A 57,671-nucleotide genomic window follows, 5' to 3' on the forward strand; every position below is an offset into this window, starting at 1 on the left:
GACCTTATTGGAGATGGGTTCTGCTTCGCTGTGCTCGCAAAGACGGGGATGGATCTGTCATTAGGCATACAATGAACTAAACGGACTGTTCAACATTTATGGGATTGCTAAGGATTGAGGAGAGCGTATTGGACAAAACTATAATATTAAGCCGACAGGCAAAAATCTGGCGAAGGTCTATACAGATACAGAGATACACCTTTCGTAAAAGAGTTGATTCAAAAGGGTATAAACCAAGTCTTATGTAAACAGGCGTTGTTTTTGATCTGCGGTGATTCTGATCTTCAATTGCCAATCACCATCTTCGTTAATTGATTCAGACAATACAGAACCTAATTGATACAATTGAGCGCGCAATTTGGCCTGAGAACCTTTTATTATGATATCTTCAATCAGTACAGTTCCATGCAGTTGAGCTGCTATGGCTTCTTTTAGCAGCTCCAGTCCTTGTCCTGTTGCCGCAGATAACCATACTTTACATGAGCCTTCATTGAAGTCTATTTTGGGTTGCCACCCGTCCTGTAAATCAATTTTATTAAATACCTGAATTACGGGAATATCATTTACGCCAAGTTCATCCAAAACGCTTTGAACAGCAAAAACAGTATCCCGCCAATGCGGATCTGAAATATCAATAACATGTAATAATAAATTGGCTTGTTGTGTTTCCTCTAAGGTAGCGCGAAAAGCCTCGACAAGATGATGAGGCAAATCACGAATAAAACCCACCGTATCTGCCAGAATGACAGGTAAGGAACCAGGCAGTTCCAATTTACGCATTGTGGGATCTAAAGTAGCAAATAATTGATTTGCCACATAAATACTTTCGCCAGTCAATGCATTAAATAATGTGGATTTACCCGCATTGGTATAGCCCACCAATGAAACAGTAGCCATATCGGCTTTTTTTCTGGCCTGACGGTTTTGATCGCGGCTGCAGCGTACTTTTTCAAGACGTTTATTAATATATCGAATGCGTTCACGTAATAAACGGCGGTCAGTTTCTAATTGTGTTTCACCCGGGCCACGCAATCCTATGCCCCCTTTTTGGCGCTCCAGATGGGTCCAACCGCGAACAAGGCGAGTAGATAAATGTTGTAACTGGGCAAGCTCAACCTGCAGTTTACCTTCAAAAGTCCTGGCTCGCTGGGCAAAAATATCCAGAATCAGGCCGCTTCTATCGACTACACGACATTCGAATAAGCGCTCCAGATTTCGTTCCTGTGAAGGAGATAATTCATGATTTACCAGAACCAGCTCTGCATCAAGCGCTTTGACTAACTGGCTTATTTCTTCCGCTTTCCCTTTACCCAAATAGTATTTGGCATCGGGAGTAGCGCGCGTGCCCAGGACACAATCAAGAATTTCAGCATGTGCTGAAAGAGCCAGCTCTTCAAATTCAGCCAGGGCTTTTTCAGCATCAACGCCAGGAAGCGCTAATTGTACCAGTATCGCTCGCTCACCACCTTGCGGACGTTCAAACACAGTTCATTCCATCAATTAAAAGAAGCTTAGTCTGCCACAGATCCCTCTTCCTCACCAGATGCCTCATCCGTAGGTATTTTCACCATACGAGAAGGAACAACAGTAGATATGGCGTGTTTGTAGACCATCTGAGTAATGGAATTTTTTAACATGACGACGTACTGATCGAACGAATCCACCACACCATGTAATTTAATTCCATTAACCAAAAATACGGACACAGGAACCTTTTCCTTACGCAATTCATTCAGGAAGGGATCTTGTAATAAATGATTTTTAGACATTGCCTACTCCTTGTTGTTATTGTAGTTTTTAAAGGCAAAAACGGGTATCTAATTACTTATTCGACAGCTGTTAATAAAACTTTAGTTTAATTTCATGACAGCGCAATTTGAATCCGTTAATATAGAGTCTCGCAAGATTACCGCACACAAAAATCATCAGCTGTAGCTGAGTTTATAAGGAGATTTACATGGGATACTCACTAGAGGAAATTCAAGGTTTACAAAACCCCTATAAAGATCTTGGTAATGGAGATGCCTTAGCTGAACACCGTGAAGGATTAAATCAACTGTCAGCCGAACAAAAGAAAGATTTAGCTACTCGCATGGTTTTAGATTGTCCCCAAACTGAATTAAAAAGCTTTGGTCGCGTGATTGAAGCAGCAAGAGTCCCACATGCAGACCATCCAACGTTTTATTCCGTGTTATTTGAAGCCTATGAGGTAAAAAGGCGCATTTACGCTTTATTGGATTCAAGAAATAAAAATCCTCATCTTTTAATTTTAGATAAAGAATTTGATGAAGAACTGTTTAACAAGTACAAGGACTTAGCCTTACAAGTTCTCGACACCAATGAAACAGCTATAGCTGAGCGGCTTGCCGAGACCACTCCGGAAGAATCTCGTAATCAGGTTGCGCTCAATGTGAAAGGGATTTTTCCCGATACACTTTTTGCTCGCAAAATAGGACAGGCATTTGCGCTTAAACGAGATATCGATCGTTTACTTCTTGGCGACAATCCCAATGAATTTTTCAGCAGCCGGGAATACAGCGTAGATTCATGTCAGGAATTTTCTGGCTTATTCAAAGTCACTAAAAATAAAGAATCGTCTATAGCGGCAAAACTTGCCTTGAGTGCCCCCCAAGAAAAACAGAGTATTATTGCTCGAAACATCCAAAATCTGGTTCCTACAGATGATGAGTTTGCGACTAAAGTAAGAACCGCCTTTACTGTACGTCGCAACATCGATTTACTTTTAGGCGATAAGCCAGAACAGTTTTTCACCAGCCGTGATTTTAGTGTTGATAACTGCCTTGAGTTTTCAATTTTGTTTCCAGCGCTATTAGAAGGACATGAACAAAGCATTGGTGAAAAACTGTCTTTGCTGGAATCCAAAACGCTATCGGATATAAATCGCAAACTTGAAATGATCAATGGAGCCGCTCACGATCAAACCAACCCGTTCCGCCTGATTGCAGCAGCAATAGTGCCAAAACAAGGACCATCTCAACAACAAGAACCCACTGTTGATGCACCTAAAGCAGAACCCGCATCATCAACTTCAAGCAATCCCAACACAATATTTCAAAGTGTTTTAAAAAAGAGACCTACGGAGTTGACCCGTTCACCAACTTTAGCGCAATCCAGTATGGATTCTGATAGTGACAGTGATAGTGAAGATGAGGATTGCTTTAGCAAATGCTGTAATATGTTTAAATAAATGATCATCTATTTTGCCCTTACCTGGTAAGGGCATCTTTACACCATTTTTACCGAATTTTACATCCAATAAAGTAAAGGTCCATGCTAATATTTTTCAATTCGTTCAGCATCACTTTAAATTCACTAAATGAATACATGTTCAACAAAATTTACGAAAACGCCTACGTACCGCGGCTTGTCCGCCATATCCATTGATTTTCTGGATGGCGCGGACAAGCCGCACCACGTCAGGGTTATAGATCAATTTTAAACAGCTCCTAAATGACTGAATTTAAAATTACTTATAACAAAGGCATTGAACGTTTTTCATAAGTCCTTTTTTGTAAGACAACTCATTTAATGCCAATCAAGCAGTATTTAGTGAAATAAATACTGGTGCAAACAGAATTTTTTTTGATAATATAGGCGGATTTTTAATCTACAAACAAGACACATTTTTTTTAACGTAACAACACATAGGACGACTAATGGCAGAAAACAAATTAAGGGTGGCACTGGTTCAGGAACAATGGCATGAAGATGCTAAAGAACATCAAGACAGTCTAGCCTCTGGAATATTTTCGGCAGCGCAACAAGGCGCTGAACTGGTGTGTTTGCAAGAACTCACTTTAAGCCCTTATTTTTGTACTCGATCTGACGTAGACGGAACGCCTTATATGGAAGACATCCATACAGGTCCTACAGCCCAATTTGTCAGTCACATGGCTAAAACTCATAAAGTATGTATTACTGCCTCGCTGTTTGAAAAAGCAGGTTATAACACTGCCGTTGCATTTAATAGTCAAGGTGAGCTGATTGCCATTACCCGCAAACAACATATTCCCAGCGGGGAAAAATACCATGAAGACTTTTATTTTAAACCCGGTGATTCCAATTACCCGGTGCATAATATTGCAGGACACCAATTCGGTCTACCCACTTGTTATGATCAATGGTTCCCAGAGTTATCCCGAATCTATGGATTAAAAGGCGCAGAGATTCTGGTTTATCCAACTGCTATTGGCGGCGAGCCAACAGCTCCAGGGTTTGACAGTCAGCCCATGTGGCAAAAAGTAATGGTGGCACAGGGAATCATGAGTAATACCTTTATCATTGCGGTCAATCGAATTGGTTGTGAGGATGATTTGCAGTTTTATGGCAGCAGTTTTATCAGTACGCCAATGGGTGAAATTTTAGCTCAGGCACCACGTAATGAGCCTGCCGTGCTTGTTGCTGATCTTGATTTCAGTCAACGTGAATTATGGGGAAGATTATTTCCATTTGCCCAACAAAGAGAACCTGCGACTTATCACGAATTAGTCAAACCACGTAATCCTATTGGAATCAAATAATGAATAGCAACACGCAATCAGAAGAAAACTTATACAACATTGAAAATTGGGGTGATGGTTACTTTAATATTAATGAAAAGGGCAACATTGAAATCAGTAAAAACCCAGAGCAAAAAGGGGTGGAATTACTGGCTATAGTTAATGCGGCCGAACGAGCAGGACTCCATTTACCTTTATTAATTCGGTGTAGCGACATATTGCATGATCGCGTTCGCAGAATATACCAGGCATTCACTCAAGCAAGAGAGGACACTGAATATTCTGGAACCTATCAATTAGTTTATCCTATTAAAGTCAATCAGGAACACAGCGTGGTTCGTGAGCTGTTAAAATCCCCATCAAATAGCATTGGTCTGGAAGCAGGCTCAAAACCTGAACTGATGGCAGTAATCGGTATGCTCGGCGATCGACCCAGTACCATAGTCTGCAATGGTTATAAAGACAGCAGCTACATAAGAACGGCTCTCATAGCCCAACAGATGGGACATAAAGTTTTTATCGTTATTGAGAAAAAATCGGAATTGGACATCATACTCAGTGAGTCTGCCCGCCTTAAAGTAAAGCCTACCTTGGGTGTACGTATTCGTTTAGTGAGCAAAAGTGCCGGTAAATGGGAAAATACAGGAGGAGTTAAATCCAAATTTGGTTTAAATGCAAAGCAAGTGCTTGAATTGGTGACGCAATTAAAAACCAACGATTTACTTGATTGCCTCCAGTTAATGCACTGCCATTTAGGTTCTCAAATAGCTAACATTCATGATATTCGTCATTGCATGCAGGAAGTAGCACGATATTATGTTGAATTACGTCATCTCAATGCCCCAATTGATACTATTGATGTGGGTGGCGGCTTAAGCGTTGATTATGAAGGCACCCGATCCAACAAAGGCTGCTCCATGAATTACAGCCTCAATGAGTATGCGACGCACATCTTATTGGCCATGAAACATTTATGCCAGGAAGCGGAAATCCCGGAACCAAACATTATCTCAGAATCGGGACGAGCGTTAACAGCGCATCATGCCGTATTGATATCCAATATCACCGATATTGAAATAATTAAAAAAGCTCCTGTGCTTCCAGAAATATCCGAAGAAGATTCACATGTTATTCGAGATATCTATGATACTTATCAGGCAATTACCGACAGCTCACCATCAGAAATATACAACTATGCTGAACATTCCCTGCATGAAGCCCACTCTCTATTCAAGCATGGAGTAATCAGTTTACAGGAAAAAGCAAAAGTTGAGGCATTCTATACCAATATTTGTATGGAATTGAAAGACCGGTTAGACGAAGAAAATCCCAGTGAGCACTCCTTATTAATGATGATTAACGAATGTATGGCTGCCAAAATCTTTTGTAATATTTCTTTTTTTCAATCCATACCTGATGCCTGGGCTATAGGTCAAATCTTTCCAGTGGCTCCTATTTCTCAATTGAATGAAGCGCCAAGCATGCATAGTATTCTTCAGGATTTAACTTGTGATTCAGATGGTACTATCAAGCAGTACCCCGGTCAGTCTTGTGTTACAACGACTTTGTTGCTCCCGCCTTATAACAGCACTAACCCTTATTGCATTGGTTTTTTCTTGGTTGGAGCTTATCAGGAAATACTGGGAAATCTGCACAATTTATTCGGTGATACGAATTCTTTGGACGTCAAGCTGTCTGATGATGGTCAGTTTGAGCTGGAAGATTTAGTCAATGGTGATACAGTAACCAACGTATTGAATTTTGCACATTTCGATACCAAGAAGCTGATTCAATCTTATGAGAAACAATTAATTCAAACCGAGTTGCCGAAAGAGCAAACCTTATCCTATTTAAATGAATTAAGAAGTATTTTTTCTCAATTAACCTATCTTGATGGAAATACAACACAGTGACTATACAAACAACACCAAAACACGCTGGATTTTATATGCCAGCAGAATGGCATCCACACGAAAGATGCTGGATGGCATGGCCCTGTCATCAATCAACCTGGGAAAAAGTAGGCTTGGAACGAGCACGGATCGCCTATGCCAAAGTAGCGAAAGCTATCGCACAATTTGAACCTGTTACCATTCTGGTCAATCCCGGAGATGAGCCGTCAGCAAGAGAATTATGTGGCGATAAAATTTCCATTGTCTCACTTCCTATCAATGATTCATGGACTCGTGATACCGGAGCAACTTTTTTATTGAATGCTGATAAACAACTTGCCGGGGTAGACTGGATCCATAATGCATGGGGTGGCAATTATGAAGACTGCTCCCTGGATAATAGAATTGCATCAGTGATTATAAAAAACACTGATGCTCGCTATTTTCATGCTCCACTGGTTATGGAAGGAGGTTCCTTTCATGTTGATGGTGAAGGAACCGTATTAACCAGCCGCGAATGCCTGCTTAATTCAAATCGTAATCCCAGCTTATCCCAACAACAAATAGAACACTATTTAGTGGAGTATCTGGGTGCAGAACGTATTATATGGTTGAATAAAGGATTACTTGGTGATGAAACTGACGGACACGTTGATGAAATCGCTACCTTTATTGCGCCAGGAAAAGTTTTATGCCTTATCACGACCGATAAAACAGATCCCAACTATAATACACTGCAGGAAAATCTGGACATTCTAAAGTCTGCAACAGATGCAAAAGGCCGTACATTAGAAGTCTATTGTGTCGAACAACCTCCCGCCACTTATCTTGATGGAGAGAGACTTACCCTTTCCTATATCAATTTTTATCTGGCTAATAAGGGCATAGTTATGCCTGCGTTTGGCTATGAGGAATATGATAAAGCCGCCTATCAACTGTTCACCCAATTATTTCCAGAACATCATATTACTCAAATCGATGCTTTGGATGTTTTCGCAGGTGGCGGCGGAATACATTGCATTACCCAGCAACAACCAATATCTCTTGGCAAAATCAATTAGGCTCAGATTGAATCCTCTAAAAACTGAACTCTCCGCTGTATTCTGTATTTTTAATAATGCAGCGGGAGTATCTTGTATTAGGCGACGTCGTAATAACGAATTAAGCTTGTTCCCAATACCCTACTCTTGCAAAGAAGATAGCGATATCAAGGCGTGTCATCAATTGATGTAACCTGGATTTATTTATCATCGATGGGGAGGGTGCCTTTGACAAAACCACTCGGTCAATACAACTCGGGCTCATACAGGCTATCCTGACTGATGATAAGCTCAATGCCACATTTTTTCATAGATCCCAGCTATCACATCGATGACGTATATAAAGCCAGTTCCCACCAAGAAGAAAATACCCACCATTCTTTGAGAAATTTCTTACAATTTGTTGCTCTATCTACCCAATGACTCTATCTGCCAAAAGGTTATACTGAAATCTCAAAGGGATGACATGGATATGTCTGACAGGATGTCAACTCAAGGGACCAGTACAATGGATGTACTTCGCCGCAAGGATGCGGCACTTATACTCCTGAAGATAAACATCAAACACACTCTTTATATTTTACAATGAGTTACAGACATCATTCACAACACGATTCAGTATCGGTCCAACAGTACGGCTCGAGTAGGTGTTGGCTCGAAGAAAACCATTATATGATAATCGTTTAGCCAGACTACTGTCTTTAATTAACCGCTCCAATCCATTTGCTAAACTCACCGGATCAGAAGGCGGCACCATGACAGCGCACTCTGTGTCACCGACGATTTCAAGAGGACCGGATATTTGTGTGAGCACCATAGGTAATGAATGTATCATGCTCTCAACAACAACCAAACCAAAAGATTCTTTCAATGAAGGATGGCAAAAAATATCAAGGCTCTCATAAAATGCCTGTTTATCATCTATCCAGCCCAATAACCTCACCTCGTTATGTAAGCCATGCTGATTAATTTGTTTCATGTATTGTTTTTTCTGTTTACCATCACCAGCAATGTTCGCTTTAAATGAAATACCCTTGCGTTTTAAAAGTGCCAAAGCATCGATAAATACATCCAACCCCTTAAGGTCTGAAAATCTGGCACTGGCTCCTATCACTGGAATGGCAGCATGCTCCGGTTGTCTATAAGCAAGATCCTCTGGAATGGAAATCATATTAGGGACCGTATAAATTTTTTTTGCAGATTCCCCCTGACCAATCATGTCATGATACATATGTTCTGTGATGGCAATAACAGCATCAGATGCTTTCGCTAACTCATTGTACGATTCAATCGTATGACATACTGCAATTTTAGGCACTGTAGTTTTAGTTTTTTCAACCAGTAGTGCAGCTCGCTTTGTATGCGTGATAATGCAGTCAGGTTGTTCTTTGAGTATCAACTGACGTAATCGATGAACTGCTATGAAGTCGTTTCTCCCATAACTGAAGAGTGTTCTAAGATTATCACCTGCGCATGACGCTCTTATCTGTGACCAGGGGTGAATAACTGGAATAACCTCATTACCATAACTCTCAAGTACTTTGCTGTAGTTTAAAAAAACCTGTTCAACACCTCCATTTACTTTGGAGAACATGGCATTCAATATTTTCATTAAAAATCCAGAGTTGTTTTGTTCTTACCACTAGTACCTTAATTCAATTAAGATAAGTACTTTTTTTACGAGTTAAAAAAATTCAGTGTTATTATATACTAATTATTCTACTTATTTTAACGAATCTCCATAAAGAAACCATTACTTGATATCCTGTATAAATCGCAAGGAATCCTCCTCATTTCCTTTTTTATGATGCAATTGCAATTCTCTTATTTCATTATTATTATTGCATTAATTATCAAAATGATAATTAATGATGTGGTGGCAATTTCTCCTTGGTACCCTTCCTGAATGCATATCCCTAAACGGTATCGTGTTTTTTTAGCTGCTTCCAAGCTTTATTGTCTCAAATTTTTTTATTTTTATGTTTTAATTCAAGGAATGATTTATGAATAAGCTAAGCTGTATCCCTTTGTTTTTAGCTGGATTATATGTGTCTGGAAATGCCTTGGCTGTATCACCGGTACTTGATAAAGATGGACCTGTTTGTTCGTCGGTGCTGTGTGCCTTTAATTTGAAAGGTGGTTTGTATGCGGGTATCACTGGATATTATGTTAAACCAAGTGAAACTGGAATCGGCATGGTCACTGACAGTTGGTTGTATGGAAGTCCGGGAAATTTTACTGCCATAAGTAAACCTTTTGATCCAGTGCATAAATGGGCCGGTAGTGTTAAAGTCGGTTATAACCTGCCAATGTCTGCTAATAACATCGAAATAAACTATTTATTTTTAGATAATAAAACGCATGCGGTTAATGATTTTTCAGACGGTTCTGTAGGTTTTGGCAGTATTTTATTTCCCGATGCAGCCTTTCCACCTACCCCGGGTTTTGTTAGTGACGCCTATTTAACCTATAAAGTAAATCAGGTTGATTTAAAAGCTGGTCGAAAATACAGCGATGTATCCGGTGTTTTTACTGTTCGCCCTTCTTTGGGACTCCGCTACGCTGAATTGAAACATACACTTACATTTGCAGCACCAGGTAATATGATCAGTACCTATAATGGTGTTGGCCCAATGTTGAGCGTGGATGGAACTTATACTCTTGGTTATGGTTTTGGATTGGTTGGTTATTTTGATTATGGCTTATTAATTGGAAAGATCGATGCTCATTCTTTTGTTAATTTGCTTGGAACCAATTTTAATTATTCCTGGCCTGAACGGGATCGAATCGTGAACAGCCTTACTGGAAAACTAGGCCTTGATTACACCCATAATTTCGCAACAAGTTCTAATTTCACCATTGAAGCAGGCTATCAAATAAGCGAATACATCAACTCCATGGATACTATCAGAGGAACATTACCTCTTGCTCCAGGTGCTATCCAACGTATCAATGGTTATGAAACAAATAGTTTTGGATTTCGTGGCCCTTATATTAGCTTGACTGTTGCTGCCTAAATCGTTCTTGCTGAACTATTTTAGGGACAGGTTGTAAGGTGAATACTCACCTTACAACCACATATGAGGTTAAATATCTATATTTTCCGCATCCAAAGCATTAGACTCAATAAAATCTCTGCGTGGCTCAACATTATCACCCATCAAAGTGGTAAATATTTCATCTGCAGCAACACCATCTTCGATACTAACCTGCAACATACGCCGTACTTCCGGATCCATAGTGGTTTCCCAGAGTTGTTCTGGATTCATTTCACCAAGTCCTTTATAACGCTGGATGGTTTGTCCTCTTTTTGCTTCTTCCATTAACCAATCCAATGCTTGCTCAAAATGTTCAACAGGCAAGGATTTATCAGCTCGTTTAATGTATGCACCCTCATCGATCAAGCCGCCTAATCGACTGCCCAGGTTAACCATTTCTTTATAATCCTTTGAATAGAAAAACTCTGCATTCATTGGAATGAAATTATCCATCCCATGCTGAGTTATAGTAATTTGAGGGATAAATTGGTTCTTTTCTTCAAGCTTCTGAACACTTACGGAATACTGTTCTGTTTTGCTATCAACCTGTTGCAAACTTAGATGCAACTGACTGCACCAATGACTTATTTTATCCTGATGATTAAAGTCTTCATTTTGCAATACTGGTAAATAGGCGACTCGTTTCAAAATATCCGTAGGATATCTGCGCTTGTAACGCTTAATAATTTTTTCCACACGCCTAAACTGTTGCACCAGCTCTTCTAAAGCTTGTGCAGTAATGGCAGGTGCATCCTTTGATGGGTAAAATGCAGCTCCATCTAAAGCACTTTGAGTCAGATATTCAAATAAAGCCTCATCATCTTTTACATATTGCTCCTGTTTACCTCTCTTTACTTTGTATAAAGGTGGTTGAGCTATATAAATATATCCTCTTTCCAGCAGTTCTCTGGTCTGTCTGTAGAAAAAGGTTAGTAATAGAGTACGAATATGAGATCCATCCACGTCCGCATCCGTCATGATAATAATTCGATGATAACGAACTTTATCCGGATCATACTCATCAGGACCAATACCGCAGCCTAATGCGGTAATTAAAGTAGCAACTTCTTGTGAGGCCAGCATTTTGTCAAAACGTGCTTTTTCCACATTGAGTATTTTACCCTTGAGAGGTAGTATTGCCTGGAATTTTCGATCACGGCCTTGTTTCGCAGAACCACCCGCTGAATCTCCCTCTACCAGATACAGTTCTGATAAAGCAGGATCTTTTTCCTGGCAATCCGCCAACTTTCCGGGCAAACCAGCTATATCAAGTGCACCTTTTCGGCGAGTCATTTCGCGTGCACGGCGCGCTGCTTCTCTAGCACGTGCAGCATCGATGATTTTACCAACAATAGCTTTCGCTACCGAAGGATTCTCAAGGAGAAAATCGTTAAATTTTTCTGAAACACTGGATTCTACAGCAGATTTTACCTCTGAAGAGACCAGCTTATCTTTTGTTTGAGATGAAAACTTAGGATCAGGAACCTTCACAGACAATACTGCAGTTAATCCTTCACGCGCATCATCTCCTGTTGGGGATACCTTGGCTTTCTTGGCATATCCTTCATTTTCAATATAATTATTCAGTGTACGAGTTAGCGCAGCTCTAAAGCCGGCCATATGTGTACCGCCATCCCGCTGAGGAATATTATTAGTAAAACAAAAGAGTGTTTCTTGATAAGAATCATTCCATTGCATGGATAACTCAACAACAATACCGTCTTTCTCAGCAGTCATGGAAAATACAGCGGGAAATATAGGTGTTTTATTCTTATTCAGATGTTCAACGAAGGCTCTGATCCCCCCCTCATAATGGAAGGTATCTTGTCTCTGGGTACGTTCATCAAAAAGATGAATGCAAACACCTGAATTTAAATACGATAATTCTCTTAAGCGTTTTGCTAATATGTCGTAATGAAATTCTATATTATTAAAGGTTTCTGAACTGGGTTTAAACCATATCTGGGTACCTGTACTTGTAGCATCCCCTGTTTCTTTGATAGGAGCATCAGGAACACCGTGCCGATAATGCTGCTCATGAACTTTTCCATGTCTGCGAACAAGCAAATGCAATTCCTCAGATAAGGCATTAACAACTGAAACCCCCACCCCATGAAGACCGCCGGATACTTTATATGAGTTATCATCAAACTTACCGCCAGCATGCAATATTGTAAGAATAACTTCAGCTGCAGACCGCCCTTCTTCTTTATGTATGTCCACAGGAATACCGCGGCCATCATCTTTCACAGTAATTGACTCATCAGAATGAATTGTAACGAATATTTCCTTACAATGTCCTGCAAGTGCTTCGTCGATTGAGTTATCAACTACCTCAAACACCATATGATGAAGTCCGGTACCATCATCGGTATCACCTATATACATACCCGGTCTTTTTCTTACTGCATCTAAACCCTTTAGGACTTTAATATTATTTGAATCGTAACTGGCATCAACGCTCATCAGGAACCCTCATTACCGTATTGTGGTATTTTGAATACCCCAATTATATCATCTTTTGCCGTTGGTTTATATGTAGATAGATAAACTTTGAGTTCCTATTTTATCCCACTGTCTCATGCTTCATTTACTTCGCCTAGCTTCGAGTTCTTCATCAATATTATTTGTATCACTAGATTAATGCGATTTGAATAACCCGATTTCGTCGCTGTTTTTGTTCCACGTGAAACATTTGATTTGTGTTTCTGTATAAACTGCAAATTAAGGCTAATCAACCATGATGTGTAAAACATTCATCAAGCCACTTTAAAGTACCGTGTCTTGTAATCGAGTTCACTGGATCGAATGTTTATGAATACTTCACATATTTGAACTGATGAATAAAGGTATTAAGATTCTAATATCACGAAGGATAAATCACGAGGTAACAATTCCTGAATCAACAGTAAACGTGTTGAAATTCAGTTGAGTTAGAAATGGTGAAAATTCAGATTCATTAATGCAAGTAAAAACATATTGCCCTTTATTGCTATTTAAATACTGAAACAATTTGTTTTGATGATTTCTATCCAGTTCTGCAGGTAAATCATCAAAAAGATACAAACAATCGCCGTTAAGGAGTTGGCCCTGTGCTAATTTAAGGGCAATCAAGATAATTTTTTGTTGGCCACGAGAGAGTATTTGTTTCGCTTTAGCATCATCACTATAAATTAAAATATCCGCTTGATGTGGGCCGTATTGAGTATATTGTTTTTGCAGATCACTACTATAGTGTTCTGCTAATAAATCCATAAGTGATTTACCCGTATTTTTTCTATCCCAACCTTTATAATAGTCAATGGTGCATGAACTGGAAGTCAATTGGTTAATAATTTGATAAAATACTGTTTTCAACTCATCAAAGTACTCCTTTCGAAGCACATCCATTTGCGTAGCCAACTCATCTAATTGTCTATCCCAGGGAATACAGTTCTGGTAAGAAGAGCGATTTTTTAAAAGGACATTTCTATGCTTTAAAACCCTTTTATAATCTTTCCACAGCGACAAATAATTATGTTTCACGTGAAACAAACCCCAATCAAGTACACTTCTACGAACACCTGGACCTGCATCAATGATTTGGAATATATCAGCATAAAAAATTTGACAGGGAACTGCATAGGCCAATTGACTGGTACTATAACAAAATTGATTATTCAACTTGATTTGAGTTGGTTGCGAAGAAGACTTTTGGATGCTGATGGTTGAGTTATCCGTAAAACGAGAAAAAACCGTTAAAGCAGATTGCCCACGGGATATTATTGGGGAAATTTCTCGAGATCTGAATGAATGACCACAACTCAATAAATACAATGCTTCAAGAATGGAAGTTTTGCCACTTCCATTTACACCATAAATAAAATTAAACTTCGGGTTGAGTGTTAAATGTGCTTCAGAGATATTTCTTAAATGATGAATCCTTAAATCAGATAAAATCATATTTTCATAGGCATAATGATGTATTGATAATTATCATTTTGTAAGGATTCGATTAAAATACTACTGTCCGTATTGGACATGGACATTCGTATCTGACCGTCACCAAAATGATTTAATACATCCAGCAAATAAGTTGCATTCAAGCCGATCTTTAACTCATCACCCTGAGTTTCAGCAGGCAGAGTTTCGACAGCCTCTTCCTGTTCATTATTGTTAGCAATTAAAGTTAATTGACCGGATTGTAAATGGAGCATTACCGCTTTGGATTTCTCATGAGCTAAAATAACAATTCGAGCCAATGACCGTTTTAGAACGGCGCAATCGATAATAATCTGTTTATCCTGCTCTCTGGGAATAGCTTTTGAGTAAGGAGGAAAACGGGCCTCAATCAGTTTGGACATAAAAGTAAATTGACTGCTGATTAATTTAAAATGAGATTTTCCTGCAGCCAGCAAAACGTGTTCATCACTAATACAATTTAATAAGCGTAATAATTCCTGAACCCCTTTTTTGGGCAACAAAAGCTTATTTTGGCTTACGTTGGCACAAGAATAGCGACAAATAGCCATTCTGTGTCCGTCTGTAGCAACAGCAGAAATCTGATGGGGTTCGAATTCTAAAAAGAGTCCATTAAGAAATACTCGAACATCTTGTTGGGACATGGCAAAATGGGTTGACTGCAATAATTGAAGTAGGACAAGCCGGGGTATCGATAATTCAACTTCATTACACTCATCTTCACTTAATGGATAATTTTCAGCGGGTAAAGTGGTCAGTTTGAATGAACTACGCCCTTGTTTGATGGTTACAATACCTTTATCAAAAACAATATTCGGGCTGGTATTTTCATCAAGAGATCGTATGATATCAATAAACTTTTTAGCAGGAACAGTAATACTTCCTGATGTTTGGTTTGACTCACAAGACACCTGAGCAGATATTTCAATCTCTAAATCAGTAGCCGTAACATAAAGCAAACCATCAGCCAATTTTAATAAAAAATTGGATAAAATAGCCAAGGATTGCTTTTTATCTACAGCGCCGGCTACAGTAAGTAAAGGAGCGATGAGATCTTCCTTTTTTATAGCTAATTCAAACACGATAAACCCCTTATCACGAAGATAATATACGCATCAAATTTTTGTAATCTTCAGCAAAATCACTATCATCCTGAACTAATTCCTTTACTTTTCTGCAGGCATGAATAACCGTAGTATGATCTCGACCACCAAAATGATCACCAATTTCAGGCAAACTGTGATTGGTTAATTCCTTGCTCAAAGCCATAGCCATTTGTCTTGGTCTGGCAATAGAACGACTACGACGTTTGGATAACAAATCAGCGACTTTAACTTTATAATATTCAGCTACAGTTTTTTGAATATTCTCTATAGTAACCAATTTATCCTGCAAAGCTAAAAGATCACGTAATGCTTCATGCACAAACTCTATCGTTATAGGTTTTCCAGTAAAATGAGCATTAGCAATTACTCGTCGTAAAGCACCTTCAAGCTCTCTAACATTAGAACGTATTCGTTTAGCAATAAAAAAGGCGACTTCATAAGGAAGTTCAATATTGGATTGCTCCGCTTTACTGATTAAAATAGCAACACGAGTTTCCAATTCCGGCGGTTCTACTGCAACAGTAAGTCCCCAACCAAAACGTGACTTAAGCCGCTCTTCCATGCCCTCGATTTCTTTCGGATATCGATCGCTGGTTAGAATTATTTGTTGTTGTCCTTCCAGCAGAGCATTGAAGGTATGGAAAAACTCTTCTTGAGAGCGATCTTTACCGGCAAAAAATTGAATATCATCAATAAGTAAAGCATTTAAAGAACGATAAAAACGTTTGAATTCATTAATGGAATTGGTCTGCAACGCTTTAACCATATCCGCAACAAATCGCTCGGAATGCAAATAAAGTACTTTGGCTTCAGGATTATTTTTAAGAATGTTATTTCCAATGGCATGCATCAAGTGAGTTTTACCTAAACCAACTCCTCCATAAATAAATAATGGATTGTAGGCGTCACCCGGACGTTCCGCTACCTGCATAGATGCAGCGCGGGCTAATTGGTTAGAGTTCCCTTCAACAAAACTGTCAAATACGAATTTCTTATTTAAATGACTGCTTTTATAATCTACAGCCTTTTTATTTATGGTTTTCACCGCTGTGCTTGTCGTGGTGGAAACTGTCGTTTCAACAACCGATGCAACGGGTTCAGCAGCCTTGCTTCCAATCTCGATAGAAACAGATTTTATATCATCACCGCAAAATTGATTGATTAATTCTTCAATGCGAGAAAAAAAATGTTTTTTAACCCAATCAACAACAAATCGATTAGGCGCAAGTAAAACTAAACGTTGCTCATCTGTATGAGCTTGTAAAGGACGCAACCAGGTATTGAATTGCTGAGCAGAATATTCATCTTGCAATAAACCTAAACATTTTTGCCAAACAGCTGCTGACACAACATAACTCCTCATCATATAAGGGTGGTAAAAGAGTGCTAAAACTAATTATCCACGGCTATAAATATTGCCATTGAAAGCACCTAGACAGCAAGATAATTAAGTAGAATAAATTAAAGAATCAAAAATAAGATAAATACTTATAAAATTAAAACAGAGTTTAAAATAATCGATGTTCTAACTGGGAGATTATACTCAGCCTTGAATAAAAGGCAAAGTTATCCACAAAAAAATTTAAAATAAAAAACGGAAATCAAATAAAAATAAATGGATTGAAATAAATCAAAGGCGCATACATGAGGCGATCAGAATAATAAAAGCTATGGATAACTAGCGTTTATACCCAAGAATAAGTTGAATATAAAACAAAGATTCGGTAACTGAGCAAAAGAACAAACACTTTAAACACAGACAATAACGGAACTTACCAACATCATAAATAATATTCTAACTCTTTGTTATATATAAGAAATATGAAATTACTAACAGAAAATGGTTTTATTAATAATAAACATAGAATTTTAAATATATAAAACTATATTAATAATAGACGAATCGAATAAGTCTCATTTAATTAAAAAGAGCTCGTTTTAAACAACTGTTCAGATCACAATAAAATCGTAGTTCAAAACAGACCTATACAAAAATAGGTCATGTAAAAAATCTGGGGGTTACATAAATTGGATATGTATAGTCAATTTAGAACAATAGGATGAAACAAAAGGTGTGTATAAGAACAGATTTAGTACCTATATATATAGTGTATAAATTAGATGTATTAAAAACGAGTGCGTTTTACACACAGAAAAAGATCGTTCAATACAAGAGTTTTATACAAGATAAAATTTACATAACTATATGATAGTATTATTTTTATTGAAGTTATCAACAGATTTTTTTGTGCTTAATATAATAAAAAGATATATAATTTAAAAGATATATTATAATTACACTTCCCCGTTTAATTGGAAAATATAACAAAAAATAATCATAGTTCTAATTTGACACTGGAAAGAAAGTTATCTATCATTGCCAACCTCATAAATTTATATACAGGTTCATCATGAAACGCACCTTTCAACCAAGTAATCTAAAACGCAAACGCGATCATGGTTTTCGTGAGCGTATGGCAACTCGTGCAGGTCGATTAGTTATTAAACGTCGTCGTGCCAAAGGACGTAAGCGTTTGTCAGCTTAAGTGTTTGCATTTACTAAAACACAGAGACTGTTAACAAAAAAAGATTATGACCATGTGTTTGAACAGGCAAAAAAAATTGTAACGACTGAATTTGTTGTGTTATACAGAAACAATAATCTCGGTTATGCTCGTTTAGGGCTGGCGTTGTCAAAGAAAATGATAGCAAAGGCCCATGATAGAAATCGTATAAAACGACTGCTGAGGGAAAGTTTCAGAATACAGAAGCTACCTGCAGTAGATATGATTTTTCTAGCAAAACAAGGTGTGGCACGACAAACAAATTTAGTCATAAATACCCAATTGAGCAAAACATGGGAAAAACTAACTTCATACTACGACAAATAGTATGCATTCCAATTAAAATATATCAATTTTTGATTGCCCCATTGATTAAACCATGCTGTCGCTATTATCCTAGTTGTTCACAGTATACTGAGAGTGCAATCAAACAACATGGCATAACTAAAGGCATGTGGATGGGTTTGAAACGTATATTACGATGTCATCCCTGGTCTCGTGGTGGTTATGATCCGGTACTCCCTAACGATGAGAAGCTTTAATGGATATTAGACGTATTATATTATATATGGCGCTTGCGCTGGTTGGTTTATCACTTTGGAACGCCTGGCAAGCGGATTATCCAGCGAAACAGCCTGTTGCAATAGAATCAACCAGTCAATTGAATACTGATGGTCATTTATTACCAGAAGTTACTCCTGTTGAAACAGAGCAAAGTCCTCTAAATCCATCATTTGACCAACAAACAAATAAAAATGTGCTAAAACCTGAGCAACTGATTCAAGTTAAAACTGATGTTTTAGATGTAGCCATTGATTTAAAGCAAGGTGATATAGTTAAAGGACTTCTTCTTGACTATCCATTGAGTGTTGAGGATAAAAACAAACCATTTCCTCTTCTGCAAAATCAGCCTCAAGAACGCTATGTAGCTAATAGCAGCATCTTCGTAGCGAAAGATCAATCCGTGCAATCACTCAATTTTGGTTTTACGTCAGAACAAAAAGAATATCAGTTAAAACCTAATCAAGATCAATTAATCGTTACTCTTGATGGAAAAAATGAAGAGGGTTTAATAGTTAAAAAAGAATTTATATTTACTAAAGGCAGTTACTTAATTGATGTAAATTATAAAATTATTAATAATGGAGCTACTGACTGGAAAGGGTATTTAAATACTCAACTGCTCCGAAGTTCACCCAAGGAAGATAAATCAAGTATTTTCCATGTCGGTTCATATACTGGCGCTTCTTATTCAAATCCTGGTACTCATCGTTATCAAAAGGTTGGGTTTAGTGATATGAATAAAACCAATCTTGATGTTGATGCTAAAGGCGGCTGGATTGCGATGCAGCAACATTATTTTTTAAGTGCGTGGATCCCTGGAAATTCAGCTGAAAATAAATTTTATACTCGGGCTATTAATGGTGATTACACTATAGGTGCGGTGAGTCAACCCATTTTGATTAAACCGGATGAGCAAAAAGAAATTAGTTCCAAATTATATGTTGGACCTGAAATTACCAGTGTTCTAAAAAGCATTGCCCCTTCTTTGGATTTAACAGTTGATTATGGCATCCTTTGGTTTGTTTCTTCCTTACTGTTTTCATTGATGAAAGCAATCTACAATGTTGTTGGAAACTGGGGCTGGTCAATTGTTCTGGTTACAGTATTAATTAAGTTGGCATTTTACCGATTGTCAGCAACCAGTTATAAATCAATGGCTGGAATGCGTAAATTACAACCCAAGCTGCAAGCTTTGCGTGAGCGTTATGGCGACGATAAAGCCAAAATAAGTCAGGCGACTATGGAACTGTACCGCCAGGAAAAAGTAAATCCTTTAGGTGGTTGCTTACCTATTATTATACAAATTCCCGTATTTATAGCTTTGTACTGGGTGTTGCTGGAAAGTGTTGAATTAAGACAAGCTCCTTTTATCTTCTGGATTAATGATCTGGCGTCTGCTGATCCCTATCATGTTTTGCCTCTTATTATGGGTGCGACAATGCTAGTTCAGCAAAAATTGAATCCAACACCACCAGATCCTATGCAGGCTAAAGTAATGATGTTCCTGCCTATTTTGTTTACTGGATTGTTTTGGAGTTTTCCATCAGGATTAGTATTGTATTGGATAGTGAATAATACTTTATCCATCATGCAACAATGGTACATTACTCGAAAATATTCTGATGACAAACCAGTTAAGAAACTGGTAGCAACAGCAAAATAAATGTCAGAAGATACTATAGTAGCAATAGCTACCCCACCTGGAAAAGGTGGGGTAGGTATTATCCGATTATCGGGTTCCAAATCGTATTCAATTGCACATTCTCTTAATGCCCATAAGACTCTTCAACCCAGATTGGCAACCTTCTGTTCCTTTTATACCGCGGATAATCAATTAGTAGATCAGGGGTTGATGATCTATTTCAAGGCACCGCATTCATTTACCGGTGAAGATGTTGTTGAAATTCATGGGCATGGTTCACCGGTTGTGCTTGATCTGTTGGTTAAAGAATGTGTTGTTTTGGGCGCTCGATTAGCAAGACCCGGTGAGTTTTCAGAAAGAGCATTTTTAAATGATAAAATCGATTTAACTCAGGCTGAAGCAATTGCTGATTTAATCAATTCAAGCTCACAAACAGCAGCACGAATGGCATTGCGTTCCTTGCAGGGCGAGTTTTCAACAAAAATCAATCAATTAAATGAAGAGTTAATTTATTTGCGATTGTATGTTGAGGCTGCAATCGATTTCCCAGAAGAGGAAATCGATTTTTTAAATGACGGAAAGGTATCCACTTTACTTCAGTCTATTTTAGATCAACTTAACGTAATCCGATCCCAGGCAAATCAAGGCGTGATTTTTCGAGAGGGTTTATCTTTGGTTATAGCGGGAAGACCTAATGCAGGTAAGTCGACTTTAATCAATTATCTTGCGGGAAGGGATGTGGCTATAGTTACAGAAGTTGCAGGAACCACTCGAGATGTGATGCGTGAACATGTGTTATTGGATGACATTCCAATACATATTATCGATACTGCTGGATTGCGAGAAAGTGATGATATAGTAGAACAGGAAGGAATTCGAAGAGCCTGGGTGGAATTAAAACAAGCTGATTGTGTATTATTAGTTGTAGATGTTAATGATCCAGATCATCATGAAGGCTTGTCTAACCAAATCAGATCAGCATTGCCACACGATGTACCTATAATTACAGTATTTAATAAAATTGATATGCACGACCTCTCTGCTAAAACAGAGAATGAATCTGTTTATCTATCAGCCAAATCGGGTTATGGTGTTGATGGTCTAAAAGCTTTAATCAAACATATAGCGGGTTATCATCCCAATGAGGGACAGTTTTTGGCAAGAAGACGTCATCTTCAGGCTCTGGATGAAGCAAAAAAGCTATTACTTACCGGCCAGAAACAATTAACTGAACATCAGGCTGGAGAGTTACTTGCTGAGGATTTGCGTCTTGCCCATCAAGTATTATGTGAAATTACTGGCGAATTTACTTCCGATGATTTGCTCGGAAGAATTTTTTCCAGTTTTTGTATCGGCAAATAAATCAGTCGCGCATGGTAACAATCCGTTAAAATCAGCAGATTGCATTTATTCATATCTATACTGTGTAGTGTCTTGTTATTTGTTGTTCCAATCTGTCTCAAGAAACAGCTCCAATACAGATTGGATAAAAATATTGTAATCTGGTATGCAAATAACCATGCCTCATCTGCCCTAATTCTTATAAACCAGCCGTTGTATAGGTTTAAAATTTCCCCCTTTTCAGTTTAATAAATACCTATGAATCTCACCTAACAATGTGTAAAAAAACAATACAAAAAGACTTGTCAAAAGCAATACCAAGTGTTAACGTACTATAAATAAAACTTCCTGTATAATTTTTGAGAGTTGTTATTATGGGTTACTCGAGGCAAAATGCAGCTGTTCGTAGGGACAAACATCAGTTCTTCTCTAAAATTCCATCAACTGGCACATTAAATTCAAAATTCGAAGCCGTTGATCAACGCGCGGAAACGATCGGATACTCCTTTCTTCTGAACAACAAGCATCTACTTGAGACTGAATTTACTGAAATGTTTAACATCTTAAAAAATCAAGATGATGAAAATAAAGAAGCTTTTTGGTTGTATTGCTATTATTGTGCCTCGTTGCTGGAAGCCTTTTATGCCGCCTACCTACAACCTGGAAAACAGGCTGAATTTGCTACAATTAAGTTACAAATTAAAGAACGCCTGATTAATAAAGTAAAGCATAAAGAATCAGATACGGCTTTTATAGAATCACTTTACAATTCTTATCTTGGTAGTTTTCGCAATTTGGTTAACTCTCCTTTTCATGTATCGCAAATTCGTGATTATGTTGCGTATGCAAATCTATGTCGAATTTACTGGGCTTTTTGTCGTATGACATTAACTCAGGGTTTAACTATGGCAAAGGATCTGCATCTCATTGAAAAACTTGATGTTATATTGGGAACTCATACTGACGTAGACAAAATTATTTCCGTATTTCAAGCTCCTATAGGTGTCATTAATTTCTTTAGCGTTGGGTTCTTTCTTATACGCTTTATGATTGATGGCGGCTTATTGATCCAACATACCTTTTTTCCAACTGAATTGGAGAAAGGAGCGAAAAGTGGTTGTGATGTCACTAGACTGGATCACTTACCAGGTGCAGCCAGCATTGAAGCGTACAGAAATAGTTATATCCTGGTTCAGGAAGACGATAAGGCTGATGTGGAATTATATTATATTCCTAAAAAGGGATCTCCGCTTAAACTAACGGCCAGGGACACGAGTAAATTAAAAGAGGATTTGCTGAGTAAATTAATTGAAAACGGAACGACCCGTTTAACAGCTGATGAAGTAAAGGAAATCATTACAGCTCAAACAGATCATGTTCCAGAGGTTACAACTGCCTATGAACGTTTTATGCATGAGCTTTATAAACGGCATTGTAATTTTGCTAATGATCTGGTTTGGGCGACGGTTAACTGTCTGACTAACTTTAATAATGTATTTCAAATTTCAGGCCCGGTCGCAGGATATTTAACAGCTGTTTTTCTAACTTTTGATGTGTGCATGGCCCTGTATAAATGCAAACTGGCAGAACAAGAATATTTAACGAAAAAATCTCAATATCTCTTGGAAATACAAGATTATAATAATCCTGAGCTATTTAAGAAAATGACAGATGAACAACGTCGTTTGCATATAGAAATGCTCCATAAACAGTTGCTCGAATTGGAAATTAACTGGCGTACTAAAGAAGCAACCTTTTACTTTGTAGCCGCTGCCGCTGCCTTATTAATGTTGGGATTTACTACCGCCATATTGGTTAGTCCTCCAATGTTGGTTCTCGCTTCATTTTTTGTATGTACTGTAGCCGTGGCAATGTATCTATCTACAGGAGCTTATTCACAATATAAAGAGAAAAGTCTTTATTTGGAACAGGCACAATTAACGGATACTAATCTTCCTGTGGCTTATAAAGAATTTGAAATCGCTCGTAATGATTTTATCTTTACCATGGTTAAAAATACAGTTATGCCAATGGTATTGATTACTACATTTGCAGTTTGCTGGCCCGCAGCTATTGCCTTGACTGCCATGTATCTGGGGTATGAACTGTATCATGCTCATGATCAGCATAAAGAAACGCGTGCAGCGCGACAATTGGCTTTAGATCTACAGGATGGAGAGGAAGAAAACATGGGTTTTCTTCCTTGCAATAACTAAGCTTCGGGATACATTGCTTTAATGGCAGCGATATCTTTTTCACTTAAATGAGTTCGCTGCCCAATTTCTACTCCATCAGTTAACGGAATAATAGTCTTTTCACCATTTTTAGAAAAGGCAAAAGTACCGTAGTGCATAATGGATTGATAGTCATAAGCACCAAAATCTTTACCATCTGTTAATTGCTGTTCAAAATTATGTTTGTATTCATCATCTATGTTTTCCCATACGATGCGTACATAGGAATTTCTATCAGCTCTTGATTGCTCATGCCATAACCCAAGAGCATGGCCAATTTCATGTACTGTATTCATTGTGGTACATCGTGGCGCTAAATTAATTTCCTGTTTTCCCCCTTTTTTACCCACATATGAAGAACAGGTAGTACCCTCTGCATGAATGAACGAAATATAATCACGGTGTTCATAACGATTTTTAGAGGTCAATTCCAGAAATTCCAGATTGGTGTTTTTTTGCCAATGATCTATAGCTTGATAGATGGCTAATTTGTTCATAAACGGCAAATCTTCAGCAACCTCATAAGGCACAATACCATTAGGCCAACGAGATCCACCTGCTTTAGGAGTAATAATGGCACCCTGATTGTTCAGATTGGCTACTTTTCCAATGAGTATATCCCCTTCAACTACCGCAAATTCGTTAATTTGTTCGTAGATAATATCTCGGCTACCCATTACTGGGTCAGCAATGGTGACATGCCCCAGATTTGCTGCGTAAGTTGAAGATAAGAAGAAAACGGAACCAATAAAACAATTAATCCTTAAACCATATTTCATAAAATATCCTTATTACTTGAAAAACCAAGAACAGTTTATTGAAAGGCTATTCCAAATTCTATGGCCAGGATGAAAAATAAATCATGAGGGATTATCGATACAGTTCTCTATATTTTAATTGTCTTCGGTACTCTACAACGCGTTTATCCATTATTAAACGCCAGAGCGGGGGTATTAAAGCCAGTACTATCATACCCAAATATCCTGATGGAAGCTGAGGGCTTTGTTCCATATGACGCAAAATCTGATAAGGACGACCACCATAAGTATGATGATCAGAATGACGTTGTAAATGAAAAAGTATGGCGTTGGTTAACCAGTGATTGGCATTCCAGGAGTGATAAGGACTGACTTTTTCATAAAGTCCATTTTCCAGTTTATTTCTCTCCAGTCCATAATGTTCAATATAGTTAACCAGTTCAAGAGTCATGATGGCGGTGAAGGACTGTACTATAAAAAATGCGAGTACGGATATTCCGCCCAGAAGCAAACAAAGTATACTTATGATAAGTGGAACTGAAAGTATCCACCAGAAATGATTATGAAAACTCCAGGTTGAATATCCCTTTTGATGCATACGTTTCTTTTCCAGATGCAAGGCTGATTTAAAAGAACCAATCAATGTTCTGGGTATGAATTGATAGAAACTTTGCCCTAATTTTGCCGTTGCTGGATCTTCTGGCGTGGCCACACGAACGTGATGTCCTTTAACGTGTTCGACAAAAAAATGACCATAGCATACGCACACTAATAATGTTCTACTCAGAAGTTGTTGAGTGCGATTGTTTTTATGCATTAATTCATGGGCTAAATTGATCCCCGCTCCACCTGATATGAGTCCTATCGACAGTGTAAAACCAAGCCATTCATTCCATAACAAATGTTGGGTGCTAATTACATAAGCGGCATAAGTGATCATAATAATCTGTGCCGGCACATAGGCATAGGTGAGGTATTTATAATAATTGTCTTGAATGAGTTCTTGTTCCTGTTCCTTTGATGGGTTGGATGGATCATGGACAAAAATGTCGATCAAAGGTATTAAAATAAAGACGATTGCAAATGGAAGAAAACTGAACCATCCTCCAAGATGAAGGCCAATAATGGGTAGAGGAATTAATAAATACACCATTAAAAAACTTAATTTTTTTAGTGAAGACATAGCTGAACTCTACTTTATCTAACTTAATTAATTATAGCCTATAGAGACCCGATCCAGCTTGACTTAAAAGGACATGCGCTGGTTATTTGCGGACATTTAGTGCTCATTTTTAGGAGTTAGGTTCGCTATGATTGAAAATGAATACACCTTAAGGCACTAAAATGCCTAAAGCGATAACCTTTATTAATTCATTCAATTCAAAAGAATGATGTCACGAGTTTTTCATTTTTAAAGCAGCCTCGTAGAGTTCGTTCTTATTCGCTTTGGTAATTTTACAGGCAATTGAAACAGCTTGTTTCAATGGAACTTCTTGTAATAAAACAGCAAGTATCTCCTCATTTGATTGGTGATTATCAAGTGCAGGGCGTGGGGGAATAATTAAGACAAACTCTCCTTTGGTATGGCCTGGGTCTGCTAATAACCATTTTTTTATTTCAGATACGGTGCCTGTTACAAATCGCTCATAAGTTTTAGTCAGTTCTTTCGCCAAAACAAGTTCGCACTCTTGGCCGTACGATTCTGAAATATCCTCAATACACTCCAGAATTCTGTGCGTTGATTCATAAAAAATTAGCGTATGCGGTTCGGTTTGTAATGATTCCAGTTTGCTCTTTCGTGCAGTTTGCTTTGCAGGAAGAAAACCTAAAAAGATGAAAGAATCACAGGGTACCCCTGCTGCACTAAGAGCCGTAATCAACGCACTGGGTCCTGGAATTGGACTAACAGGAATTAAGTGCTGACGTGCAAGTTTTACTAAAGGATATCCGGGATCACTAATTAAAGGGGTACCTGCATCACTAATTAAAGCAACGGTTTTGCCACTCAGTAGTTGTTCAATTATTTGTTTACTTTTCTCACTTTCATTATGCGCGTGCAGAGAACTTAAATTATTTTTTATTCCCAAAGCTGTGAGTAGCTGTATTGAATGTCGTGTATCTTCTGCAAGGATGAGATCTACTGATTTTAAAATATTAAGAGCTCTTAAACTGATGTCATCACGGTTTCCAATTGGAGTCGCAACTATATAGAGAGTTCCTATGCCTGTTGCTAGAGAGTTTGTCATAGTTTATCCTCTTCGGTTATTGCGTATTTGGCGAATTAACATGTTTCTAAAATTATTTAATTTTCGTATTTTCTTCTTACTGGTCTCAACTTTTTTACTGTGTCAGTGTACTAAAACCGTTAATTCATCAGAACCTGTCGTAACGGTTCATAAAAAAGTAACAAATCCTTATAGTATGCCTACTGCAACTTATCTTGCATTGGCAAAAAATGAAGAAGGCTACAAGAAACAAAGTCTTTTATTAGCCGCTGCAGGTCGTATGATTTCTGAAGGACAATGGCGGCAAGGCTTAGCCATTTTAGCACAAACAAGTGAATTAACTGATGATCAGATGAATGAAAAAACTTTGTTATTAGCAAAAGTTGATGTGATCCGGGATCAACCTAAATCAGCTTTAGTTAAATTAGCTACGATTAAACAATTAGAAAGCCTTTCCAGTTATCATCAAATTCAATTTCATGAATTATTAGCCCAATCCTATCGATCAACAGGAAATCAAGTAGAATCGGTGATGGAACGAATAAAGCTGGAGTCATTATTGACAGAGCAGGACCTTCAGATTAACAACAGAAGGACTCTATGGTTAACTTTAATCAATTTACCTCAGCCAGAATTAAATACAATGGCTGCAGAAGCAGCAGATAGGTCTGAATTACAAGGATGGCTCCAGTTAGCTATAATTTCTCGAAAATATCGAGATAATCCAAAATCCCTACTTGCAGCTCTGGATCAATGGCAATCACACTTCGATAATCATCCTGCCAATAATATTCTTCCAAATCCTCTGGACAGTATTGCTGATAAAATGATTGCCAAACCGAAACATGTAGCATTATTACTCCCTTTGAGTGGCCCACTTTCAGGTCCTGGTAAAGCGATACGTGAAGGATTTATGGCTGCTTATAAGGCCAGTAATGGTGAAGAAACAACTCAGGTAAAAACTTATGATACTGCTAAAGGTGAAATCACCGAACTTTATCAAAAAGCCATTGAAGAAGGTGCAGAATATGTTGTTGGTCCCTTGACCAAAAATCAGGTGGCTGCTGTAGCAGTGCTGAACCACCCTGTACCTACCCTGCTCCTGAATGATTCAGATGCCAGTGTACAGGATAATTCCTATCTCTTTGGCCTTTCTCCTGCTAACGAGGCCAGTCAGGTGGCAATTAAGGCTCGAAGCAAGGGGTATCACAGAGCATTAATTATTGCCCCAAAAAATGATTGGGGTAATGATGTAACCAAGGCCTTTATAAATCAATGGACGAATAATGGTGGCAAAATTGTTGATACCTTTTTATATGGCACCAACGATGATATGAATAAGAAAATGAAGGATTTTCTAAAAATTTCTGAAAGTCAGGCAAGAGAACAGCAATTGAAACAGGTTTTGGGTCAGAGTCTGCAATCCTTAACAAGCCGAAGACAGGATTTTGATATGATCTTTTTATTAGCATATCCTTCAAAGGCGCGTCAAATTATGCCCTTGTTAAAATATTACTATGCAGGTGATGTACCTGTCTTTGCTACATCAAGTGTTTATGGCGGAAACGCAAATGCTTTAAAAGATAAAGATTTGGATGGTGTTATTTTTTGCGATATCCCTTGGGTATTTTCCCATCAGATGGGTACTAGAAATTGGCCAGAGCAATTTAATAGTTATAATAGACTTTATGCTTTGGGAATGGACAGTTATGCATTAGCAACTCAATTAAATCAGTTAATTTTATTTCCCGCAGATGGATCTATGGAGTCTAACGGAACCTTGTATTTGAAGCCTTCACAGCAAGTCGCGCGAGTTCTTGAGTGGGGGCAGTTCAGACAAGGTCTGGCTCACTCATTAGGCAATACGGTTTAAATTGACTGATTGAACCAGAGGAATAGTAATTTGAGCACCCTACACACAGGACGGATTGCTGAACAAAAAGCATTATCGTATTTATTGGAACAAGGCCTTAAGTTGGTGTGTCAGAATTATTATTGTCGTTTAGGAGAAATAGATTTAATTATGCGAGAAGGGAATTATCTCGTATTTATTGAGGTACGCTCCCGTTCGAATATAAAGTTTGGCGACGGAATTGCAAGTGTTACTTATGCGAAGCGTCAAAAAATAATTAAAACCACTTCGCATTATTTGCTTAAACATAAAGTACAAGAGCGCAACCCCGTACGCTTTGATGTCATTAGTATTGATGGGAGTTCAGGGCATATTACCTGGCTTAAAGACGCTTTTAACGCCGATTATTGAAAATGAGAAGGTTTATAAAATGGTTCAGTTGGAAGAAAGAGTAAGACATCTTTTTGGTGTGAATATTGAAACAAATATTGCTGTTGCAGACGCATTGTCGGATTGTATCGCTAAAGCGGGTCAACGTTTGGTTAATTGCCTGCTGGGTGATGGGACAATATTTGTATGTGGCAGTGGGGGGTCAAGTGCGAATTGCATGCATTTTGCCAGTTCTATGTTGAATCATTTTGAAGTAGAAAGACCGCCTTTACCCGTAATTAATTTAAGCTCTGATGCAACCTGTCTCGGCTCGTTTGCGAATGAACATCATTACGGTCAGGTGTTTGCGAGGCAGATTCAGGCATTAGGTCAGGAACAGGATGTATTGTTGTTACTTACCACTTCAGGCAATTCCGACAGCATGCTCTATGCACTGCATGCAGCAAATGAGCGAGGTATGGATACTATTGCATTAAGTGGGCGAGATGGTGGCGTTCTGGCCAATCATCTGGGTCCAGAAGATATAGAGCTGCGTGTGACTTCAGACAGCGCAGCTCGAATAAGAGAACTTCATTTGTTCATATTACACTGTTTTTGTGATTTAATTGATCAGTCTTTATTTGGTCAGGTTTTAGGATAAAAAATGAACATAAACTCCAGATTAAAATCAATAGTTGTTTTATTGGTGAGTACCATGCTAACCAGCTGTGTAGTCGCTGTAGTAGCTGGTGCTGCTGCGGGAATGGTCTATGACAGACGAAGCGTCACTACAATGGAAGCAGATGCCCGATTATTTCATGTAATTCATAAAGGTATAGTCTCAGATCCTCAATTTAGAAATTCTCGTATACTGGTGACCAGTTTTAATCGGGTTGTTTTATTGGTTGGTCAAACGCCCACTGCTTCCTTGCGTGTTGTTGCCGAGAGGATTGCGCAGAATACGCCTGGGGTTAAGCGAGTATATGATGAAATATCGGTAGATAACCCCCTTCCATTGACTCAACGATCTAAAGACTCTTTGATTACTGGTCAGATTAGAAGCAATATGCTAACTAAAAAAGGGTTGGAGTCCGGTTCGATTCGTATAGTTACAGAAAATGGTGTTGTTTATTTAATGGGGATCGTTACACCAGAGCAAGCATCATTAGCAGTTGATGTTGCACGTCGAATAAATGGTGTAAGAAAAGTCGTTAAAATTTTCCAATACATTCGATAAAATGCGAAAACAGGGACGTTTTATATTGGTGTTACTTATCCTGGTCTGCAGCCTGTCTGGCTGTATTGGTACTGTATGGACTGGCGCTACCCTACTTTATGATAGACATGATGTGTACAAAAAATTGAATGATTACAATTTATTGGCAGAAGTTAACCGGGTTTTGGCAGTAAACAGGACATTTAATAACTCAAGTTGTGTCCTTGATATTGCGGCATTTAATGGTGACATTCTGATTGCTGGGCATGTGCCCACCAATGAATTGCTTGAAGAATTAAAACAGCGTTTAACTAAGGTAAAACATTACAGACGCTTGTTTAATGATGTTCATGTGAGACAGGTTTCCTCTAATAGTGTTGAGGACAGTTGGATTACTACCAAAATTCGAAGTCAGATATTTGCTGATGATTCTATAGATCCGGATGCATTTAAAATAATAACTTCCGATCGTATTGTGTATTTAATGGGGGATGTCAAACCAGATCAGGCAGCCAAAGTCATTAAAATCGCAAGATATACTACCGGCGTTGAACGAGTGGTTAAGATGATGAGGTATTTTACTTATCAATCCGCAAAACAGATTTAGGAAATGAAAGAATTGGATAAATTTTATAGGCAGTATCTTCTAAAGAAAATTTCAATTGTTTTGATTATCGCGTTAATTGGTTTTATTTTTATTGAATTATTTTCACGTTGGGTGGCAGCTACCAGCACAGCTTATTTTGGCAGTCGATTGGATTTCGATCAAAAAATGCTGGTGGCAGATTCAGTTAATGGTGGAGTCGTTGCTATTGGAGATTCAATAATTGCACGAAGTTTTTATCCGGAGCTTTTTTCTGCTGCATTGTCAGAAAAACTATCGATATCTTATCCATCCTATAATTTAGGAGTCACAGGCGCCAATTTAAATGAACAAATCGCTACCTTGCGCCATCTCTTAAAGCGAAAAGTGAAGCCCTCTTTAGTTGTGATCGATGTACCAATTCACGCACTTAATGTGAATAACTATTACACTTACGATCCTGATACAGTGAAACACCCGCTACAATTTTGGGATAATAACTCAGCTGATTACTACACTCGTTGTGAAGTAAATCAACAAATTGCTGTTTCGACTAAAATCTATTGTCAATTAGCTCAAAAATTTTATTTTATCAGGATGCTTAGTTATTACCATCATCAAATACTAACTGGTGGTAAAAATTTATTGCACACACAAAATCAAAGATTTTCTAATTTAATTACCTATTATCCAGTTGTTTCCTATATGGGATTTTCACCTATTTTCAATGTTCTTAATCATAAAACCGCGCATACAGATTTTTTATATCAAGCAATGATTAATACTTATGCGAATGATTATAAAGTTTATAAATTGGGCGCGGATAGATATGATCAATTAATTGATGAATGTAATAAAAATTCAGTAAATGTGGTGTTGGTTTTAATGCCGCTGTACCAACCGGTTATGCGGAAGGTTCATGATCATTTTTTACTACCTGATAATAAAACGATAGCTAATGCTCTGGACAAGTACGCTAAAGAAAAGAACATAGGATTTGTAAATTTATTTGAGGAACTGCAGGCTCCAGAATATTTTCAGGATCCTGTGCATTTAAATGTAGATGGGGCAGTGCAAATTACCAAGTTATTGGCAAAGAAATTATTATCAAAAGATTTTACTTATCCAGAAGGTTATTTAGATTCAGATTTTTATCAATACATGCAAACAGAGGAAGAAAATAAATCATGAATTTTGTGACTTTTCAATTTATTTTATTTTTTTTAATTTCTTTCGCTATTTTTATAAGTCTTAAAATACAGTATCGCAAATATTTTTTATTGGTTTGCAGTTACGTTTTTTATGGTACGTGGAGTGTTCCATTAATCGGGGTAATTCTTGCCTCTACCTCAGTGGACTATTATTTAGGAAAAAAAATATACAACAGTACTTCAAATAAGTTAAGAAAATGGCTTTTAACACTATCAATAGTGATTAACTGTACTATTCTTATTTATTTTAAATACACTAATTTCCTTTTAGACACTACATATACTCTGGGTTCTCTTTTGGGATTTGAACTATCCATGCCCAGGGAGCTTCATATCATTTTACCTTTGGGAGTTTCATTTTATACATTTGAAGCCATAAGTTATATCTGTGATATTTATCGAGGGGAGAAGCCTGCTTCAAGCTGGTTGAATTATAATTTTTATATTATGTATTTTCCTCATTTAATTTCAGGTCCGATTGTACGGTATAAAGAACTGTACAAACAATTTGAAGGTACAATTGCACTACCTGAGTTTTCACGAATTAATGAAGGTTTAAGTCTGATTCTATATGGATTCATTTTTAAATTAGTCATTGCTGATAGTGTTAGTGTTTTAGCAGATCCAATATTTAATAATTACCAGAATGCGACTCATATCGACTCCTGGTTAGCGAGTATTGCATTTACAGTGCAAATATATTTTGATTTTTTAGGTTATACACATATTGCCAGAGGAGTTTCATTATTCTTCAATATAAAATTACCACTGAATTTTAATCATCCATATAGTGCAGTGAATATAAGTGATTTTTGGCAAAGATGGCATATGAGTTTGTCACTTTGGATTCGCGATTATCTCTATATACCCTTTGGTGGCAGTCGAGGTACTCTAGCTAGAACAGTTAATAATTTGTTGATCACTATGTTCATTGCCGGACTATGGCACGGTGCTTCCTGGAACTATGCTCTTTGGGGGTTATACCATGGTCTGCTTTTAGCTGTTTATCATATATACAAAACCAATTTTAAAAATAATAGTAATACTTTAGAAAACAAAAAACGCAGATTTGTTTCCATTCTGTTTACTTACCTCTGTGTGGTATTTGGCTGGGTGCTGTTCAGAACGACTACATTTGATCAAGCAATCACTCTTTTACACAAAATGATAGATATACCGGGTATATATCACGAGTTTAAGTTGAGTCATTCTCTAATTGAATATAAAGACTCTGTATTATTAATTATTTCGCTTATTGCTCTTTGTTTTATCGGGCCTTTTGCAAAAAAAATGGAGACCGAAGTTCTCTCAACGTTACAACCATTATGGATAAAAAAGTTTAGCTATATATTTGGAATGTTGTTGGTGCTTGTTTTTATGTTTTCGCCAGCGAAACCATTTATTTATTTTGTATTCTAACGATATTACTTTATATGGTTCAGGGTTAAAACTTATAATATGGCCTGATCAAATCAGGCCATCAGCTGCACGTCCAATCCAGGAAGTGGCTAACCTGGGAGGATAAGATATACTTTATCAATGGATTCGTCCTTTATCCAGTCGTTTACGCATTTTTCTTAATTTAAATTCACGAATTAGTCCGGTTGAGCCGTTTGTTTCAGATTCCGCATCATTTCCATTTTTTAGAACACTTGGGTGAGATTTACAGTGACGTCGGTAGAGAAGATGACTTTTGTTGTGTTTGTGGTCTAATCCATCATTGTAGCGATGAATCATTTTTTCGTGCAGTCCTGCTGCAGTATGTTGTATTTTATCAGACATATTTTATTCCTTTGGCGAGGTTTAAATAAATCTACTTGGCATTTAAAGAATGCTAAGCCCTACATTTATATTATAGCTCGGAAATTTGAATATCGTCGTTGATTATTGCAGTTGTTTGATTTATAATTCGCGCGGTGAAAGTTAGGTGAATATGTGAACAAACAGCTGAATAAGCGCGGAATCATGCGATTGTGGCTGGTGCAGCTGGGTATAACATTAGTCCTTGCTGCCCTGTGTGCAATAGTATTTAATATTAAGGCGGCAAGTTCAGCATTACTTGGCGGAATAGTCTGCATCATACCTAATGCATATTTTGCAAGCAAATTGTTCAGGCATCAAGGTGCTCGAGCTGCGAAGCAAATAGTAAATAGCTTTTATAAGGGTGAAGCAGTCAAGATAATTTTGTCCATATTCTTGTTCACAGCGGTATTTGTATTTTTTAAAATTACACCGCTAGCATTTTTTACATCGTATATTTTGGTACTCATGACGCATTGGTTTGCCCCATGGATAATTGTCAATAAACAGAATAGGCCAGAAAGTGACTGAAATGGTATCTAGCACAAATTATATCAAGCATCATTTAACATATCTCACTTATAATGTGAGCGATATGAGGTTGGGTTCACACGGTGGTTTTTGGACATTGAACCTTGATACATTATTCTTTTCTATTTTTTCCGGAATCATTGTTGCCGCCTTAATGTACTTTGGGGCAAGAAGAGTCACAACAGGAGTTCCAGGAAAACTGCAGAATTTTGCCGAGATAATGCTGGAATTTGCAGATAATCAGGTAAAAGATTGTTTTCATGGTAAAAATAATTTAATCGGTCCATTGGCATTAACGATCTTTCTATGGGTATTCTTAATGAATTTCATGGATATATTGCCTGTTGATATATTGCCCTTTTTCGCTCAAATGAGTGGTATACACTATCTAAAGGTAGTGCCAACGAATGATTTGAATTTGACCTTTGGTCTGTCTCTTTCAGTCTTTTTCTTAATTATTTTTTACAGTATCAAAATAAAAGGCGCTAAAGGGTTTATAAAAGAACTTACTTTACAGCCTTTTAATCATCCGCTGTTTATTCCATTTAATTTATTGCTGGAGCTGGTAGGTTTAATTGCCAAACCTATTTCACTGGCATTGCGGTTATTTGGGAATTTATATGCTGGCGAATTAATATTTATTTTGATAGCGTTACTTACCTTAAATGCAGCATCAAGTTCACTGATAGGAACAGCGACTTTAGGTATTGCTCAGTTTGTGCTGGCACTGGCCTGGTCAATTTTCCATATTCTGGTAATCACGTTGCAAGCATTTATTTTCATGGTCCTGACTATAGTTTATCTCAGTCTGGCACACGAAGAACATTAACCAATTTAATTTTCATCATCCATTGTAAAGGGGATAAATATGCAAGCTGTTGAATTAATAGCACAAGTTCAAAGTATGACCGTTATTGCGGTTGCGTTGTTAATCGGTTTAGGTGCATTGGGCACAGCAATAGGATTTGGCTTGCTAGGCGGCAAATTCCTTGAGGGTTCAGCTCGTCAACCAGAGATGGTTCCTATGCTGCAAGTAAAAATGTTTATCGTAGCAGGTCTGTTGGATGCGGTTACAATGATTGGTGTTGGTATCGCACTGTTCTTTACCTTCGCAAACCCTTTCCTTAGCAACTTGGGTTCTTGATAACACATGAACAGGGCGCCGTTGCGCCCTAATTGTTACAGGAGATATTACTTTGGATATTAATTTAACATTAGTAGTGCAAATGCTGGTTTTCGCAGCTTTTGTTCTGTTTACTATGAAATTAGTTTGGCCTCCATTAGCAAAAGCTTTGGAAGAAAGACAAGAAAAGATCGCAGATGGTCTCTCTGCTGCTGAGCGTGGTCGTAAAGAACTTGAATTGGCTCAACATCGTGTTAAAGATGAGTTGAAACACGCCAAGGCGCAATCAGCCGATATTATTGATAAGGCGAATAAGCGTGCTTCACAAATCATTGAAGAAGCTAAAGAAGCTGCCAAACGAGAAGCTCAGATTCAGGCAAAACTCGCACAGGAACAACTCGCGCAACAAGTGAATCATGCAAAAGATGAACTTCGCAAACAAGTTGCCCGACTGGCAATTTCAGGCGCTGAAAGAATTCTCATGCGCGAAGTGGATGCCAAAGCGAACAGCGCACTGTTAGATAACTTGATAGAAGAGATTTAAAATGTCTGATAGCACCACTATAGCCAGACCCTATGCAAAAGCAATTTTTGAACACGCTTTAGCTGAAAAAAAATTAGCCGAGTGGTCTGAACACCTGATGATACTTGCGCAAGCAGTATTAAATCCACAGGCATCACAGTTTATTGCAAATCCCAGTTCAACTGACACGCAACAAATTGAGTTGCTGCAATCCGTTTGCAGTGTAAAGGTAAAAGACAACACGTCATTAAATAATCTTATTGCATTACTGGCTGCTAATAAACGATTAATGCTGCTGCCGGAAATTAAAGCCCTCTATGAAGTACATAGAGCAGAACAAGAAAAGACACTGGGTGTAGATGTAATCAGTTTTTCTGAAGTTTCACCCGCACAACAGCAGCAATTGATTGAATCATTAAGCAATCGATTACAGCGTAAAGTGTCATTAAAAATAAGTATTGATCCCTCCTTGCTTGGTGGTGCAGTTATTCGGGCAGGCGATTTAGTTATCGATGGTTCAGTTCGGGGCAAGCTTAATAAGCTGAGTACCGGCTTGGCCGCTTAATTTAGAGGATAGTTTCCATGTCAGAACAAGTAGCTTTAAATCCTTCAGAAATCAGTGAATTAATCAGAAAGAAGATTGATCAGTTCAGTGTGGTTTCCGAAGCACGTAATGAAGGGACTGTTGTTAGTTTAAAAGACGGTATCGTTCGCTTACACGGTCTTGCAGATGCAATGGCTGGTGAAATGATTGAATTTCCTGGTGGAGTATATGGCCTGGCACTTAACCTTGAAAGAGATTCAGTAGGTGCCGTAATTCTGGGTGATTCATCTACACTTGCTGAAGGTCAAAAAGGTAAATGTACTGGTCGTATTCTGGAAGTTCCTGTAGGTAAAGGGCTTTTAGGGCGCGTTGTTGATGCCTTGGGTAATCCAATTGATGGTAAAGGCCCAATTGATGCTGCTGGCATGTCTCCAATTGAAAAAGTGGCACCAGGCGTAATTTCACGTAAATCAGTAGATCAACCCGTTCAAACAGGATTGAAGGCAATTGATGCCATGATTCCTGTAGGTCGAGGACAGCGTGAGCTTATCATCGGTGACCGCCAGACAGGTAAAACTGCAATTGCAATCGATGCCATTATTAACCAGAAAGGTACTGGCGTTAAATGCGTGTATGTAGCTATCGGTCAAAAAGCTTCTTCTGTAGCGTCAATTGTACGTAAGTTAGAAGAGCACGGCGCTTTGGAACATACCATAGTTGTTGTTGCTGGAGCTTCTGATTCCGCTGCATTGCAATTTATTGCACCCTACTCTGGTTGTTCAATGGGTGAATATTTCATGGAACGTGGTGAAGATGCGTTGATTGTTTATGATGATCTTACCAAACAAGCCTGGGCATACCGACAAATTTCCTTGCTATTACGCAGACCACCAGGTCGTGAAGCTTATCCTGGGGATATTTTCTATTTACATTCACGCTTATTAGAGCGGGCTGCTCGTATCAATGCTGAGGAAGTAGAAAAGTTAACTAATGGTGAAGTAAAAGGTAAAACAGGCTCGCTTACTGCACTGCCAATTATTGAAACTCAAGCGGGTGACGTTTCTGCATTCGTTCCAACAAACGTAATCTCCATTACCGATGGTCAGATATTCCTTGATGTGGATTTATTTAACTCCGGTGTCAGGCCAGCTATTAACTCAGGTTTATCCGTATCTCGGGTTGGTGGTGCTGCCCAAACCAAGATCATGAAAAAACTGGGTGGTGGAACTCGATTGGCATTAGCTCAGTTCCGGGAACTGGAAGCCTTCTCCCAATTTGCTTCAGACCTTGATGATGCGACACGTAAGCAATTAGAACGCGGTCAACGCATTACCGAGTTAATGAAACAAAAGCAGTATTCTCCATTTACTGTAGCTGAAATGGGTATTTCTCTATTTGTTGTAGAAAAAGGATACCTGGATGATGTTCCTGTAAACGAAATCAGTTCCTTCGAATCGTCATTACATGATTATATGCGTAGTACACATGCTGCATTATTGCACGCAATTAATGAAGCTGGTGCATATGATAATGAGATTGAAGCAAAATTAACAAAGGCAGTTGAAGAGTTTAAACGTACGGCTAGTTGGTAATTTAATATCTCATGGAAGTAATTCCAACAGGTATACAGGTCATTGCAATTGATGCAGTGACCTACAAATCAATTAAAGGCGAAGTAACATATGGCTGGAGCAAAAGAAATCCGTTCGAAAATTTCGAGTATCAATAAAACTCGTAAAATTACTCGTGCGATGGAAATGGTGGCAGCAAGTAAAATGCGTAAAACGCAGGAAAGAATGCGTGCATCTAAACCCTATGCCAATAAAATTTATGATGTCGTTAAGCATATCGCTCGTGCAAATTCGGAATACAGACATCCTTTTATGACGGAACGAGAGATAAAGCGTATGGGCATTATCGTCGTTACCACAGACAGAGGACTATGCGGTGGTTTGAATGCTAACCTGCTACGGGAAGCTGTTCGAAATATCCGTAACTGGAAAGAGCAGGGTAATGAAGTTGATATCGCTGTCATTGGTCGAAAAGGTCAGGCTTTTTTCAAGCGAGTTGGTGGAAATATTCTTGGATCAGTCGAGCATCTTGGTGATACTCCCGGCATCAATGAGTTTATTGGTATCGTAAAGATAATGATTGATGCCTATTACAATGGCACTATTGATTCCTTGCATATCGTTTATAACGAATTTGTTAATACCATGACGCAAAAACCATTGGTTAAACAACTGTTACCATTGCCAAAATCGGACGAAGATACCAGCACAATGGGGCATCATTGGGATTATATATACGAACCTGATGCCAAGGATTTACTGGATGATTTATTAGAACGTTATATTGAATTACAGGTTTATCAGGCTGTTGTAGAAAATGTAGCCTGTGAACAAGCTGCAAAAATGATTGCAATGAAAAGTGCAACGGATAATGCAGGTGATTTAATAAAAGAATTTCAATTGGCTTATAACAAAGCCCGACAAGCTGCAATTACACAAGAGTTAGCAGAAATTGTCGGTGGCGCAGCCGCTTTATAAGAGGGTATATAATGAGCTTAGGAACTGTAGTAGAAGTAATTGGTGCGGTGGTAGACGTTGAGTTTCCCCGTGATAGCGTCCCTAAAGTCAATGATGCATTAGAGCTTGTTGATAGTGATTTGGTTTTTGAGGTTCAACAACAGCTCGGAGATGGTGTTGTGCGCACCATTGCTATGGGTACTACTGATGGCTTAAAACGTGGCTTAAAAGCTAAAAATTCAGGCAAACCCATTCAGGTTCCCGTAGGAAAGAAAACTCTGGGGCGTATTATGGATGTTCTTGGACGTCCAGTTGACGATGCTGGTCCTATAGGTGCTGAAGAGCACTGGGCTATTCATCGTAAAGCTCCCAGTTACGAAGAACAGGCTGGCAGCCAGGAATTACTGGAAACCGGAATTAAGGTAATTGATTTGCTATGCCCCTTTGCAAAAGGCGGTAAAGTCGGACTGTTCGGTGGTGCTGGTGTTGGTAAAACAGTAAATATGATGGAATTAATACGTAACATCGCTATCGAACACAGCGGATACTCTGTATTTGCGGGTGTAGGAGAGCGTACACGTGAAGGTAACGACTTCTATCACGAGATGAAAGATTCCAACGTATTGGATAAAGTATCTCTGGTTTACGGTCAGATGAATGAGCCACCAGGAAACCGTTTACGTGTTGCATTAACTGGTTTGACCATGGCTGAAAAATTCCGTGATGAAGGACGGGATGTTCTGTTATTTATCGATAACATTTACCGTTATACTCTGGCTGGGGTTGAGGTATCTGCGTTGTTGGGTCGTATGCCATCCGCAGTAGGTTATCAGCCTACACTGGCTGAAGAAATGGGTATGCTGCAAGAGCGTATTACCTCAACGAAAACAGGATCCATTACTTCTATTCAGGCAGTATATGTACCTGCCGATGACTTGACTGACCCATCACCGGCTACTACTTTTGCTCACTTGGATGCTACAGTAGTATTGTCACGACAAATTGCAGAGCTTGGAATTTACCCAGCAGTAGATCCTTTGGACTCTACTTCACGTCAGTTGGATCCATTAATTGTTGGACAGGAACATTACGATACTGCACGTCGGGTACAACAGACGTTACAACGTTATAAAGAATTAAAAGATATTATAGCGATCCTTGGTATGGATGAGTTATCTGAAGAAGATAAGCGAGTAGTAACTCGTGCTCGTAAAATTCAAAGATTCCTGTCGCAACCTTTCTTCGTGGCTGAAGTCTTCACTGGCTCACCTGGAAAATACGTTTCTCTTAAAGATACGATTAAAGGCTTCCAGGGAATTCTTGCAGGTGAATACGATGATTTACCTGAGCAGGCATTTTACATGGTTGGAAGCATTGAGGAAGCTGTTGCGAAAGCGAAAACCCTATGAGGCAATCAGATATGACAATAACAACGCATCTGGATATTGTTAGTGCGGAACATGAAATTTTCTCCGGCTTGGTTGAGATGGTCGTGGCCACAGGAGAATTAGGTGAAATAGGGGTTACACCCGGTCATGCTCCTTTGCTAACAGTATTAAAGCCTGGTGAAATTCGATTAACTATGCCTGGTGGTGAGCAAGAGATTTATTACGTGCAAGGTGGAATGCTGGAAGTACAGCCACAATGTGTCACTATTCTTGCTGATGTTGTCGAGAGAGCGGATCACCTGGATGAAACTGCTGCTCTTGCTGCGAAAGCTCATGCTGAAGCAGCAATGGCTAATAAAGGCGGTGACATCGATTATTCTGTTGCTGCTGCTGAGTTAGCCCGCGCTGTTGCTCAAATTCGAGCAATTCAAAAAGTTAGAAAGAAAATCAAATAATATCCCAATAAATCAATAGGATAAAGGTCAGTATAACCATACTGACCTTTTATTTTTACTGGCATAATGATTCAATTGATGGCAGTAAATTGAGATAACCTTATTGAATTAAATTGGATGTTCCAGTTTTAACGACGTAAATACCTGCATATTAAAAGTGTGTAACCGTTTATAATCGTTAGACCTATGAGATCATGCTCACACTTTAAATCTGCTTGGTTGCTTATTGGATAATTTCCCTGGTTAAATCAAACAGGAGTTTTAAAAATTGGTATTTAACAAAGAGTTATACACGTTACTCTATGATTCATTCACAGGGTTATCCACAGGTTTGCAAAATGTCGGGAGAAATATTTTTTTAAAATATATTATAAATCAATAAGTTATGATTTACTCGATTTTATAAAAAAAATAAGCACAAAGTTATTCACAATTAACATGATGAGTATATTTCTAACATTATGAATATTTTGCTAAAATTGTTTTGCAATACGTACCTTGATTGCACTACGATGATTAAATAGTGATTACTACTACAATGAATACAAAAGCGATGAATGAAACAACAGAAAAAAAACCACTGACGGAATTTACTGAGAAAGCCTATCTTGATTATTCCATGTACGTTATTCTGGATAGGGCATTACCCAATATAGCTGATGGATTGAAACCTGTTCAACGCAGAATTGTCTATGCAATGTCCGAACTTGGTTTAAAAGCTACTGCAAAACACAAAAAATCAGCAAGAACAGTTGGGGATGTTTTAGGTAAGTTTCATCCTCATGGTGATAGTGCCTGTTATGAAGCCATGGTTTTGATGGCACAACCCTTCTCATATCGATATCCATTTGTAGATGGCCAAGGCAACTGGGGCTCTCCCGATGATCCCAAATCTTTTGCCGCCATGCGGTACACAGAAGCAAGGTTATCACCTTATGCTGAAGTGCTGCTTGGTGAGTTACTACAAGGCACCGTCGATTGGGTCGATAATTTTGATGGAACGTTACAAGAGCCATCATTGCTTCCGGCTAGATTACCTAATATTTTATTAAATGGTGCTACGGGTATTGCCGTTGGTATGGCATCAGATATCCTTCCTCACAATTTAACCGAAGTAGCTAATGCCTGTATTCATTTATTGGACAATCCTGATGCAGATTTATTGGCAATTAATGAACATATAAAAGGTCCCGATTTTCCTACGGAAGCAGAGATAATTACCCCTCGTGAAGCGATAACTGCACTGTATGAGACTGGAAATGGCTCCATAAAAATGCGCGCCATTTTCAGTCAGGAAAAGCAGAATATTGTGATTACTGCTTTGCCCTATCAAGTTTCCGGTGCAAAAGTGATCGAACAGATTGCCGTGCAAATGCAGCAGAAAAAATTACCGATGGTTGAAGATTTGCGTGATGAGTCTGATCATGAACATCCTACCCGTTTAGTGATTATTCCCCGATCAAACCGCGTAGATGTCGATGCATTGATGTCTCATCTTTTTGCAACAACTGATTTGGAGCGAAGTTATCGGGTCAATTTTAATATGATTGGTTTGGATGGCAAGCCACGTGTTAAAGGATTGGTAAAGATTCTGACCGAATGGTTGGTATATCGTGTTTCAACAGTTAAACGACGACTCGAATACAGATTGGAAAAGGTATTAGAACGCATCCATGTTCTGGAAGGGTTACTGATTGCGTATTTGAATATAGATGAAGTCATTGCCATTATTAGAGAGCATGAGAATCCTAAGCAAGGATTAATCGCCCGATTTAATTTGAGTGAGCGCCAGGCTGAAGCAATTTTGGAAATGAAACTGCGCCATTTGGCTAAACTTGAAGAAATAAAGTTGCGTGGTGAACTGGATGAACTAAGTGCTGAACGAGACAGTATTCAGAACACCCTAGCCAGTGAATCGCTTTTAAAGGCATTAGTAAAACAGGAAATAATCAGAGATCGCGATGAGTTTGGTGATGCTCGTCGCTCACCCATTATTGTAAGACAAGATGCACAGGCCTTAAAGGAAGAAGATATTTTGCCTAATGAGCCCATCACTGTTGTTTTATCAAATAATGGTTGGGTTCGAGCAGCTAAAGGCCATGACGTAGTTGGTACAGAGCTGAGTTATAAAGCTGGAGATGAATTTAAAGCACAGGCATATGCCCGCTCAAATCAACAGATCATATTTTTTGATAGTGAGGGTAAAGTGTACTCTTTGCCAGGTCATGCCCTACCCTCAGCAAGAGGTCAGGGAGAACCACTCACTGGTAAACTTAATCCTGCGGAAGGAATGACCTTTGAAGCACTGGTTGGTGGAGAACCAGAACAGCGAGTTTTATTGGCCAGTGATGCCGGATATGGGTTTATCGCTAAAGTTAGCGAGCTGTATGTAAAAAATCGAAACGGAAAAGCATGTATTAAACTCTCGCAAAATAGTCGCATTGTTCCACCCAGGCTTTTACCCAACAATGATGAGCTTTATGTTGCTTGCGCAACCAGCGTGGGTCGGTTACTTATATTTTCCATTAAAGAATTGCCTGAGTTATCTCGAGGAAAGGGTAATAAATTAATCAGTATCCCATCAAGTAAAGCGGTTTCACGGGAAGAGTATATTATCGATCTTCAAGTATTAGCCGAAGAAGATTCTTTAACAGTACATGCTGGCAAACGACATTTTACTCTTAAGGGTGCTGATTTGGCACACTACAAAGGAGAACGAGGTCGCCGTGGTAATCGTTTACCGCGAGGCTTACAGAATGTAACTCATTTACAGGTGACAGTAGCAGAACAAGCCTAGTTCATGTACCTTCATCTGTACAGTAACATCAACAGGACTACGGGAATTCACTTTATGGACAGTGTTTCCCGTGAAACACTGGTTAATCTTCAAGCATCTTTTTGATAATTTCTTTATTTTCCAGTGGTAACTGAGCCAAAGGCAATGTGGCTAACCCTGCTTTTTTATATAATTCCTTAATAGAGGGGTTATCAATAGCCTTTAAGTGCATGGACATAGTTTGAATATCACCTCGACATAATGGCCCGGTTAATGATTCCGCTATGTGTGATGTTTTGCTTAAATTATTAATATTGCCTTGCATCAGATTACAAATCATGGCGCGTGCCTGATGTTGCGGTATCCCCGCCTGCAGAAGTAATTCTTCGCTGGTATGGGCTAAAGTAATTAAGTAATTTGATGCGATAGTTGCCGCGGTATGGTACATAATTTTTGCATCAGAACGAATAGGGATGACATGTGCGCCAAGAATACTAAAAATACCATGTAACCATTCACAGACAGCAGGGTCTCCTTCCATCACACAATCGATCTGATTGAATGCCAAAGAATTCAGATATCCAGATTTAAAAGCTTTTAATGGGTGAAAACTAGCTACAGAACAACCTAGTTCTCGAAGTGGGCTAAGTAATTCAGAGTTTAATGCACCACTACAATGGATAATGAAACTGTCTGGTTTAAGAACAGAATCCTTTATTAGTTGATACACAATGGATTCAATAGAATCATCATTACACGTAATCCAGGTTACATCAGTCTTGGGCAGTTGTTTCAGTGAATTGACTGCCGTTCCCAGCTTTATTTCACTACAGGCTTGCTGTGCGGAATTGAAACTGCGATTGCATACCGAATCAAGGGTAAGCATTTGTGTAGTCGATAATGCCAGTGCCAAGTTTTTACCTAATCGACCTGCTCCAATAATGTTGTAATTCATTCAATTCTCTTTTAGTGGCGCATTCAATGTGCAAATCATCAATGACTTACAGTGTTTCGTCATCATGAGCGTTTTGAGATTAACAAACTTTATTCACAATTAACTGAATTATATCAATAAACTCATAAATGAACCAATTAAATCTGATGAACATAAAGTGTAAACTAAGGTGTAAAAAGAGAAAATTATATCTTAATTTATATTTTCTGATTGTTTTTGTTACGTATTTATAGCAGGATGGAATTTCGACCAAAATTCAGGATGATATTATGAAAAAACGGATTGCTTCATTTTTAGTCATTTCAGCTGTAGCTTCATCGGTTCAAGCTGCTTCACAAAATATGGTATGGGGTGATGCAAATAAATCTTTGCCTCAGTTTGAACAAAAACAGTCCCTTAACCAGGGGTTAATAAAATCAATAGCAGTTCAGCAAAGTGACTATAAACTGCAATTGCACAATGATTCAAAAACCAGCTCCAATCATGCTCGTTATCAGTTGACTTATAAGGGAATTCCCGTTTGGGGCTATCAAGTAATTTTTCATTCCAAAAAAGGCAGTAAGGATACAGTCACCGGAATGAATGTGACCGGAATTGAAAAAGATATCAGCAGTATCAATGGAGCATTCTCTGCGGATGAAATCGAACAAAAAATTCTCGGGTCAGTGAGTAATCCAGTAAAATTTAAAAATATAAATAAGGTAATCTTTATTGATTCAGATAATAAGGCGCATCTTGCCTATCATTTATCGTATTACAGCAACAGTGAAAAAACACAGATAAAAGCACCTAACTACCTGATTGATGCGAACACTGCCAAGGTACTAAAACAGTGGGATGAAGTACGTCATGAACGAATTGGTCAAGGTCTGGGTGGAAATGCATTTCCTCTTCCTTATCGTGGCGGTATGTTTCAACATGGAAATGCGTTGCCAGGATTGCCTTCCTTAGGAAAATTTGATGTATCGGTCAAAGATGGTTCATGCAGTGTTGAAAATGAATCCTTAAAAGTGATGAATTTGGAAAATCATGATTTGGGATACGATATATTTCCAATTACAACCCTTGCTGAGTCCATGCTTAATATCCCTGCCTTTACCTATGCCTGTGATGAGAGTAATTTATATTTAAACTATGCTGATGGCGCAACTGGTCCTGTCAATTACGCCTTTTCACCAGTAAATGACACCATGTATTTTGCTCAACAGACATTAGATATGTACGAAAAAATCTATGGCGTTAAAAAACCAATCGGTGATGATTTGCCGTTGCGTGCCTACACTCACCTTGGAGATATGGATAATGCCTTCGCGATTCCAACAATCAATATAGATGGATTAATCGTGGCACATCAACAGATCGTTATTGGTAATGGAGATGAGTATTTAACCGCTCCTGCTCAATCGGTATTAGGACATGAGTTATCGCATAATTTTACGGCCATAAATTCCGGATTATTATATGAAGGACAATCGGGTGGGATTAACGAGTCATTTTCAGATATGGCTGCTATAGCTCTTCAAGACTACCTCCGTCGTGATTATCCATGGTACTGGGATGGTGAGGATTGGACTATTGGTCGTGAAGCGGTAAAAGGCGGACAACCATTACGTTATATGGATGATCCAACTAAGGACGGTATGTCTATAGGAAATGCGGCCCAATTCACGGATTCTTTGGACGTCCATATGACCAGCGGAGTATTTAATAAAGCATTTTATGTTTTGGCTCATAAGCCGGGTTGGTCAATTCAAAAGGCTTTTCAGATCATGGTTGATGCAAATAGGAACTATTGGTCGCCAATAGCTTATTATGATTTTGCTGCATGTGGTGTGATTCAGGCTGCTTTAGATAGAAAATTTGACAAAACTCCGGTAATCGAGTCATTTGCTGAAGTGGGTGTAGTTTGTCCTATGCATAAGGCCTAAATTTAAGAATATCCCTGATTCTCATTGGAATTAGGGATATTATTGAATCAAATGGCGAAAATCAGTTACTCCGCCCATATCTTCCATTGATCGAACCAAATAAATTGGTAAAAAAACAGTAATAATGGATATATTTCAAAAAAAAGACACTATTATGGCGTAAAATTGGTTATAATATTCACAATTTGTAGTATTGAGAGTATTGATCATGGTTTATTTGGTTCAAGGAAATGCACAGCAGATCTTTAAGGCATTTGATCAGGAATGGGTTCTTAAAACACGAGTTGAATCTATCACGCCTGAAACCAAATTTCTGGGTACTGAACAACAAGCCAGGGACTTTATAAGCAAGTGGCAATCCTTGGGGCAAATGCCTGTTTGTGCGCCGGGAGCTATTACCGCTTCGAATTTATTCCTCTTGTTGGGTGCTCCATATCGACCATTTATATTAACTGGTGAAAGCCTTGCTAAATATGGAGAGCTGTGTGTACGTCAGGATTTTGCTTATCTGAATGAGCTCGAGGAACCCTGTGGGCTGATGTTAATCTACAGGAAAGACTACCCATCCCAGTGGTTGTTAGGATTAATGAACAATACTCACCTGGCTCCTGAGGAGAGAGCAGTTACTCTGTTATCGGGTGTCGATTTAAAACCCTACATTAAATCAGAAGAATCAGATATTAAAATGTCTCAAGTAGACATTGAAGAAAATCCATTATTTGAACAAATTAAATATCCATTTGTTCAAAATCAATTAAAAAATGCAATTAAGCCTGATACGGGAGAAATTGATATCACTTTTCCTGGAATCGATGCCTTATCCAGTTTCATAAAAATTGAAAAACCTAAAGGAACTCTTCTGCGACCTAATGGTGTTCGTGAACTGATCCTGAAATATAATTTACTTATATCACCTGTAATGTTAGGCGATCTGTTGGATAAAAATGATGGTTTACGAATGGAGCTTGAAGCAGCGACGCTGAATGGAGATGACCGGTTCAATAAAAATTTATTACAGATGATTGTGGTGTTTTACGAAGAAAACATATTGAATGAGAACAGGAAGCTGCTTCTTGATCACGAATTTATAAAAAAGATGGGCACTTTGATGTGGGATCCACTGCAAATCAAATTATTGCCTGTATTGCGAACGAAAAAGTATGAACTGGAGTTAATGCAGTTGATTTTATCAAAAGAAGCCTATTTTCGCTCTTTTGAAGTACTGGAACAGTTAGGTATCGCTCAGGATGTCCCTGAGTTATTTAAAATACCGCACAAGTTAAATCAATTAAACTATATAAATAGTTTGGCAGATGGAGATTGCAGAAAATTATGTTTGATATTCTGGGCAAAAGGAAATTTATCTCTTCCACAGCTTGAAGAGATAGTTCAGGCAACTCAGCAATATCCCATGCTGGCAACAACTTTGGTTGCCCTGGATCAATCAAAAAGTATCATCAGTATTAAAGATTTAAGAAAACATGCGCTCAATCCATTAATCCATATGCAAAAATCAATCTTGCACCATTTTACACATGAGTTTGAACAGTACGGTTTAAAAAAATCCATACTAACGAAAATGAGTTTTGAAGAACTAAAAGAACTTAGTCGTTCATTTAGTATGTTAAAGCAAACTGGAATTACTACAGCTAATGAATACAATTGGGTATTAAAGAAGAATAATCAGGGACAAATTCTTCGTATTTTTTTGCCGGAATTGTCTCAAATTGAAGATATTGAACAAAGGAAAACGCTAATAAAATTATTGTACACTGGCGTACAAACAGGTGTTGTGAGTCAAGGCAAAGCACTTCTTGAGATAACCGATAAGAACTTATTTTCTATTGCACTTCAATTGCATAAACGGTTTATTTGCGTAAAACAAATGCAGGATCTTCGATTTTCTGATGAAGTGATTGCTTTGGCTGGTGAACAAGGTACTTTGAATGGTACTCGGTTTCGGCATATTATTTTTAAAGTTGAAGAGCAATGTAAAGGAGTCAATGAGCGACTTAGAAAATCGTCCACAGAACCAGATAAAGGGAGTAAGTGGGATCGTGCTGAAGAGGAGTACAGAAGAACTCTATATAGTATTGCCTATGAAGGCATCACACAGCCAGGTATTGATGTAACATCAAAAATCAAACAGGCAGAACAGAAAGTTCTTGATATAGTAGATCCTGAAATGAAATCTTTGTTACAGAAAATTCTGGTGGTTATCGCCAATATTGTGATCACTACGCTCACCTTAGGTGTGGCAAATGATTTTAAAGAGCGCGAAACGGGCAATTATTGGTTTTTTAATCAAACAACATCAGGCGAAAAACTTCGAGCTCTCGATAAGGAGGTAAAATCACTTATTGAGCGCCCTGATTCTGAAGTTCCTCAATTAAAATAAGTCATTTTAATGGATACCGTGCATTAAGCCTGAACGATCCTCACTTTTTATACGTCATCCTCGCGAAAGCGGGGATCCATCTTAAAATTTAGCACAATGCCATATTTATGCATGGATACCCGCTTTCGCGAGGATGACGATCTTATAAAAATTGCAAATTAAGATTAATTAATGTGCATTTTTAAAAAGTGAGGAACTCTCAGGCATAAAGCGCGGTGTGTAGGAATAATAGACAAAATAATCTGTATCTACTTGGTTCTTCTCAAAAATCTGTGGGTTAAATTATTTTAGGATGACGTAATTCCCGTAAATAGTGAGAAATTACAATGTGTATCCTCAATTCCTGGTTTTTTTATATAAAATGAACAACTTACCTTAAATCTGACGTTTAAAAACATTAAATTAATATTTTGTATTAAAAAATACTCTTGAACTTCTTGATTATTTCTGCTTAATATGGTGCATAGGATGATGGATTTGCATTAAGGGATTTGATATATGGGGTTACCTAAGAAAGCGCTTAGGGAGAGCAACTTAAAAGAATTAACAGCTGGATCAGCTGTTAAAGACGGCTCGCATGTAATTACTCGTGTTACCTTCATTGAAGACGGTATAGAAAAGCTTGCTTTTTTTAAAAGACTGGAGCCGAAAAATCATTACCCCGAATTCTTAGCTAAAATCAGTACCGCCGCCTCATTTTTTAAACGTTTATTTCAAGGAAAAAATTCAGCTGAAGAACGTTTGGTTTTTGATGAAAACGATAAATTGGTTGGTACGTTATCAATAGGCATCAAAGGATTTAAAAGTTTTAATTTTGCTGAAGATCCTGTTCCTGTAGATCCCATTTTAAAAGAAAAAGTTATTCCCAGCACGAAAACATTGCTTGATAAGAATATCATGTCGGTTCTTTTTGGTCGATGGTACCTTGATGACGACGACACTCATGGGCATCAAATGTGTGTCCTGGACGATGAAGATGAATCAGCTGATCTTGATTTTGACATGCTTTTTTACTGGTTCACTATTCAAATGAAAGAACCTCGGCCAATAATTGGTGTCCCTAAAAAGAGAATAGATCTGTCTGTTCGGGATTGGGAAACGTTCCCGAAAGTTAGAGACTCTAAACCCTATCATTGGCCAACATTTAAGCATCCAGGTCAGGAAACGCTACCTAGCGCGGTTCCTTCACAAATTCTTCAGAGTGTTCTCCCCAAAAAAATTGCGGATCATACTCAATTTGAACAATTGGCTCATGAACCACGGGCTCATGAACAAAAATTTGTCGCGGCAATGAAAGCTTTGATGACCTATCAACCTGAAATGGTGCGCAAACGGTTATTTGATCTTTTTGGTGATATGACGGTTAATTATACTTCTTTAGATGCGACAGACGTGAATCTTCGTATTCTCTATGAAACTGAGTTTCCTGAGTTATGTAATAATCAGACGAATGTCATGTCTTTTGTTGATTTCATGATGAACATCTATCAAAAGCATTATGATAATTTATATCGAGTTGTTGTCTTTTATATGGGGTGTGAAAATAACGGGAATGGCGTCGCACTCGATTCAACCTGTTCAACTTTATATCATAAACCGTCTATTTATAAAGGTATTGCAGCATGGATGAAAACCCAAAATGAAACCTTGTATAAAAAAGATGATGTAAGTCTTAAGTATGATTTAGAAGAGTTGCAACATCGTTATCATCAGATTTGGCGCGATACATATGCCCTTACCGTCAAGGATTTATTGCATAATACCTTTAGTTTGACAAAGAGACTTCTTGACAAAGTATGCGTTGAACTGCCTGATTTTGTTGAAATCGAAGGTAAAAATATTACTGATTCCAGTTTGACTAATGCATGGGAACTTTTTGGTGCCATGCCCGAGTTATCCATTGAAACAATTGAGCCTTTGATTAGTGTCGATAAAGAAAGTAATTATCGTGAAGGCATCTTGATGCTGGTTAATTTTTACCAAAAATTACATAGTATAGTCAAAACGTATTATTGTAAGGAACGACAAGAGCTGACAGAGGAAGATAATCTGACTTTTTGTAATAGTCTAAATGATTTGCATCAGCAATATAACCTGGCTTTAAGGCAAAAACTGTTCCACACCAGCTCTTATGCGGCAGAATTTAATCCCATAGCGATTCAGTTAAAGCAATTAACGGAACATGCGAATTTCCAACTTCACTTAATAACGACTGATGAAATGATGAAAGATGCTATTAGAACACCAGTTGAGAAGGATCTTTTACCTCATACTCATGAGGAAGTGATTAAAAAATATAACAAGGCTTTGTTTGAATGGGCCAATAGTGTCAAACCCGAAGAGCTTTCTTTGTACATAACAGAAATTATTGATAAATATTATACTCCAACTTTAGAAAGCTTATCCTATCGCCATAGATCACAGCCTGTTAAAGAATTTTTAGCCGCAAGTATGAACCAAAGCGGATCTAATCGGCTGGCTTATATCTTTAGTTCTGGTAAAGAAGAAACCGGAGCGTTAAATAAATATCTTATCCAATATCTTACGCCAATTATGCTACAGACTCAGCTGTTGCCTAGTATTAGTGCTGCAGTTAGAAAAGGCACCTTTGACAATGATATCCCTTTATTCACTAAATCCGCGGTTAATTTTGCTAAATTTGATAATCAATTTACCCATCTATATCACTCTGAAGGAATACGTTTATTTTATAGTACGCTTTTTGATTGGGTAGATAAATTACCTAACGATCGATTCCAAAATATAATGGATGAAGCCATAAAAACATATATGCAGGGATTAAGCGGTTATAAATTCTGGGGGGCAGCCCCCAGAGACAAAGAAGTTGAAGGATATTGTAAATCCTTTGGACATGCGAAGGCAGTAGCCTTGACCTTTATTAATGGCGATCAAAGTTCAACAATGAATAAGTCTGTATTTGATCGATTAATTTCTGAAATGAAGAGCGATATCAGCAAAAGCGTTGAAATGCAGAATTCGCCTGGATGTAAATTAATCGCTCAGTATGATCCAATAGAGCATAAGACTCATATTTATGCCTGCGTAAAAGAACATTCAGTCGCGCCTTCTCATAAACAGGATATAAAAGAGATTGCTTCCAGTGCGTTAACCTTATGAATGAGATAGATTGGAGGTTGATAAATTTCAGAGGTTCTTAATGGGTGAATGGGGTTCTTTTTGTGACAACCAGCTCTTCTTTGGGTTATGATTCACTCTTCTAAGATCTGTGGGTAAGGTGTATGTCTTTCGATTTATTAAAAACGGCTCCGCAATATATTATTCCTAAACAGGGACTCACTTGTTTTGCTGGTTTTGTGGCGAATGTACGAAATGTAGCAATAAAAAATTATATAATTCAACGTTTTATAAATAAATATCAAGTCAATATGAGCGAGGCTCTAATTGAAGATCCGACAGCATATTCCTGTTTCAATGAATTTTTTATCCGACATTTAAAGCCAGAATGCCGACCCTTGGCTGTGGCAGATATAGTCTCGCCTGTTGATGGTTGTGTCAGCGAAATAGGAGCAATTAATCAAGGGACTCTAATTCAGGCCAAAGGACGCTATTATTCGGTTCAGGAACTCTTGGCGTGCAATCGCGATAAAGCCAATGAATTTGCTCAGGGACGATTTGCAACGCTCTATTTATCACCTAAAGATTATCATCGGGTTCATATGCCAATAGATGCTGAACTTACTTCTATGACCTATATACCCGGTGCATTATTTTCAGTTCAACCAACAACGGCCAGAGTGATTCCCAAATTATTTGCCAGAAATGAACGACTGGCTATTTTTTTTAATACCAAGGCAGGACCTATGGCTATGGTTATGGTGGGCGCCGCTATTGTAGGCGCTATTGGAACCAGTTGGCATGGAGAGATTCAACGTGGCAAGAAAATGATACATTTTGATTATTCAGAAGCTGATTTTAAAAAATCTTATGCACAAGGTGAGGAAATGGGTTATTTTAAATTGGGTTCAACAGTTGTACTGTTATTCGCTAATGGTGAGCAGATAGCATGGGATAAATCATTAAAGGCCGAGAGCATCGTTCGGTTTGGCCAATCCATGGCCGCTGTTCAATAGGTTAATCATAAACTAAATTATATAACTGCGCCCGTAACAGAAGATAAGGCGCAGCCTAGTTGATTATACAAGAAGCGATCCAGGCAACCTTCTACATCTTCCCAAAGTTGAAGGTACTCCTCCAAAACAACCAATTTATCTGAGGTGATAAATCATCTTGATGTGCCTCAAAAAAATATTTGGTCTCGAGATAAATAGTTTTACAAAATTGAGTTCGTTCCTCCTTTAACTATTAAATGGATTAATAGCACTCAGCCTAGGGGTTCTAGAATTGCCATATCATTAAGCTACTGAAAAAATTGTTTTTTTATTGAATCCTATGCTAAATTGGATTGGATTGTTAATGGAATGCCTTAAATTAGGACAATGCATGAAGGATTCTAACCCACATGGAGTGATGTAAATGGATGTATTTCTCGATGGCTGGTATATTGCAGCAACCTCAAAGCAAGTCAGAAAAAAACCTATCCGTCGTGTTGTTGAAGGAAAAACCTTAGTCTTATTCCGAGATGAAAACAGGCAAGTGCATGCCTTGGTTGATCACTGTTTACATCGGGGAATGAGGCTGTCAAATGGTTGTGTAAAACAAGGAACACTTGAATGTCCTTATCATGGGTGGCGATATAATGGTAACGGGGAAGTCGTTTCCCAGCCGGCTTTATGTGACCATGATCCTCTTAAGTCCAAAACCTTAGCTATAGACAGTTTTCCCACCTTCGAGCAAGAAGAACATATTTGGGTGTATATTGGTAATTCACCCCCTAAATCAAATCCCTTTTCTTTTCCATTTTACGGTGAAAAAGGATGGGGACACTTCTTCATGCATACCCAATTTGAAGCTTCTGTTGTTGCTTGTTTAGAAAATTTTTTAGATGTGCCGCATACCGTATATGTCCATCCAGGTTTATTCAGGAAGGGCGGACTCACTACGGTGAAGGCACGTATTACAAAAGATTCACACTCCGTGAAAGCCGAGTTTTTAAATGAACCGGTACTCACAGGAATTGGTCCCCGGTTGTTTTTTCCTAAAGGCACTCAAATGCGCCACACAGATGCATTTTATTTGCCATCCATTTCACGGGTTGACTATACCTTTTCAAATAACCGAGCCTTTCTAATTACTTCTCAGTGTACCAGACAAGAAGATGGCATTGTGAATGTTACAACTCATATTGCCTGGAATTTACCCTTGCCCAAAATGTTATGTAAACCCATCCTGCGCGCGTATTGTCGTCACGTTATTCTTCAGGATGTGCGTCTTTTGAAAAAAATAGGACAACAAACAGAACGCTTCGGTCCACAATTTTTACACACCAATGCTGATTTGTTAGGTCGACACATCATATCACTAAGAAAGAATGCCGCTGATGGAGCTCTTGATGACAATGAAGCCATTAGCGTATACGAAAGAGAGTTAAATTTATGATTTCTGAAATAAATATAGAAGAAGAAAAACTACGAGGTTCTGTTGCGTTGGTCGAGCAGTGCGATCACAACACACGACAACGATTATATGAGATTTTCATCAAATACTATTCTAAAACAGATAGAGAGACTTTTGATAAGGATCTCAATGAAAAACAATGGATTTTGTTAATGAAAGATCACGACGGCACAATTCAAGGCTTTACAACGATGATGCTGTATGATTTGGTGTTTCAAGGGAAACCTGTTCGTGCTGTGTTCAGTGGCAATACCATCATTGAACAAGACTTTTGGGGCTCAGGGGTTCTTTCTAAAACCTGGTGTCATTTTATGGCTTATTTAAAATTATCAGAACCTGATGTTCCTTTGTATTGGTATCTCATTTCCAGCGGATATCGTACCTATCTGTTTTTGCCCTTATTTTATAAAGAATTTTATCCTCGATATGATAAAGAAACGCCCTCTTTTGAGGCTCAACTTATCAATACGCTGGGGCATATTAAATTTCCTGATGAATACTCTAACGGATTGGTTCGTCCACGTGTGCCCCGTGAGTGTTTGCAAGAATCAATTGCTCAGCCCCCGGAAAGAAAACTAAAAAATCCTCATGTCGCCTTTTTCCTCAGAAAAAATCCCGGATATTTGTTAGGCGATGAGTTAGTTTGTCTCACTGAATTTTCATTTGAAAATAATTTGGGAGCAGGTCTGGTCGCCTTACAAAAGGTTAAACAAACCAAATGGTTCAAAAAAGAGAGTGATGTGTCCAATGTATAAGAAATTTTTACGCCATTACTTGTGGACACGGATTAATGCTCCTGCCGCTAAACAATTTAAGCGAGCAATGCTAGAACCTCGTGAAACCCAGGAACGAATTTTGATTGATTTTTTGCGGCGTAACCAGCATACCCGGTTTGGTAAAAAATATGGATATGCATCTATTAAAAGCGCAGCAGAGTTTCGTGAGCGGGTACCTAAACATGATTATGAAGACCTTGAAAGCCCCATTGAGGCGATTAAAAAAGGAAAGAGTAATGTACTTAGTACAGATAAAACACTGTTTTTTGAAACAAGCTCAGGATCTTCAGGCCCTGTAAAATATATTCCTTACAATCAACGCTTTTTAAGTGAATTCAGGAAGTCGATTTCTACCTGGATGTATGATCTGTTTATCAATAGACCGGAATTAATGAAAGGATCTCAATATTGGTCGATTAGCCCGATGCTTAGAACAAAGAAATACACTGAGGGTAATATACCTATAGGTATTTCTGATGATAGTGAGTACTTAGGGCGATTTTCTCAACGCCTCATTGGGCCTAATTTGGCGATGTCATCCGAAATGGTTTCAAATGTTTCCCTGGATGATTGGCAAAACACCAGTATCCAACAACTCACCGCGTGCAGGGATTTACGATTTATTTCAGTATGGAGTCCATCTTTTCTGATTTCATTAATTCAGTATGTACCAAAAGGGATGTGTCCTCTGGATTTATGGCCAGATTTAAAAATTATCAGTTGTTGGGGTGATGCGGCTGCGAAACGATTTATTCCGGAATTAAAAATACTGTTTCCCGGGATAGAAATACAGTTTAAGGGCTTAATGGCCACAGAAGGGGTGATTAGTATCCCTCTGTTTGAACAACCAGACCCTGTCATTGCCTTAACCTCCCATTTCCTTGAATTTGTAGATGAGCATGATCGATGCTATCTCGCAGATGAATTAACCGTTGGGCGCCAATATAAAGTTCTATTAACAAGTGGAAACGGCCTTGTACGTTATGCTTTAGGTGATGTAGTTGAAGTGACCGCTCCTCTCTGTATTAAATTTAAAGGGCGAGGTGACACAGTGAGTGATCTGTGTGGGGAAAAACTGTCTGAATATTTTGTGCAAAGTGTTTTTGATAAACATCTTCCGGATGATTCGTTTTTTCTCTTAATACCTCAATGGGGGGAAACACCTTGTTATTATCTGTATCATCAAAGTATTCATGACTCCGAATTAGCCAGTAACGTTGAAGACGCTTTGCGAGAGTCCGTACATTACAACTATTGCCGTCAGCTGGGACAGCTTGCCCCGGTTCAATCTCGTTATTGCCCGAATTTGGCAGAGCGCTATTATTCTGCTTGTGTGAAGTCTGGACAACGACCGGGAGATATCAAGCCTCGGGCCTTATTACATTCAACTGATTTAGCAGAGAGAATCGTTCATGAAATTTGAATTAGCACTTCCTGATGAAGAAGCTTTGCTTAGAAAACATCTTTGGCAAACCCCCATGGCAGGGGCTGTAGATTTGGTTTTTGCACGTGAGCCTAATTACTTTAATATCGGTAAAACTCAAGGTGACACAGTACAGACTTTTGTTGGTAAGACAGATGGGGTAATCAAAGTATCAGGTATACGTGCAACACGTTTAAGTCAGGTAAATGGTCAGGTGCAAGAAACAGGATATCTGGCTGATTTTCGAATTGCCAAGTCATCACGAAATGGGTTCGCTTTGTTGCAAGCCAATCGCTTTTTAAAAAAACTCCATCAAGAACATCCAATACCCTACTATACTGCCGTCATTGGTGACGATAATGAGCGTGCATTAACCTCTCTCGCCTCAAATTATAAAGGATTTCCCAGATTTCGCGATTATGGCAGAGTCTTGACCCCATTATTGTTTACCATGAGAACATTGAAAAGTTGTCCCGAATTGGAGCGTGGTTCATTGAATACGCTACCTGAAATTTGTGCGAAATTGAATGAAAATAAACAGCAATTAGCCCCCTACTACTCCGTGTCTGATTTTACATCGGGAAAATTTCCAAATTTTAAAGTGGAGAATTTTTTAATTTTAAAACAAGGATCTAAAATAAAGGCGGTAGCTGGATTATGGGATCAAAGCACGTTTCGACAGACTGTTCCGATTCATTATGGGGGGTACTATCGGTGGTTAAGACCAATGCTTAATCATTTTTTGTCCTATGGCCTTCCAAGGGCAGGACAGCATATCAAGACCATTTACATGGCTTTTGTGGCCTCTGATAACATCGAAGATCACCGAATTTTGCTACGCGCTTGTTTGCA

Annotated in this window: 49 protein-coding genes (1 of these 49 cut by a window edge); 36 read left to right on the forward strand and 13 right to left on the reverse strand. The window is 38.3% G+C overall.

Translation table 11 applies throughout. The features are described from left to right. Positions 1–240 precede the first annotated feature (240 nt). Together hflX and hfq are read right to left on the reverse strand one after the other, a co-directional pair. Positions 241–1,485, reverse strand: coding sequence for a ribosome rescue GTPase HflX (hflX, locus tag Lqua_RS13535; protein WP_058474818.1), 1,245 nt, complete (start codon positions 1,483–1,485; stop codon positions 241–243). Positions 1,486–1,511: 26 nt separating this feature from the next. Continuing rightward, positions 1,512–1,769, reverse strand: a complete 258-nt coding sequence (hfq, locus tag Lqua_RS13540) for an RNA chaperone Hfq (protein WP_058474819.1) — start codon at positions 1,767–1,769, stop codon at positions 1,512–1,514. Positions 1,770–1,957: 188 nt separating this feature from the next. On the opposite strand from hfq, the gene Lqua_RS13545 reads away from it, so the two are divergent. From Lqua_RS13545 to Lqua_RS13560, 4 genes are all read left to right on the forward strand, one after another. Then, on the forward strand, positions 1,958–3,208 hold the full coding sequence (locus tag Lqua_RS13545; protein ID WP_058474820.1) for a lpg0008 family Dot/Icm T4SS effector: 1,251 nt from the start codon (positions 1,958–1,960) through the stop codon (positions 3,206–3,208). Between the two features lie 469 nt (positions 3,209–3,677). After that, positions 3,678–4,541, forward strand: coding sequence for a carbon-nitrogen hydrolase (locus tag Lqua_RS13550; protein WP_058474821.1), 864 nt, complete (start codon positions 3,678–3,680; stop codon positions 4,539–4,541). Then, complete coding sequence (gene speA / locus Lqua_RS13555; RefSeq protein ID WP_058474822.1) at positions 4,541–6,433, forward strand: biosynthetic arginine decarboxylase; 1,893 nt, start codon at positions 4,541–4,543, stop codon at positions 6,431–6,433. The genes Lqua_RS13550 and speA overlap by 1 nt, the downstream gene beginning before the upstream one ends. Before the next feature lie 35 nt (positions 6,434–6,468). Next, positions 6,469–7,473, forward strand: coding sequence for an agmatine deiminase family protein (locus Lqua_RS13560; protein WP_058474823.1), 1,005 nt, complete (start codon positions 6,469–6,471; stop codon positions 7,471–7,473). Positions 7,474–7,573: 100 nt separating this feature from the next. Here Lqua_RS13560 and Lqua_RS18250 read toward each other — a convergent pair whose 3' ends face one another. Next, entirely contained in the window at positions 7,574–7,717 is a 144-nt protein-coding gene (locus tag Lqua_RS18250) for a hypothetical protein (protein WP_157076148.1), read from the reverse strand. Between the two features lie 315 nt (positions 7,718–8,032). Beyond that, entirely contained in the window at positions 8,033–9,064 is a 1,032-nt protein-coding gene (locus tag Lqua_RS13565) for a glycosyltransferase family 4 protein (protein WP_058474824.1), read from the reverse strand. A gap of 391 nt (positions 9,065–9,455) precedes the next feature. On the opposite strand from Lqua_RS13565, the gene Lqua_RS13570 reads away from it, so the two are divergent. Next, positions 9,456–10,469, forward strand: coding sequence for an Lpg1974 family pore-forming outer membrane protein (locus Lqua_RS13570; RefSeq protein WP_058474825.1), 1,014 nt, complete (start codon positions 9,456–9,458; stop codon positions 10,467–10,469). Positions 10,470–10,538: 69 nt separating this feature from the next. Here the strand turns inward: Lqua_RS13570 and gyrB are convergent, their stop codons facing one another. From gyrB to dnaA, 4 genes are all read right to left on the reverse strand, one after another. Continuing rightward, positions 10,539–12,956: a DNA topoisomerase (ATP-hydrolyzing) subunit B gene (gene gyrB, locus Lqua_RS13575; RefSeq protein ID WP_058474826.1), complete on the reverse strand. Its 2,418-nt coding sequence runs from the start codon at positions 12,954–12,956 to the stop codon at positions 10,539–10,541. A gap of 414 nt (positions 12,957–13,370) precedes the next feature. After that, the gene (recF, locus tag Lqua_RS13580) at positions 13,371–14,432 is read right to left on the reverse strand and encodes a DNA replication/repair protein RecF (protein ID WP_058474827.1); all 1,062 of its coding nucleotides are present in this window, start codon (positions 14,430–14,432) and stop codon (positions 13,371–13,373) included. Next, on the reverse strand, positions 14,429–15,532 hold the full coding sequence (gene dnaN / locus Lqua_RS13585; RefSeq protein WP_058474828.1) for a DNA polymerase III subunit beta: 1,104 nt from the start codon (positions 15,530–15,532) through the stop codon (positions 14,429–14,431). Before dnaN ends, recF begins: the two co-directional genes overlap by 4 nt. Positions 15,533–15,545: 13 nt before the next feature. Further along, on the reverse strand, positions 15,546–16,904 hold the full coding sequence (gene dnaA / locus Lqua_RS13590; RefSeq protein WP_058474829.1) for a chromosomal replication initiator protein DnaA: 1,359 nt from the start codon (positions 16,902–16,904) through the stop codon (positions 15,546–15,548). A 1,063-nt stretch (positions 16,905–17,967) separates the two neighbouring features. Here dnaA and rpmH point away from each other — a divergent pair. From rpmH to Lqua_RS13615, 6 genes are all read left to right on the forward strand, one after another. Further along, entirely contained in the window at positions 17,968–18,102 is a 135-nt protein-coding gene (gene rpmH / locus Lqua_RS13595) for a 50S ribosomal protein L34 (protein WP_006869475.1), read from the forward strand. Beyond that, a complete protein-coding gene (gene rnpA, locus Lqua_RS13600; RefSeq protein ID WP_058474830.1) occupies positions 18,103–18,447 on the forward strand; it encodes a ribonuclease P protein component in 345 nt (114 codons plus the stop codon). Beyond that, a complete protein-coding gene (gene yidD / locus Lqua_RS18010) occupies positions 18,414–18,662 on the forward strand; it encodes a membrane protein insertion efficiency factor YidD (protein ID WP_083501339.1) in 249 nt (82 codons plus the stop codon). The genes rnpA and yidD overlap by 34 nt, the downstream gene beginning before the upstream one ends. Continuing rightward, a complete protein-coding gene (yidC, locus tag Lqua_RS13605) occupies positions 18,662–20,347 on the forward strand; it encodes a membrane protein insertase YidC (RefSeq protein WP_058474831.1) in 1,686 nt (561 codons plus the stop codon). The genes yidD and yidC overlap by 1 nt, the downstream gene beginning before the upstream one ends. Continuing rightward, positions 20,348–21,688 (forward strand): tRNA uridine-5-carboxymethylaminomethyl(34) synthesis GTPase MnmE, encoded by a 1,341-nt coding sequence (mnmE, locus tag Lqua_RS13610; protein WP_058474832.1) that lies wholly within the window; start codon positions 20,348–20,350, stop codon positions 21,686–21,688. 353 nt (positions 21,689–22,041) lie between these two features. Beyond that, positions 22,042–23,883, forward strand: a complete 1,842-nt coding sequence (locus tag Lqua_RS13615; protein ID WP_058474833.1) for a hypothetical protein — start codon at positions 22,042–22,044, stop codon at positions 23,881–23,883. Here the strand turns inward: Lqua_RS13615 and legP are convergent. From legP to rsmI, 3 genes are all read right to left on the reverse strand, one after another. Then, on the reverse strand, positions 23,880–24,680 hold the full coding sequence (legP, locus tag Lqua_RS13620; protein ID WP_058474834.1) for a Dot/Icm T4SS effector Zinc-dependent metalloprotease LegP: 801 nt from the start codon (positions 24,678–24,680) through the stop codon (positions 23,880–23,882). The two genes, Lqua_RS13615 and legP, sit on opposite strands and share 4 nt — an antisense overlap. A gap of 91 nt (positions 24,681–24,771) precedes the next feature. Next, positions 24,772–25,842, reverse strand: coding sequence for an alkane 1-monooxygenase (locus tag Lqua_RS13625; protein WP_058474835.1), 1,071 nt, complete (start codon positions 25,840–25,842; stop codon positions 24,772–24,774). Positions 25,843–26,053: 211 nt separating this feature from the next. After that, positions 26,054–26,905, reverse strand: coding sequence for a 16S rRNA (cytidine(1402)-2'-O)-methyltransferase (gene rsmI, locus Lqua_RS13630; RefSeq protein WP_058474836.1), 852 nt, complete (start codon positions 26,903–26,905; stop codon positions 26,054–26,056). A 40-nt stretch (positions 26,906–26,945) separates the two neighbouring features. Here rsmI and Lqua_RS13635 point away from each other — a divergent pair, with 40 nt between their 5' ends. Genes Lqua_RS13635 through Lqua_RS13665 form a run of 7 tightly spaced genes read left to right on the forward strand, consistent with a single transcriptional unit; the run spans position 26,946 to position 33,534 of the window. Next, a complete protein-coding gene (locus Lqua_RS13635; protein WP_058474904.1) occupies positions 26,946–28,757 on the forward strand; it encodes a penicillin-binding protein activator in 1,812 nt (603 codons plus the stop codon). A gap of 30 nt (positions 28,758–28,787) precedes the next feature. Beyond that, entirely contained in the window at positions 28,788–29,147 is a 360-nt protein-coding gene (locus tag Lqua_RS13640) for a YraN family protein (protein WP_058474837.1), read from the forward strand. Between the two features lie 19 nt (positions 29,148–29,166). Beyond that, positions 29,167–29,766 (forward strand): D-sedoheptulose-7-phosphate isomerase, encoded by a 600-nt coding sequence (locus Lqua_RS13645; protein WP_058474838.1) that lies wholly within the window; start codon positions 29,167–29,169, stop codon positions 29,764–29,766. A 3-nt stretch (positions 29,767–29,769) separates the two neighbouring features. Beyond that, positions 29,770–30,342, forward strand: a complete 573-nt coding sequence (locus tag Lqua_RS13650) for a BON domain-containing protein (protein WP_083501340.1) — start codon at positions 29,770–29,772, stop codon at positions 30,340–30,342. Position 30,343: 1 nt separating this feature from the next. Further along, positions 30,344–30,928, forward strand: coding sequence for a BON domain-containing protein (locus tag Lqua_RS13655; protein ID WP_058474839.1), 585 nt, complete (start codon positions 30,344–30,346; stop codon positions 30,926–30,928). 3 nt (positions 30,929–30,931) lie between these two features. Continuing rightward, entirely contained in the window at positions 30,932–32,095 is a 1,164-nt protein-coding gene (locus Lqua_RS13660; RefSeq protein WP_058474840.1) for a DUF1574 family protein, read from the forward strand. Continuing rightward, positions 32,092–33,534 (forward strand): MBOAT family O-acyltransferase, encoded by a 1,443-nt coding sequence (locus Lqua_RS13665; protein ID WP_058474841.1) that lies wholly within the window; start codon positions 32,092–32,094, stop codon positions 33,532–33,534. The genes Lqua_RS13660 and Lqua_RS13665 overlap by 4 nt, the downstream gene beginning before the upstream one ends. A gap of 117 nt (positions 33,535–33,651) precedes the next feature. Here Lqua_RS13665 and Lqua_RS13670 read toward each other — a convergent pair whose 3' ends face one another. Continuing rightward, positions 33,652–33,897 (reverse strand): hypothetical protein, encoded by a 246-nt coding sequence (locus Lqua_RS13670; protein WP_058474842.1) that lies wholly within the window; start codon positions 33,895–33,897, stop codon positions 33,652–33,654. 153 nt (positions 33,898–34,050) lie between these two features. Between Lqua_RS13670 and Lqua_RS13675 the strand changes: the two genes are divergently transcribed. From Lqua_RS13675 to parC, 10 genes are all read left to right on the forward strand, one after another. Beyond that, positions 34,051–34,446, forward strand: coding sequence for a F0F1 ATP synthase subunit I (locus Lqua_RS13675; RefSeq protein ID WP_058474843.1), 396 nt, complete (start codon positions 34,051–34,053; stop codon positions 34,444–34,446). Position 34,447: 1 nt separating this feature from the next. Continuing rightward, complete coding sequence (gene atpB, locus Lqua_RS13680; protein ID WP_083501341.1) at positions 34,448–35,275, forward strand: F0F1 ATP synthase subunit A; 828 nt, start codon at positions 34,448–34,450, stop codon at positions 35,273–35,275. Positions 35,276–35,314: 39 nt separating this feature from the next. Then, entirely contained in the window at positions 35,315–35,590 is a 276-nt protein-coding gene (gene atpE, locus Lqua_RS13685) for a F0F1 ATP synthase subunit C (protein WP_028382916.1), read from the forward strand. A 52-nt stretch (positions 35,591–35,642) separates the two neighbouring features. Continuing rightward, complete coding sequence (locus Lqua_RS13690; RefSeq protein WP_058474844.1) at positions 35,643–36,113, forward strand: F0F1 ATP synthase subunit B; 471 nt, start codon at positions 35,643–35,645, stop codon at positions 36,111–36,113. Position 36,114: 1 nt separating this feature from the next. Further along, positions 36,115–36,657 carry a F0F1 ATP synthase subunit delta gene (locus Lqua_RS13695; RefSeq protein ID WP_058474845.1) on the forward strand — a complete coding sequence of 181 codons (543 nt, stop codon included), beginning with the start codon at positions 36,115–36,117 and terminating at the stop codon, positions 36,655–36,657. Positions 36,658–36,674: 17 nt separating this feature from the next. Then, complete coding sequence (gene atpA, locus Lqua_RS13700) at positions 36,675–38,228, forward strand: F0F1 ATP synthase subunit alpha (RefSeq protein WP_058474846.1); 1,554 nt, start codon at positions 36,675–36,677, stop codon at positions 38,226–38,228. A 90-nt stretch (positions 38,229–38,318) separates the two neighbouring features. Beyond that, complete coding sequence (gene atpG / locus Lqua_RS13705; RefSeq protein WP_058474847.1) at positions 38,319–39,185, forward strand: F0F1 ATP synthase subunit gamma; 867 nt, start codon at positions 38,319–38,321, stop codon at positions 39,183–39,185. Positions 39,186–39,196: 11 nt separating this feature from the next. Then, a complete protein-coding gene (gene atpD, locus Lqua_RS13710) occupies positions 39,197–40,573 on the forward strand; it encodes a F0F1 ATP synthase subunit beta (protein WP_028382911.1) in 1,377 nt (458 codons plus the stop codon). A gap of 11 nt (positions 40,574–40,584) precedes the next feature. After that, positions 40,585–41,007 (forward strand): F0F1 ATP synthase subunit epsilon, encoded by a 423-nt coding sequence (locus Lqua_RS13715; protein ID WP_058474907.1) that lies wholly within the window; start codon positions 40,585–40,587, stop codon positions 41,005–41,007. Positions 41,008–41,560: 553 nt separating this feature from the next. Then, a complete protein-coding gene (gene parC / locus Lqua_RS13720) occupies positions 41,561–43,804 on the forward strand; it encodes a DNA topoisomerase IV subunit A (RefSeq protein WP_172459556.1) in 2,244 nt (747 codons plus the stop codon). Between the two features lie 82 nt (positions 43,805–43,886). On the opposite strand, the gene Lqua_RS13725 is transcribed toward parC, so the two are convergent. Beyond that, positions 43,887–44,738 (reverse strand): Rossmann-like and DUF2520 domain-containing protein, encoded by an 852-nt coding sequence (locus tag Lqua_RS13725; protein ID WP_058474849.1) that lies wholly within the window; start codon positions 44,736–44,738, stop codon positions 43,887–43,889. 269 nt (positions 44,739–45,007) lie between these two features. Here Lqua_RS13725 and Lqua_RS13730 point away from each other — a divergent pair, with 269 nt between their 5' ends. The 8 genes from Lqua_RS13730 to Lqua_RS13765 all read left to right on the forward strand — a co-directional run. Next, on the forward strand, positions 45,008–46,666 hold the full coding sequence (locus Lqua_RS13730; RefSeq protein WP_058474850.1) for a M4 family metallopeptidase: 1,659 nt from the start codon (positions 45,008–45,010) through the stop codon (positions 46,664–46,666). Positions 46,667–46,874: 208 nt separating this feature from the next. Beyond that, positions 46,875–49,064 carry a hypothetical protein gene (locus Lqua_RS13735; RefSeq protein ID WP_238585586.1) on the forward strand — a complete coding sequence of 730 codons (2,190 nt, stop codon included), beginning with the start codon at positions 46,875–46,877 and terminating at the stop codon, positions 49,062–49,064. 498 nt (positions 49,065–49,562) lie between these two features. After that, positions 49,563–52,202 carry a hypothetical protein gene (locus Lqua_RS13740; protein WP_058474851.1) on the forward strand — a complete coding sequence of 880 codons (2,640 nt, stop codon included), beginning with the start codon at positions 49,563–49,565 and terminating at the stop codon, positions 52,200–52,202. A 122-nt stretch (positions 52,203–52,324) separates the two neighbouring features. Beyond that, positions 52,325–53,176, forward strand: a complete 852-nt coding sequence (gene asd / locus Lqua_RS13745) for an archaetidylserine decarboxylase (RefSeq protein WP_058474852.1) — start codon at positions 52,325–52,327, stop codon at positions 53,174–53,176. 403 nt (positions 53,177–53,579) lie between these two features. Continuing rightward, a complete protein-coding gene (locus tag Lqua_RS13750; RefSeq protein WP_058474853.1) occupies positions 53,580–54,602 on the forward strand; it encodes an aromatic ring-hydroxylating oxygenase subunit alpha in 1,023 nt (340 codons plus the stop codon). Then, positions 54,599–55,375: a hypothetical protein gene (locus tag Lqua_RS13755; RefSeq protein WP_058474854.1), complete on the forward strand. Its 777-nt coding sequence runs from the start codon at positions 54,599–54,601 to the stop codon at positions 55,373–55,375. The genes Lqua_RS13750 and Lqua_RS13755 overlap by 4 nt, the downstream gene beginning before the upstream one ends. Then, entirely contained in the window at positions 55,368–56,819 is a 1,452-nt protein-coding gene (locus Lqua_RS13760) for a GH3 family acyl-acid amido synthetase (RefSeq protein WP_058474855.1), read from the forward strand. Before Lqua_RS13755 ends, Lqua_RS13760 begins: the two co-directional genes overlap by 8 nt. Then, positions 56,809–57,671: the 5' portion of a hypothetical protein gene (locus Lqua_RS13765; RefSeq protein WP_058474856.1), read on the forward strand. It continues 181 nt past the right edge of the window; only the first 863 of its 1,044 coding nucleotides appear in the window; its start codon is at positions 56,809–56,811; its stop codon lies off the right edge, out of view. Before Lqua_RS13760 ends, Lqua_RS13765 begins: the two co-directional genes overlap by 11 nt.

It is taken from the genome of Legionella quateirensis (genome assembly GCF_001467955.1).
GTDB classification, from domain to species: domain Bacteria; phylum Pseudomonadota; class Gammaproteobacteria; order Legionellales; family Legionellaceae; genus Legionella; species Legionella quateirensis.

Excerpts from the sequence above, each read along its gene's own strand:
- hfq (WP_058474819.1), bottom strand. The coding sequence starts at position 1,769 with ATGTCTAAAAATCATTTATTACAAGATCCCTTCCTGAATGAATTGCGT.
- Lqua_RS13545 (WP_058474820.1), top strand. The coding sequence starts at position 1,958 with ATGGGATACTCACTAGAGGAAATTCAAGGTTTACAAAACCCCTATAAA.
- Lqua_RS13550 (WP_058474821.1), top strand. The coding sequence starts at position 3,678 with ATGGCAGAAAACAAATTAAGGGTGGCACTGGTTCAGGAACAATGGCAT.
- speA (WP_058474822.1), top strand. The coding sequence starts at position 4,541 with ATGAATAGCAACACGCAATCAGAAGAAAACTTATACAACATTGAAAAT.
- Lqua_RS13560 (WP_058474823.1), top strand. The coding sequence starts at position 6,469 with ATGCCAGCAGAATGGCATCCACACGAAAGATGCTGGATGGCATGGCCC.
- Lqua_RS18250 (WP_157076148.1), bottom strand. The coding sequence starts at position 7,717 with ATGAGCCCGAGTTGTATTGACCGAGTGGTTTTGTCAAAGGCACCCTCC.
- Lqua_RS13565 (WP_058474824.1), bottom strand. The coding sequence starts at position 9,064 with ATGAAAATATTGAATGCCATGTTCTCCAAAGTAAATGGAGGTGTTGAA.
- Lqua_RS13570 (WP_058474825.1), top strand. The coding sequence starts at position 9,456 with ATGAATAAGCTAAGCTGTATCCCTTTGTTTTTAGCTGGATTATATGTG.
- gyrB (WP_058474826.1), bottom strand. The coding sequence starts at position 12,956 with ATGAGCGTTGATGCCAGTTACGATTCAAATAATATTAAAGTCCTAAAG.
- recF (WP_058474827.1), bottom strand. The coding sequence starts at position 14,432 with ATGATTTTATCTGATTTAAGGATTCATCATTTAAGAAATATCTCTGAA.
- rpmH (WP_006869475.1), top strand. The coding sequence starts at position 17,968 with ATGAAACGCACCTTTCAACCAAGTAATCTAAAACGCAAACGCGATCAT.
- yidD (WP_083501339.1), top strand. The coding sequence starts at position 18,414 with ATGGGAAAAACTAACTTCATACTACGACAAATAGTATGCATTCCAATT.
- yidC (WP_058474831.1), top strand. The coding sequence starts at position 18,662 with ATGGATATTAGACGTATTATATTATATATGGCGCTTGCGCTGGTTGGT.
- mnmE (WP_058474832.1), top strand. The coding sequence starts at position 20,348 with ATGTCAGAAGATACTATAGTAGCAATAGCTACCCCACCTGGAAAAGGT.
- Lqua_RS13615 (WP_058474833.1), top strand. The coding sequence starts at position 22,042 with ATGGGTTACTCGAGGCAAAATGCAGCTGTTCGTAGGGACAAACATCAG.
- legP (WP_058474834.1), bottom strand. The coding sequence starts at position 24,680 with ATGAAATATGGTTTAAGGATTAATTGTTTTATTGGTTCCGTTTTCTTC.
- Lqua_RS13625 (WP_058474835.1), bottom strand. The coding sequence starts at position 25,842 with ATGTCTTCACTAAAAAAATTAAGTTTTTTAATGGTGTATTTATTAATT.
- rsmI (WP_058474836.1), bottom strand. The coding sequence starts at position 26,905 with ATGACAAACTCTCTAGCAACAGGCATAGGAACTCTCTATATAGTTGCG.
- Lqua_RS13635 (WP_058474904.1), top strand. The coding sequence starts at position 26,946 with ATGTTTCTAAAATTATTTAATTTTCGTATTTTCTTCTTACTGGTCTCA.
- Lqua_RS13645 (WP_058474838.1), top strand. The coding sequence starts at position 29,167 with ATGGTTCAGTTGGAAGAAAGAGTAAGACATCTTTTTGGTGTGAATATT.
- Lqua_RS13650 (WP_083501340.1), top strand. The coding sequence starts at position 29,770 with ATGAACATAAACTCCAGATTAAAATCAATAGTTGTTTTATTGGTGAGT.
- Lqua_RS13655 (WP_058474839.1), top strand. The coding sequence starts at position 30,344 with ATGCGAAAACAGGGACGTTTTATATTGGTGTTACTTATCCTGGTCTGC.
- Lqua_RS13660 (WP_058474840.1), top strand. The coding sequence starts at position 30,932 with ATGAAAGAATTGGATAAATTTTATAGGCAGTATCTTCTAAAGAAAATT.
- Lqua_RS13665 (WP_058474841.1), top strand. The coding sequence starts at position 32,092 with ATGAATTTTGTGACTTTTCAATTTATTTTATTTTTTTTAATTTCTTTC.
- Lqua_RS13670 (WP_058474842.1), bottom strand. The coding sequence starts at position 33,897 with ATGTCTGATAAAATACAACATACTGCAGCAGGACTGCACGAAAAAATG.
- atpB (WP_083501341.1), top strand. The coding sequence starts at position 34,448 with ATGGTATCTAGCACAAATTATATCAAGCATCATTTAACATATCTCACT.
- atpE (WP_028382916.1), top strand. The coding sequence starts at position 35,315 with ATGCAAGCTGTTGAATTAATAGCACAAGTTCAAAGTATGACCGTTATT.
- Lqua_RS13695 (WP_058474845.1), top strand. The coding sequence starts at position 36,115 with ATGTCTGATAGCACCACTATAGCCAGACCCTATGCAAAAGCAATTTTT.
- atpA (WP_058474846.1), top strand. The coding sequence starts at position 36,675 with ATGTCAGAACAAGTAGCTTTAAATCCTTCAGAAATCAGTGAATTAATC.
- atpG (WP_058474847.1), top strand. The coding sequence starts at position 38,319 with ATGGCTGGAGCAAAAGAAATCCGTTCGAAAATTTCGAGTATCAATAAA.
- atpD (WP_028382911.1), top strand. The coding sequence starts at position 39,197 with ATGAGCTTAGGAACTGTAGTAGAAGTAATTGGTGCGGTGGTAGACGTT.
- Lqua_RS13715 (WP_058474907.1), top strand. The coding sequence starts at position 40,585 with ATGACAATAACAACGCATCTGGATATTGTTAGTGCGGAACATGAAATT.
- parC (WP_172459556.1), top strand. The coding sequence starts at position 41,561 with ATGAATGAAACAACAGAAAAAAAACCACTGACGGAATTTACTGAGAAA.
- Lqua_RS13725 (WP_058474849.1), bottom strand. The coding sequence starts at position 44,738 with ATGAATTACAACATTATTGGAGCAGGTCGATTAGGTAAAAACTTGGCA.
- Lqua_RS13730 (WP_058474850.1), top strand. The coding sequence starts at position 45,008 with ATGAAAAAACGGATTGCTTCATTTTTAGTCATTTCAGCTGTAGCTTCA.
- Lqua_RS13735 (WP_238585586.1), top strand. The coding sequence starts at position 46,875 with ATGGTTTATTTGGTTCAAGGAAATGCACAGCAGATCTTTAAGGCATTT.
- Lqua_RS13740 (WP_058474851.1), top strand. The coding sequence starts at position 49,563 with ATGGGGTTACCTAAGAAAGCGCTTAGGGAGAGCAACTTAAAAGAATTA.
- asd (WP_058474852.1), top strand. The coding sequence starts at position 52,325 with ATGTCTTTCGATTTATTAAAAACGGCTCCGCAATATATTATTCCTAAA.
- Lqua_RS13750 (WP_058474853.1), top strand. The coding sequence starts at position 53,580 with ATGGATGTATTTCTCGATGGCTGGTATATTGCAGCAACCTCAAAGCAA.
- Lqua_RS13755 (WP_058474854.1), top strand. The coding sequence starts at position 54,599 with ATGATTTCTGAAATAAATATAGAAGAAGAAAAACTACGAGGTTCTGTT.
- Lqua_RS13760 (WP_058474855.1), top strand. The coding sequence starts at position 55,368 with ATGTATAAGAAATTTTTACGCCATTACTTGTGGACACGGATTAATGCT.